The sequence below is a fragment of the Streptomyces sp. NPDC127197 genome, assembly GCF_042672405.1.
In the GTDB taxonomy this organism is placed as follows: domain Bacteria; phylum Actinomycetota; class Actinomycetes; order Streptomycetales; family Streptomycetaceae; genus Streptomyces; species Streptomyces flavusporus.
Genome location: NZ_JBHXVG010000003.1, coordinates 37,717 through 94,419, shown reverse-complemented (window position 1 = coordinate 94,419; position 56,703 = coordinate 37,717). Strand labels below are relative to the sequence as shown.

The window sequence follows — 56,703 nt, the reverse complement described above, 5'->3', positions numbered from 1 at the left end:
CGGGTACGGGGATGGCGTGCGCGTCGCCGTAGAGCAGTCCGCTGGAGACGTGCTTGGGCATCTGGTCGACCGTGGACGCGGTGAACAGGCTGCGGGTGCCGAGTCCCGCGATCAGGAGCGGCGGGTACAACGCGCCGGCCATGGTGTGCACGGTGGGGTTGCCGAGGACCACGCCGACGGAGTGGGGCCCGTACCGCTCGACGACCGGCCGGATCCCGGCGGCCACGGCGTCGAACGCCTCCTCCCAGGTGGCCTCGCACAGCTCCCCGTCCCTGCGCACGAGCGGGGTGCGCAGCCGGTCGGGGTCGCCGTCGACGGCCCCGAAGGAGGCGCCCTTGGGGCAGATGAAGCCCTGACTGAACACGTCGTCGCGGTCACCGCGGGCGCCGGTGACGCGGGCTCCCTCGATGGTGAGCGTCAGCCCACAGGTGGCCTCGCACAGGGGGCAGATACGCAGGGCGGTGCGGGACACGGGTCCTCCCGGAGGTCTGGCGGCAGCGGTGACGCACGGACTGCGCCGAGCATACCGACCGGTATGCACGGAGGGGAGGCCTCACCGCAAACGGGGTCCGGAAATCGTCGGCCCTCAGTCCAGTACGCGCGCCAGATACGCCCGCAGCATCTCCCGCATCTCCCCGATGATCTTCTCGTCCCCTTCCGGGTCCACCCGGAACGCCAGATGCACCAGGGTGTCCGCGGTCTCCACCGCGATCAGGAAGGAGCGGCGCAGTTCCTCGTCGGGGGTGCGGTCGAGGTGGCCGGAGAGCAGGTCGGTGAGACGGTCGGCGACGCGATGGTTGGGCTCGCCGTGGCGGACCCCGACGGGGATCTGGTTGCCGAAGTCGACCAGGGAGAAGCCGGGTGCGGTGCGCTTCATGGCGAGGTACTCGTCGACCACGGCGTCCATGGCGGTCCGCCAGTCGCCCTGTTCGGCATCCTTCAGCCGCTCGGTGACGCGCTCGGCGTAGCGTTCCAGGTTGCGCTGCGCGAGCGCGTCGGCCATCTGGCGCTTGTTGCCGAAGAAGCGGTAGACCGAGCCGATGGGGACACCGGCGCGCTGGGCGACCGCGCGGGTGCTCAGGTCGTCGTAGCCGACCTCGTCGAGGAGGTCGGCGCAGGCGTCGAGGATCCGGGTCAGCCGTTCGGCGCTGCGCCGCTGCACGGGCGCACGACGGAGCGTTGTCGCATGGGGCACGGGCTTCATGATGCCCGGTCGGCGTGATCCGGTGAACCGGCGGGTCCCTTGGTCGTGGGCGCCGGCTCGGTTCCCGAGGCGGTGATGTCGGCCGTGCACTCGACGGGTTCGCCGTCGACCGCCCACACGGTGCCGTCGTCGGCGTACAGCCGCGCGGTGACCTGGTGGGTGCCGCGCGGGACGAGACCGGCGGCCAGACGGTACTCGGGCGTGCGCAGTCGGGCGACCGGGCGGCCGTCCAGGAAGAGGCGGGCGAACCCCTGGCCGGGCACCGCCTTCGGCCGTGTACCGGCCGACGAGAAGCGGAAGTCACGGACGGTCAGCCGTACGTCCCAGCCGCCACCGGAGGCGTCGGGCTGGACCTCGATGTCGACCTCGGGGGCGCGCTCCTCGTCCACCTCGCGGTAGGGCTGCCCCTCGTCGTCGGTGTCGTCGAGGATTCTGCCCACCGGCGACGGCGACTCCCCGTTCTTCTGTCCTCCCGCAGCACTGGTGCCACAGCCCACGGATCCGGTCAGCAGCAGGACACAGACCGCGAGCGCGGCGGGAATTCGGCGCGTCCACGACATGAAACGGGAGACTAGAACACCGGTCCGACACCCCGAATCCCCCTGGAGTCTGGTTCTCGTCATCCTCCGGGTCGTCCGTCGAGAGGAGGTCGTACGGACCTCTTGCGCCCCCCGAACCACAATCCTACGGTGAACCATAGGAATCACGTGCAAGGGAGCACCGATCATGAGCGGGGACGCGCGGAAGACCGCCGAAGGGCTGGCCCACCTCCACGGGTTCGGCAACGAGCACAGTTCCGAGGCCGTCCCGGGCGCACTGCCCGAGGGCCGCAACTCACCACAGCGCGCCCCACTGGGCCTCTACGCGGAGCAGCTCAGCGGAACGGCCTTCACGGAACCGCGGGCGCACAACCGCCGCTCGTGGCTCTACCGGATCCGCCCGTCGGTCGCGCACCCGGCCTTCACCCGCGCGGACAACGGCACACTGCGCACGGCGCCCTTCACCGAGACCGTGCCCGACCCGAACCGGCTGCGCTGGAACCCCCTGCCGGAGCCGGCGCCCGGCACGGACTTCCTGGCCGGCCTGTGGACCCTGGGCGGCAACGGCGACGCGACCCAGCGCGCCGGCATGGCCGTGCACCTCTATCACGCCGACGCCGACATGGACCGCGTGTTCAGCGACGCAGACGGCGAGCTGCTGATCGTCCCGGAGCGCGGCGGGCTGCTGCTGCGCACCGAGTTCGGGCTGCTGGCGGCGGAACCGGGCCATGTGGCGCTGATCCCGCGCGGAGTGCGCTTCCGTGTGGAACTCCTCGACGATTCGGCCCGGGGCTACGTCTGCGAGAACTACGGCGCCCCCTTCCGCCTGCCCGACCTCGGCCCGATCGGCGCCAACGGCCTGGCCAACCCCCGCGACTTCCGGGCGCCGGTCGCCGCGTACGAGGACGTCGAGGGCCCGGTCGAGGTGGTCAACAAGTTCTGCGGCAACCTCTGGACGGCCACCTACGACCACTCGCCGCTCGACGTCGTCGCCTGGCACGGCAACCATGTGCCGTACACATACGACCTGCGTCGTTTCAATGTGCTCGGCACCATCAGCTACGACCACCCCGACCCGTCGATCTTCACGGTGCTGACCTCACCGAGCGACACCCCCGGCCTCGCGGGCGTCGACTTCGTGGTCTTCGCGCCGCGCTGGCTGGTGGGCGAGGACACCTTCCGGCCGCCGTACTTCCATCGCAACGTCATGTCCGAGTACATGGGCCTCGTCGAGGGCGCGTACGACGCCAAGGCGGAGGGCTTTGTGCCGGGCGGCGGCTCGCTGCACAACATGATGTCGGCGCACGGTCCGGACCGGGAGACGTTCGACCGGGCCAGCGCCGCCGAGCTGCGGCCGCAGAAGGTCGACGACGGGCTGGCGTTCATGTTCGAGACCCGGTGGCCGGTGACCCTGACCCCGCAGGCGGCGCGCGCCGAGCACCTTCAGCAGGGCTACGACGACGTGTGGCAGGGCCTGCAGCGGCACTTCCGCCCCTTGCACTGAACATTCCCGTGCCGGTACGGATGGCCCCGTGACCTCCTTCGCCCCGCACTCCATCGTCCTGAACCGCAAGCTGCCGCTCTGGTATCAGGTCTCGCAGTCGCTGCGCGCCTCGATCCTCGGCCGCTCGCCGAGGGACCCGCTGCGCCTGCCCACGGAGGAACAACTGGCGGTGCACTACGGCGTGAGCGTGCTGACCATGCGGCAGGCGCTGAAGGAGCTGGAGGACGAGGGCCTCATCACCCGTCACCGCCGGCGCGGCACGTTCATCGAGCCGAACGCCCGCCGGGGCACCCCCGTGCGGCTGCTCGGCTCGGTGGACGCGATCGTGGCCCAGCAGTCCGGTATGACGACCGAGCTGCTGGACCGCGGGCACGCGCGCGTGCCCGCGGAACTCGCCGAGTTCTTCCCGGACCTGGCCGAGGTGGCGACGTACCACCGGCTGCGCAGCGACGAGAAGACGGGCGAGCCGACCAACCACGCCCACAACTACGTCCGTCCCGAACTGGCCGACCGCATCGACCTGGACGACCTGGTCCGCTGGCCGATGACCAAGGTGCTGCGGGACATCGTGGGCGCGGACATCAGCCGCATCACGGACACCGTGGAGGCCCGCCTCGCGGACCCGGAGACGGCCCGCCTCCTCAACGTCCCGCTGCTCAGCCCGATCCTGCACTACACGGGCATCACCTACGACACGGCCGGGCGCGTGCTGGACGTGGCCGTCATCCACTACCGCGGGGACCGCTTCTCCTTCACGGTGACTCTGGACGCCACGTAAGCGCTCCGCTGGGGGCGCGGTGATGAACCTGCGGGCCGGTGGGGGCTGGTCGCGCAGTTCCCGCGCCCCTTCGGGGCGCTCAATTCGTCGTACGATGCCCAGCGTGACGCACGACGACGCTCCGCTGCTCGCGGACCTCATGCCGTGGTCCGTCGCACCGCCGCGGCTCGGCCGGGGGTGGCCGACGGGCCCCGACGCGGCGTCCCTGAAGGCCCGCTGGGACGCCTTCGTGAAGGCCGACGGCCCGGACCGGGAGGCGCTGCTGGAGCCGACGCGCTCCCGCACACTGCACTCGGCCGTGGGTCAGCTGCCCGGCCGGTCCACCGGCACGGAGAAGCTGATCCGCGCCACGGGACCCTGCCCGGAGCCGGTACGCGTCCTGCACGCCCCGTTCGACGAGCAGTGGCTGATCCCCGACCACCGCCTGATCGACGCGGCCCGCCCCGAGCTGTGGCGGGTGGCCGACGAGCACCAGATCTTCGCGGTGGAGGCGACGGCGGCACCGGACGCCGATGGTCCCTTGCTGCTCGCGACCTCCCTGCTGCCGGTCCTCCGCCCCGGCCGCATCCGCCCGTTGTACCGGCGGCCCGGGGGTGAGGAACCGAACCTGGCACCGGGATTGGTGGAGCACCTGGGCGCACGTCTCGGCACCTCGGTGGAGCCGGTGGACGTCCTCGCATGGGCACTGGCGACAGCACGGTACGCACCCGGCGGACACGCCGTCCCCCTCGCCGAGGACGCCGGACTCTGGGCGCAGGGTGTCAAGTTGGGCCACCGGCTGCTGTGGCTGATGCGCCGCAACGGCGAGCGCCCCAAGCTACCCGGAGGCCGCCGCCCGTACGTCCGCGCCCCGCTCCCCTCCCGCCCGCTCACCCTGCACTACGACCGCGACGAGGAGGCCCTGCACCTGGACGAGGGCCGCATCTCACCGGTACCGCCGGAGGCGTGGGACTTCGAGGTGGACGGGACGCGGGTGCTGGAGCACTGGTTCGCGACCCGCACCGCCGAACCGGAACCGGGCACGCTGGCCGCGATCCGCCCGGCGACCTGGCCGCAGGCGTGGACGTCGGAGCTGCTGGAGCTGATCACGGCGCTGGCACTGCTGGCGGAACTGCGGTCACAGCAGAAGGAGTTGACAGTGACGGCGCCGATCACGGCAGCCGAGCTGCGCAGGGCGGGGGTGCTTCCGGTGGCGGAGGCGGCACGGAAGCCGGCCTCGGTTCTCGATCATCATGAAGAGGGCCCCGAGGGCCAGTTCGCACTGATCTAGTTCCGGGACTCGAAGGCGTCCAGGATCCGGCTCAGCATCAATTCAAAAGCCCCGTCGAGATCGATCGGCCCAGGATCCTCCATGAACGCCGCCGCCAGCCTGGGATACGCCCCGCTGGCCACCTGACTCCCGAGGTAGGCGATCCGTACCGCATTCTCCTGCTCCGCCGACCACGGCAAGGACCGGGTCCGCTCGGCGTTGGCGAGTTCCGTCGCGACATACGACGTCACACACCCGTTCAGCATCCCGATGAGCTGCATCTTCATGCTGTAGGGCGCCTCCAGCGGGTCCAGGCAGGCCAGGCAGTGCTCCAGGTAGCGCAGGGCGTTGGGGCTGAAGCCGTAGACCGGTGACATCAGCCGCGTCATCCAGGGATGCCGGTGCATCAGCGAACGCGTCTGGTGAGCGACCCGGGCCATGTCGGCCCGCCAGTCCCCGCTCGGCTCCCACAGCTCGTGCTCCCCGCTGACCGTGTCCACCATCAGCTCGTACAGGTCTTCCTTGCGGGGGACGTAGTTGTACAGCGACATCGTCCCGCAGCCCAGCTCGCCCGCGACGCGCCGCATCGACACCGCGTCCAGCCCCTCCGCGTCCGCGATCCGCACCGCGGCCGCCGCGATGTCGGCACGGGTGAACGCCGGTTTCGGCCCTCGCCCCGTCCGCTCAGGTCGCGCCCAGATCACCCCGGGTTCGGCCGCTCTGCCCGCCATCGATCATCACCTCGGCCACCATCCTAGTTACGTACACCGTACGTAATGCGCTATGGTCGGGTCATGACTACTACGTACGCTGTACTTAGTGAAGGTCTGGAGAAGCGGTTCGGCGAGGTCCACGCCCTGCGCGGACTGGATCTGGCCGTCGCGCAGGGCACCGTCTGCGGACTCCTCGGCCCCAACGGCGCGGGTAAGACCACGGCGGTACGGCTCCTCACCACGCTCCTGCGACCGGACGCCGGCTCGGCCCGCATCGCCGGGCACGACCTGCTCCGGGAGCCGGCAGCCGTCCGGCGCCGGATCGGCGTCACCGGCCAGTACGCCTCGGTCGACGGCGATCTCACCGGCCGGGAGAACCTCCGGCTGTTCGCCCGGCTGCACCGGGTGCGCGGGCCGGCCGAGCGGGCCGGCGAGCTCCTGGACCGCTTCGGGCTGGCCGAGGCGGCCGACCGGCCGACGTCCACGTACTCGGGCGGGATGCGGCGCCGCCTCGACCTGGCGGCGAGTCTCGTCCGCCGCCCCGACGTGCTGTTCCTGGACGAGCCCACGACCGGCCTCGACCCGGCCAGCCGAAACCGCATCTGGGACGCCGTACGGGAGCTGACCGCCGACGGTACGACCGTGCTGCTGACCACGCAGTACCTGGAGGAGGCCGACCAACTCGCCGACGACATCGCCCTGGTGGACGGGGGGCGGGTCGCGCACACGGGTTCGCCCGCCCAGTTCAAGGCACTCATGGGCGCACACGTCGAGGTCGTCGTCACGGACGCCGACGTCATGGTGAAGGCGGCGGCCGTACTGGATCAACTCACTGGCGTCGAGCCTTCGTTCGACCACGACCGGCGCGCCGTCGGCGCGGTCACCAGGGACGTCACGCTCACGCTCCCCCGCCTGGTGCGCGAACTCGACGCGGCGGGCGTGCCGTTGCTCGACGCAAGCCTCAGACCACCGACCCTGGACGACGTCTTCCTGCGACTCACCGAGGAGCGTGCGGCATGAGTACGTTGGCGTACGACGGCGGCGCGATGCTGGGCCGGCAGCTGCGGCGGATCCGGAACAATCCGGGGCTGCTGATCCTGACCCAGACCATGCCGATCACCATGCTGCTGTTCTTCGGCTACGTCTTCGGCAGCGCCCTGGCGATGCCCGGCGCGGAGTACCGGTCCTTCCTGGTGCCCGGTCTGCTGGTGGCGACCGCCGCCAACGGGATCATGACCGGCATGTTCCAGGCCGCCCAGGACACACACCGGGGCGTGATGGACCGCTTCCGGACGCTGCCCGTGAGCCGGGCCGCCGTACCGCTGGGGCAGGCGGCCGCGGATCTGGTCGTGACGGCCGTCGGGACGGTGCCGTTCCTGCTGGTCGGGCTCGCGGTGGGCTGGCGGATCGAAGGGTCAGCACTCGAAGCGGCGGGCGCCGTGGGGCTGTTGCTGCTGTTCCGGTTCGCGACAACGTGGGTCGGGATCTTCCTGGGGCTGCTCACGCGGAACGAAGAGGCGGCCGGTCAACTGGGCGGAGCGACGTTCATCCTGCCGCTGCTGTCCAACGCGTACATCCCGACCGACGGTCTGCCGGGCTGGCTGCGCACCCTGGCCGAGTGGAACCCGATCAGCGCGGTCACCACGGCCCTGCGCACCCTCTTCGGCAACGCGCCCGTACCGGCCGGCGCCGCCTGGCCGGTCGCCCATCCCGTCGCCGGGTCGCTGGCATGGTGCGCGGTACTGCTCGCGGTGTTCGCTCCGCTCGCCGTACGCCGGTACGCGCACGGCGAGCGGTGACACGCGCGGACACCACGGTGGGGCACGGGCGGGCGCCCGGCACTGCCGGGTGGGGGCGCGGCGCGTGGCGTCGGGGAAACGCACCCGCGCTCAGGCAGGACACCAGGGCGTTCCGCGTGCCGTGGGGATGATGGACGGCGGGGTCGCGGTGCTGTGCCGGGAGGTGTGGCCGGCCGAGCGCGGGTCCTCGAGGCGTCGAGGAGACGCAGGTGCCGGTCAGCGCCCGCCGAACAGCGTGCGGCGCAGCCGGCGCAGCGGCGCGAAGAGCGAGACCCGGCTCACTCGCGCACCCCTGGCGCTGGGGGTGTGCGCAGGCTCACGCGCGGTCAGCTCACGCATCAGCGAGGTCGCCTCGGCCGTCTCTCCCTGGGGGACCGCAGGGCCCGCCAGCACCGAGAGATGGCGGTCGAGGCGCGAACTGGTCGCGCTGCTCCCGCAGGTGATCGCAGGGACCCTTGCCCTGCTGCGCACTGTTATCTGTTCCATGTCACTCCCCACCCGTACGAGTCCACCCGGCCCGGGCAGGGTAACCCTATCGCTCCCTCGGGGCACGCGTGTATCGCGGGCACAGGATTCACCTTCCCCGTAAGGGTGTTGACGATCACTATCCGAATCCAACCGATTTCAGGGCGAGTTGAACAACTGGCTGGCTGGTGGGCTGCGCTGAGCCACCGTCGGGTTCGACGGTCACGGCGAGTGACGTGGCGGACGGGTCGAGCCCGGTTGCGACCAAGGGCGTGTCGCCGTCGAAGAGGCCCAGGGAGCGCGGTTGCTCCTGGGGGCGCATGAGCCACAGCTGGTGCACCCGGTCGTCCGGCAGCTCGCCGTATCCGCTCAGGGTGACCACCGCACGCCCCTCAGATGCGGAAGCGATCACTCCGATACTTCGGCCCTTGCCGTCCCGGCCGGTCGTCGCTCGTGCGTCGGGAGCGGCCAGGACGTGGGCGATCTCACGTGCCTGGGCGCGCTCGGCGGCCAGTTGCTCCTGGGTCCGGTTCGCCTGGACGGCGAACAGCGAGGCGACGACGAGGGCCGCCGCGGCGGTCGCGGTGGCGAACGGGACGAACAGGGGGCGCGGCCGGGGCGTACGGGTGCGCGCCGGGGGCGGCTGGGTGCCCCACACATGGGGCGGCAGCGTGGGGGTGTGCCCACGCGCCGGGGCGGGTTCCTGCGGAGTGGTCCGTACGGCGGCCAGGACCCGGTCCCGCAGCGCGGCCGGCGCCGGGGCGGCCGTGGACCAGGCGAGGCGGACCGCGTCCTCGGACAGCGCCCGCACCTCGGCGGCGCAGCGGTCGCAGCGCGCCAGGTGTTTCTCGAAGCGGCGCCGCTCGTCGGGTTCGAGGGCGTCCAGCGCATAGGGCGCGGCGAGGCTGTGCTGGTCCTCGCGGCCCAGCAGTCGGCCGAGGATGCTCACGCGACTCCTCCCAGGCACTCGCGCAGCCGGGTCAGTCCGTCGCGCATCCGGGTCTTGACCGTGCCCAGCGGCAGGGAGAGCCGCTCGGCCACTTCACGGTAGGTGTAGCCGTCGTAGTAGGCGAGGGTGACGGACTGCCGTTGGAGGGCGGTGAGCCGGTCCAGGCAGCGGCGTACCCATTCGCGTTCGAGTTCAGCCTCGACCTCCTCGGAGACATGGTCGAAGGCGGGGTGGTGGGCGCGCCGGGCCTCGCGCTCCTCGCGTTCGCCGGCCGCGCGGGCGCTGCGCACCCGGTCGACGGCGCGGCGGTGGGCGAGGGTGAGGACCCAGGACAGGGCGCTGCCGCGGGCCGGGTCGAACCGGGCGGCGGACCGCCAGAGTTCGAGCAGTACCTCCTGGGCCACCTCCTCGGACTGGGCCGGATCCCGCACTACCCGCTTCACCAGCCCGAACACCGGCCCGGACACCAGTGCGTAGAGCTCTTCGAATGCCTTCTGGTCGCCGCCCGCGACGCGCACCAGAAGTTCGTCCGCCCCCACTCGGTCCCCCTCTCTCCGGCCGCACAGGGCCGGTCCCGTCCCACGAGGCATTCGCAACGAACCCACCTCCGGATGGGGTTACGGATCAGCGGGCCGAAAACGCGGGTCGAGCAGCGAGGAAATGAGTTTTCAGGTTCGACCAATCCGGTCCGGGCGTGGCTCCGAATCCCCGGCGTCAGGCAAGTTGGCACTGAGGACGGACGGCATGACAGCTATCTCCAAGCGCGGCGCAGGACTCAGGAGCGTCGCCACCCTCGTCTGTGGTGCGCTGGCCGCCGGAGGGCTCGCAGCCGCCGGCGTGACCGCGCTGGAACCGGGGGAGGCGGAAGCCTCCAGCCACCGGGAGGCCCCGCTGATCTCGGGGACCCCGCAGTACGACAACACCGACGTGTACGCGTTCGTGAGCCCGGACAAGCCGGACACGACGACGATCATCGCCAACTGGATCCCGTTCGAGGAACCGGCCGGCGGTCCGAACTTCTTCACCTTCGCCGAGGACGCCCAGTACGACATCCACATCGACAACAACGGCGACGCGCAGGGCGAACTGCTGTTCCGCTACACGTTCAAGACGCATACGAAGAACGAGAAGACGTTCCTCTACAACACCGGTCCCGTCGAGAGCCTCGACGACCCGGACCTCAACGTCACCCAGACGTACGACATCGAGCTGCTGAAGCTGAAGGACCAGCACCTGCAGTCCCGGACGAAGATCGCCGACGATGTGCCGGTCGCGCCGTCGAACGTCGGCAAGGCGTCGATGCCGGACTACGCGGGGCTGCGCAAGCAGGCCGTCCATGAACTGGCCGGCGGCTCGACGACGTTCGCCGGGCAGGCCGACGACCCGTTCTTCCTGGACCTGCGCGTCTTCGACCTGCTGTACGGCGGGAACCTCTCCGAGGTCGGCAACGACACGCTCAAGGGCTACAACGTCAACTCCATCGCCCTGCAGGTGCCCAACGAGATGATCCAGGAGTCGGCGGACCAGCCGATCGTCGGCATCTGGTCGACGACCCAGCGCAAGAACGCCCAGGGCCACTTCACGCAGGTCTCCCGGCTCGGCAACCCGCTGGTCAACGAGGTCGTCAACCCGATCGAGGACAAGGACACGTTCAACGCGTCCGCGCCGTGGGACGACGCCCAGTTCCTGGAGAACGTCACCAATCCCGAACTGCCGAAGCTCATCGAGGCGATCTACAAGATCAAGGCGCCCGCCGAGCCGCGCAACGACCTGGTCGACGTCTTCCTCAAGGGCGTGAAGGACCTCAACCAGCCGCCGCACGTCCGCCCGGCGGAGCAACTGCGCCTCAACACCTCGATCGCACCGGCCGCGAAGCCCAAGCGACTCGGCGTCCTCGACGGCGACAACGCCGGCTTCCCGAACGGCCGTCGCCTCACCGACGACGTGATCGACGCCTCGCTCCAGGTCGTCGAGGGTGAACTGCTCGGCCAGAAGAACGACCTGGGCGACGCGGTCGACAAGAACGACAAGGAGTTCGAGAAGGCCTTCCCGTACGTCGCCCTGCCGACGGAGGGTTCCCGCGGCCCGCTCGCCAAGGGCACCTCGGGCGGCAACGACGTGCGCAACCAGATCGGCGACGCGCTGCAGCCGGCCGGGGCCTCCGACGACAACATGACGCTGATCGCCGCCTCCGCGGGCGCGGGTGCGGCAGGGATCCTCCTGATCGGCGCCGGCCTGATGTGGTGGCGCCGCATGCGGGGCCGCGCGTACTGACGCGCCCCCCTACCGACTGGCGCGGCCCGTCCCTCCCCATCCCCCACGGCACGGGCCGCGCCGCCTCACGATGACGACCCTTTTGTGTACGAGGAGAGGGCATGGTCCCGCGTACGAACGACAACGAGCCGGAGCACGAGACCGACCGGAGCCCGGCCACCGAGGGAACCGCGGCCACCGCGGACACGGCCACCGAGAGGACCTCGGGCGCGGCGGACGCCGACCGCACCGCCGCGGGCGTCGACGAGCGGGTCGCTGCTCTGCGGCGGGTTGCTGCGGCCGGGCGGCGCCTGCGGGGCGGGCGGGTTGCCGGGTGTGCCGCCCTGTTGGCCGTGGCCCTGACCGCCGGTTCGATCGCCGTGGGGAACGTCCGGGACGGCGACGGTCGTGGCCTGGCCGCGGCGCCCGCCGCCGTCGCTCCGACGGTGCTGGCGAGCGGCGACCTCGACTCGAGCATCGGCACCCTGCAGGACCATCTCCGCGCCCAGCCAAGGGACTTCGGCGGCTGGGCCACCCTCGGCCTCGCCTACGTCGAACAGGCCAGGGTCGACGGCGACCCCTCGCGCTACCCGCAGGCCGAGCGGGCACTGGACCGTTCCCTCGCCCTCGAACCCGAGGGCGACCAGGCCCTGGCCGGCCTGGCCGCCCTCGCCGCGGCCCGGCACGACTTCACCGGCGCCCTCGACTTCGCCGGCCGCGCCCTGAAGCAGAACCCCTACAACGAACGCGCCCTGGCCACCCGTATCGACGCCCTCGTCGAACTCGGCCGCTACGACGCCGCGTCGAAGGCCGCCGACACCGCCGACACCCGCCGGCCGGGGATCCCGGTCTTCACGCGGTACGCGTACGTGCGCGAACTCCGCGGCGACGTCCGCACGGCCCGTCGGGTCCTGGAACAGGCCCTCGACAACGCCGTCGCACCCGGCGACGTGGCGTACGTCGCCACCGCACTCGGCCAACTCGCCTGGAACCAGGGCGACTACACGACCGCCCTGGACCACTATGCCCGCGCCCTCGCCGCCGACGACACCTACCTGCCCGCCCTGGAGGGCCGCGCCCGCGCCCAGGCCGCGAGCGGTGATCTCACCGAGGCCGTGCGGGGCATGGAGGCGGTCGTCACCCGCGCCCCGCTGCCCGGCGCGCTCGTCGCCCTCGGTGAGCTGTACGAGGAGCGCGGCGCGGAGGGCGACCGGGCCAGGGCCCGCGACCAGTACGCCCTCGTCGACGCCTGGACGGCGCTGGCCCGCGCGAGCGGCGTCAACCCCGACCTCGACACCGCGCTCGCGGCCGCCGACCACGGCGACGCGGACCTGGCCCTGCGCGCGGCCCGCGCCGAGTGGTCCCGCCGCCACACCGTGCACACCGCGGACGCCCTCGCCTGGGCGCTGCACGTGGGCGGCCGCGACGAGGAAGCCCTGCGCTACGCCCGCCGGGCCACCGCCACCGGCTACCGCAACGCCGCCTTCCTGCACCACCGCGGCATGATCGAGCTCGCCACGGGCCGTACGAAGGACGCCCGCGCCTCCCTGACGGCGGCACTGGAACTGAACCCCGGGTTCTCCCCGTCGGCCGCTCGCGAGGCCCGCGCGGCGCTGAAGACCCTGGGGGCCGAGTGAGGCCCCGTCGTGTTCTCGCCTCCGCCGCGGCCGTCCTGGGCGTCGCCGGCGCGATCGTGCTCGTGCCCGCCACCGCCGCAAGCGCGCACCCTTTGGGCAACTTCACCGTCAACCACTACGACGGTCTCGTCGCCGCCCCCGGTGAGCTGCGCGTCGACCATGTCGAGGACCTCGCCGAGATCCCGGCGACCCAGGCCGGACCGGACGTGGAACGGCTCGGCGTCACCGCATGGGCCCGCGGGCGGTGCGCGGACGCCGCGCGGGACAGCGAGGCGACGGTCGACGGACGCACGGTCGGGCTCGACGTCGTCGAGAGCCACGCGCGCGTGCTGCCCGGTCAGGCGGGACTCGACACCCTGCGGGTGGAGTGCCGGCTGACGGCTCCCCTCCCCGAGACCGACTCCGTGACGGTCGGTTTCCGCAGCGCGGGCGCCGACTCCGGCCCCGGCTGGCGGGAGATCATCGCGCGCGGGGACCGCATGACGCTCACCGCGTCGGACGTGCCGGAGAAGTCGCCGTCGCGTCAACTGACCGCCTATCCCGAGGAACTGCTGTCCTCCCCGGCCGGCACGACGTCCGCGTCCCTGCGCGTGCGCCCCGGCGGTCCCGCCCTGGCCGAGGAGCAGGGCGACGCGCCCGCCGCGTCCGTCCTGCCACGCGGCGCCGACCACTGGACCCGGGCCCTGGAATCCCTGGTCGCCCGGCACGACCTCACCGTCGGCTTCGCCGCCCTGGCCCTGCTCATCGCGGTCGGCCTCGGCGCGATGCACGCGCTCGCACCGGGCCACGGCAAGACCCTCATGGCCGCAACGGCGGCGGCCCACGGCGGCCGCGCCCGTATGCGGCACGTCCTCCCCCTGGCCGCCTCGGTGACGGTCACCCACACCCTCGGTGTGGTCGCCCTCGGCCTCCTGGTCACGGCCGGCTCCGCGGCGGCACCCTCGGTGATCGCCTGGCTGGGCATCGCGAGCGGGGTGCTGGTGACACTGGCGGGAGCGGGCCTCGTACGACGGGCGTTCCGCAACCGCGAACAGGCCCACGCCCACACGCACACCCATGACCACGAGCACGAGTACGCCCACGACCACCGCGACCACGAGCACAAAAAACACAGCCACGATCACGACCACGGTCACGATCACCAGCACACCCACCCCCATACCATCGAGCACAGCCATGGCGGCCACACCCACTCCCACCCCATCGCCCCCACTCTCCGCGGCACGATCCTCATGGGCTTCGCCGGCGGGCTCGTGCCCAGTCCCTCGGCCGTCGTCGTGCTCGTCGGCGCGGCGGCGCTCGGGCAGGCCTGGTTCGGGCTGCTGCTCGTCGTCGCGTACGGCGCCGGGCTCGCGCTCACCCTCACCGCGGCCGGGTTCGCCGTCGTCCGGTTCGGCAGCGGCGTGACCCGGGCGCTGGTCCGGCGGCCCCGCTGGACCGCCAACCCGCTGGCCGCCCTGATCCGCCGTACCGCGCCGGTGGGTTCCGCGTTCGTCGTCGTCGCCCTCGGGGCCGGATTGGTGTTCAGGGGGGCGGCATCCGCATTCGGCTGAGCTACTTTTGGGGAGAAATCAGACGAGACATCGCTCGCGGATGCGAAGGGGGGCACCGGTGTCCGTGGATCCGGGCAGTGAACGCGTGATCGCCGGGCGCTACCGCCTGCTGTCCCCGCTCGGCGAGGGCGGCATGGGGACGGTGTGGCTCGCCCGCGACGAGGTGTTGCGCCGCGAGGTCGCCGTCAAGGAGGTGCGGGCCCCGGCGGGGCTGCCGGCCGCCGACGTGGAGCGGATGTACACCCGTCTGGAGCGGGAGGCCTGGGCCGCCGCGCGGGTCGGGAACCGCAATGTGGTGACGGTGTACGACGTGGCCACGGACGAGGGCCGGCCGTGGATCGTGATGGAGCTGGTCCGCGGGATCTCCCTCGCCGAGCTGCTGGACGCCGAGGGCCCGCTGTCCCCGCAGCGCGCGGCGCACATCGGCGCCGAGGTGCTGTCCGCGCTGCGTGCCGCGCACGAGGCCGGGGTGCTGCACCGGGACGTGAAGCCGGGCAACGTACTGCTGTCGAACGACGGCCGGGTGGTGCTCACCGATTTCGGGATCGCGATGGTGGAGGGCAGCTCCGCGCTGACCATGACCGGGGAGGTGGTCGGCTCGCCCGAGTTCCTGGCGCCGGAACGGGCGCTCGGCCGCACACCGGGTCCCGAGTCGGACCTGTGGTCGCTCGGCGTGCTGCTGTATGCGGCGGTGGAGGGCAGTTCCCCGTTCCGCCACGACACGCCGTTGAGCACCCTGCGGGCGATCGTCGACGAGGAGTTGCCACCGCCCCGCCGGGCCGGTCCGCTCACTCCCGTCATCGAGGGGTTGCTGCGCAAGGACCCCGCCGAGCGGCTGTCGGCCGCGCGGGCCGAGCAGGACCTGCGGCTGATCGGCGCGGGAGGCATGCCGCGCGCGGACACGGCCCCCACGACGCCGTACACCCCGTACGCCCCGACCGTCGCGGCCCACCGACAGCCGCAGCCGCCGACTCCGCCCCAACCCTCCCCAGCTGCCCCTGCCGCGACCACCGTCGACGAACCGCGCCGCGACCGACGCACCGCCGCCGTCCTGATCGCCGGCGTCACCGCCCTGGCGCTGGCGATCGCCGGTCTCACGTACGCGCTGCTGAACCGCGACAACGGCGACAACCGCACCGTGGGGGGCGGCAACACCCCTACGGCGGAGGCGACTTCAACGGCGCCCGAGGAGGAGACCACTCCGGCCACCACCGCTCCCACCACCCCGACCCCGAGCAGCAGTCCGACGACCGCTCCCCCACCGCAGTCGGTGACGGTCGCCCTCGCCGGCGCCCGCACGGAGTACTCGGGCACGTGCCCGCCGCCGAACGACCAGGCTCCCGCGTTCACGGCGACGTTCACGGTGGGACGGCTGCCCGCGGAGGTGGACTACCGCTGGGTGACCAAGGACGGCGAGGTCGAGAGCTGGAAGACGCTGTCGTTCCCCGAGGGGGGCGAGAAGACCAAGCAGGACCGGGTGATCGTGACGACGTACGCCGACAGTGGGACGTATCAGAACGAGATCAGTGTCGAGGTCCGCGATCCGGTCCGGACGACGTCCGACGCGGTGGCATTCTCGGTGACTTGTGTGACGGAGACCCCGACGGGCGGGGCCTCCCCTTCACCTACGCCGACTCCCTGAGGATCAGGCGGCGTTGTCGAGCACCGGCAGATAGCCGCCGGACTGGCCGTTCGCGGTCGGGTGGTACGACTCGCCGATGTTGAGCCAGTTGACGCTGTGCAGCCAGGAGCTGCCGGAGCAGATCTCGTGGCCGGTGAAGGTGCCGCGCACGTCGCCCCAGGTGAAGCCGTGGTTCAGGGCGCGCTTCTGGATGGCGGTGTTGAGGTGGTCGGAGGCGTCGTTGATGGCCTTGCGCTTGGTCTCGGACAGACCGAGGCACGCCTGGCCGAGCTTGTAGAAGCGGGGGTAGCCGAGCACGACGACCTGCGCCGCGGGTGCCTTGCTGCGGATCGCCGAGTAGACGGTGTCGAGCTTGCCGGGCAGCGTCGTGTCGACGTACGCCCTGGCGGTGTTGATGCGGGAGATGCAGGCGCTGTCGGACTGGAGTACGCACGTCGTCATGACGTCCGCGAAGCCGGCGTCGTTGCCGCCGACGCTGATGGACACCACACCCGTGCTCGCGTTGAGCGGGGCCAGTTGACCGGCGAGGACTTCATCCGTTCGGGCGCCGGAGCAGGCCGTGAAGGCGAACGAGGAGGGTGAGTTGGCGGCGGCCCAGAGGTACGGGTACGCCTTCGTGCTGCGCTTGCAGTCGCCGCTGGAGCTGATGTAACTGCCCGCGCCGACGCCGGAGGAGTAGGAGTCGCCGAGCGCCACATAGCCGGTGGCGGCGGCTTCGGACGCCTGCGCCGAAGCGGCCCCCGTGAGGGCAGCCGATGCGGCGAGGAGGAGGGAGCCGAGTAACACGACAAGTCGGGAACGTCTCATGGAACCTCCCTTTAGCAGGATCTCTGCCTCAACTTTCGTACCAACTACGCGTGTTGAACGGAAGTGTCCATGCCAAGACCTTTCACTCATCCTCCACATGAACCCTGCGCGTTCACCCTGGAGTTGATTACGTGCCCATGACAGATTTGTTGACAGGTGCTCAACTCCCTTGTTCTACGCACGTAGCTCACCCACGCTTTACCGCAGCCCGGGCGGTACGCGACGCCCCGGGCCGTGTGCGCGAAGACGCGCGCACCCCCCCACATGCGCACGCCCCCACCCGGGCGGGCGCCGCCTGGAGGAGGACTCCCTCGTAATGGCACAACTGCGTAGCAAGAAGGCCCGGTTCGCCGCGACCACCAGCCTGGCGACCGCCGCCCTCCTGGGCGGGCTCACCGCACTCCCCGCCCAGGCCGCCCCGGCCGAGGGCAAGGTCCTGGCGGCCGGCTCCCCCACCGCCGTCAAGGACAGCTACATCGTCACCCTCAAGAAGGGCGCCGGCTTCAAGGCCGCGTCCAGCGAGGGCAAGGGTCTGATCAAGGAGTACGGCGGCACGGTGAAGCAGACGTTCAGCAAGGCGCTGAACGGCTACACAGCCAACCTCTCCGCGACCGAGGCGAGGAGACTGGCCGCCGACCCTGCGGTGGCCGCCGTCGAGCAGAACCAGCGCGTCCGGCTCGCCGACACCACACAGTCCAACGCCCCCTGGGGCCTGGACCGGATCGACCAGACCTCGCTTCCGCTTTCCGGCACCTACACATATCCGGACAGCGCGGGCAGCGGCGTGACCGTATACGTCATCGACACCGGCGTCCGCATCAGCCACTCGCAGATCAGCGGCCGGGCCACCTACGGCTACGACGCCGTCGACGGCGACACCACCGCCTCCGACGGCAACGGCCACGGCACCCATGTGGCCACCACGGTCGCGGGTTCCACTTACGGCGTCGCCAAGAAGGCGAAGATCGTGGCGGTCCGGGTGCTGAACAACAGCGGCTCCGGCACCACGGCGGGCGTGATCGCGGGCATCGACTGGGTGACGCAGAACCACTCCGGTCCCTCGGTCGCCAACATGTCGCTCGGCGGCGGCGCTTCGGCGTCGCTGGACACGGCGGTCCGCAACTCCATAGCCAGCGGCGTGACCTACGCCGTCGCGGCGGGCAACAGCAGCACCACCGCCTCCTCGTCCTCCCCGGCCCGGGTCTCCGAAGCGATCACGGTCGGCGCCACCACCAACACGGACGCCAAGGCGAGCTACTCCAACTACGGCTCGGCCCTGGACATCTTCGCGCCCGGCTCCTCCATCACGGCCGGCTGGCACACCAGCGACACCGCGACGAACACCATCTCCGGTACGTCGATGGCAACTCCGCACGTCGCGGGCGCGGCGGCGGTCTACCTCGCGAACCACACCTCGTCCACCCCCGCCCAGGTCGCCTCGGCACTGACGAGCGGAGCGACCACCGGCAAGGTCACCAGCCCGGGCAGCGGCTCCCCGAACCGGCTGCTGAAGATCGTCCCGTGACACGTCTGAGCCTGGTGTGACAGGCAGTTCCCCGGGGGCGGACCGCCGCCTCCGGGGAATGTCCATATGTGCCACAGGAAGCGCATTCCGCGTCTTGACGGCCCGGGCGGCACTGCGCGACATTGAAGCCCGGCATCCGGCGCTTCGGGGGGCAAAGTCGCCAATGCAGACCATCCGCATCAAGACCGATGCATCAGACGCACCAGACGGTGTCGAGGGGACGCGGCCGGGTTCGGGGAGGGACCTGTGGCCCGTGCTCGCGGGCGCCGTGACGGCCGTCGGGGGGATCGGCGCGCTGCTCGCGCTCACCGACTCGGGCTCGCCACTGCGCGCTCCGTTCACGCTGTTCTTCCTGCTCGTTGCGCCGGCCGCGGCCATCGCCGCGGCGCTCAGCGGGCTGGATCCGCTCAGTCGCGCACTCGTTTCGCTCGCGGGTGCGATCGTCGTCGACATGCTGGTGGCCCAGGGCCTGCTGGCCCTGCACCTGTGGTCGGTACGCGGCGGGATCGCGGCCGTGACCGCCATCAGCGCCCTCACTCTCCTGCTGGTTCTGGTACGGCGCCGCGGCGGCCGTACCGTGAGAAGACAGGGCTCGTGACGTGGACATCAGTGTGTACCGCCCCGGCGAACTGACCGCCGCCGACCGGGCGGCGTGGACGGCCATGCAGGCCAAGGCCCATCTGCACGGTTCGCCCGAGCTGGCGAACCCGTTCCTGTCCCCCGAGTTCGCGCTCGCGGTGGGCCGGTGCAGACGGGGCGTACGGATCGCGGTCGTCCGCGAGGGCGGCGAACCGGCCGCGTTCTTCCCGTTCCAGCGATCGGCGACCGGCGTCGGCCGGGCCATCGGGCTCGGTGTCTCCGACGCCCAGGGCGTGGTGCACCGGCCCGGGTTCACCTGGGACGCCCGGGAGCTGCTGCGGGCCTGTGGGCTCGTCGTATGGGAGTTCGACCACCTGGTGGAAGGCCAGCAGCCGTTCGAGGCCGAGGCCTCCGGCACCTTCCCGTCCCCGGTCATGGACGTAGACCAGGGCTACGAGGCCTATCTGAGCCAACTGCGCGGCCAGTCACCGAAGTTCACCAGGACCACGCTCGCCAAGGAGCGCAAGCTGGGCCGGGACGCGGGTGAGGTCGTGTACGTCCACGACGAGCGCGATCCCGCCGCCCTGCGCACGCTGATGGACTGGAAGTCCGCGCAGTACCGCAGGACGGGGCGCAGCGACCGCTTCGCGCACGACTGGATCACCCGGCTGGTGGAGCAGCTGTTCCACACCCGCTCCCAGCCGTTCGCCGGGATCCTGTCCGTGCTGTACGCGGACGGCAAGCCGGTCGCCGCGCACTTCGGACTGCGCAGCGAGCGGGTGCTCGCCTGCTGGTTCCCGGCGTACGACCCGGCGTACTCGAAGTACTCCCCGGGGCTGGTCCTGCATCTGCGGATGGCCGAGGCGGCCGCCGCCGACGGCATCGCCTATCTCGATCTGGGCCGGGGCCAGAAGGAATACAAGGACTCCCTGAAGACCCGTGAAATCCAAGTGTCCGAAGGGTGGGTGACGCGACGTCACCCGGTGGCGATCGGGCACCGGGCCCGACGTGCGCCGGTGCGCGCGCTGCGCAATGTCGTGGTGTCGCGGCCGGAGCTGTTCGAGCCCGCCGACCGGCTGCTCAAGAAAATGGGCAAGATCCGGTCAGGTCGCAGGTAACGGCCAAACCAACAAAAAGGTGAGGTCAGGTTCCAGGTCTTGCCATAAGGAGTGATAGGTCAATACCGTCATACATCTCACCCGCATCGGACCATCACCAAGCGGAACCAGGGGAGGGCTCAGGGGCCGCGGTGGTGCCGGCGCGGGGCGCGGTAGGGGGGTGCCGTGCTCGGTGACCTGCGTGTGACCGAGACGTGCCGCGCAACCGGCTGCCGTTTTCCGGAGCCGGCGAGCTTTTGCCAGTGACAACCCCCCTTTCGAACCGGACAAAGAGCCGGGCCGCCCGGGGGTGGGCGGTCCACCGGACGAGAGGGACCAGACTCATGAGCTCCGTTCTGGGCTCGGCAACCACGAGCCAGAATCCGACAACGGCCGGCGCATACCGGCCGATCTCCTCTCACCTGGCCATTGCGCCACCGGTGAGCGTGGTGATTCCCGCCATGAACGAGGCGGAGAATCTCCCCTACGTCTTCAAGACACTTCCGGACTGGATACACGAAGTGGTTCTTGTGGACGGCAATTCCACCGACAACACCGTCGAGGTCGCCCGTGACCTGTGGCCGGACGTGAAAGTCGTCGGACAGCGCGGCAAGGGCAAGGGCGACGCGCTGATCACCGGGTTCGAGGCCTGCACCGGCGACATCATCGTGATGGTCGACGCGGACGGCTCGGCCGACGGCAACGAGATCGTGTCGTACGTCTCCGCCCTCGTCTCGGGCGCGGACTTCGCCAAGGGCTCGCGTTTCGCCAACGGCGGCGGCACCGACGACATGACCTTCATCCGCAAGCTCGGCAACCGTGCCCTGTGCGCGGTCGTCAACCGCAAGTTCGGCGCCCGTTACACCGATCTGTGCTACGGCTACAACGCGTTCTGGCGGCACTGCCTGGACAAGATCGACCTCGACTGCACCGGCTTCGAGGTCGAGACCCTGATGAACATCCGGGTGGTCAAGGCGGGACTGAAGGTGCAGGAGATACCGAGCCACGAGTACCTCCGCATCCACGGCACCAGCAATCTGCGCGCGGTGCGCGACGGGCTGCGGGTGCTCAAGGTGATCCTCAAGGAGCGCTCCAACCGGCGTGCGCTGCGCCGCCGTTCGCATCCCTCTCCGATGCTCGACACGGTCCGGGGAGAGGTGTCTTGAGCAGTCCCGACATCTCCGTCGTGATCTGCGTCTACACCGAGGACCGCTGGGAGGACATCCTCGCGGCGGTCGTCTCGGTGCGGGCGCAGTCCCGGCCGGCTCTGGAGACGCTCCTGGTCGTGGACCACAACCAGGCGCTTCTGGACCGTCTGGCCGGGGAGTACAAGGAGGCCGGGGACGTGCGGGTGCTCGCCAACGCGGGCCCCCGCGGTCTGTCCGCCGGCCGCAACACCGGCATCGCGGCCTCCCGCGGCGACGTCATCGCCTTCCTCGACGACGACGCCGTCGCCGAACGCGACTGGCTGCGCCACTTCGCCTCGTCGTACGCCGACCCGCGGGTCATGGCGGTCGGCGGCCGTACGGAGCCGGTCTGGGCGTCCGGACGCCGGCCTGTCTGGTTCCCGGAGGAGTTCGACTGGGTGGTCGGCTGCACCTACCGGGGCCTGCCGCGCGGGCTGGTCCGGGTGCGCAACGTCCTCGGCGGCAACGCTTCCTTCCGCCGCAGCGCGTTCGACGCGGCGGGCGGCTTCGCCACCGGTATCGGCCGCGACGGCGACAAGCGCCCGCTGGGCTGCGAGGAGACGGAACTGTGCATCCGCCTCACCCGCGCCCTGCCCGAGGCGGTCCTGCTGATCGACGACCGTGCAGTGATCCACCACCGGGTGCCGAAGGCGCGTGAGCACTTCGGGTACTTCCGTACGCGTACGTATGCCGAAGGCCTGTCGAAGGCGCTGGTGGCCCGAAGTGTCGGCGCGGACAAGGGACTCGAGTCGGAACGCCGGTACACGACCCGGGTGCTGCCCGCCGGGGTGGCGCGCGGGCTGCGCGACGCCGTGCTGGCCCGGCCGGGCGGTGCGGGGCGGGCGGGTGCGATCGTCGCCGGAGTGTTCGCGGCGGCCGGTGGGTACGTCGTGGGGAGTGTCCGGGCGCGCAGGGGCGGCACCACGTTCTCCGTGGCGCCGATCGAGGGGGGTTCCGGTGTCTGAGGTGCGCGTACCGATCCTCATGTACCACGCGGTCGCGACCGACCCGAACGACGCCACCCGCGCCCTGTCGGTCACCCCCGATGCCTTCGCCCAGCAGATGGCGGTCATCGGCGACCTGGGCCTGACCCCGGTGACCACGGCCGACCTTGCGGCACGGTGGCGCACGGGCCGCCCCCTGCCGCCGCGCCCGGTGCTGGTCACCTTCGACGACGGCTACGAGGGCGTGCACCGGCACGCCCTGCCCGTGCTGGCCAAGCACGGCTTCCCGGCCACGCTGTTCGTCTCCACGGGCTGGCTCAGGGGCGCCTACGACACCGGCGGCGGCCTGGACCGCATGCTCGACTGGGACCAGGTGCGGGAGCTGGCGGACGCGGGCGTCGAGATCGGCGGCCACAGCCACAGCCACCCGCAGCTGGACCAGCTCGACGACGACGCCCTGCGCTTCGAGCTGACCCGCTGCCGGGATATTGTGGCCGGTGAACTGGGCGCCCTGCCCGTGTCGTTCGCCTACCCCTACGGCTACTCCAGCCGCCGGGTGCGGCAGGAGGTGCGCGCCACGGGGTACGCCCAGGCGCTCGCCGTCGGCAACGACCTGGCCGGCCGCCGGCAGGGGCCGTACGCCCTGCGCCGTGTCACCGTGCGCCGCAGCACCGGTCTCGAGGAGTTCGAGCGGCTGATCGAGGGCCGCTCGATCGCCCGCGCCTTCGCCAGGGACCGCGCCCTCACCAAGGGGTACGCGATGGTCCGCAGAGCACGACAGGTCCGCCGGAAGGCCACCAGAACCCGTGTCTGACACGACGACCACAGCACAGGCCGAACCCACCGAGACGCAGACCCCGGAGCAGCAGCCCCGGCGCCGGCTGCGCCTGCCCGGACTCGGCCGGTCGCCGGGAGGCGGTCAGCTGTTCCGCAACGCCTACGCGCTGATGCTCAACACCGGCATCTCCGCCCTCCTGGGCCTCGGCTACTGGCTGGTGGCGGCCCGCTACTACTCCGAGGCGGCGGTCGGCCAGGGCTCGGCCGCGATCGCCGCGATGAAGCTCCTCGCGGGGCTCACCGCGGTGACGCTCACCGGTGCCCTGGCCCGCTTCATCCCGGTCGCGGGCCGCACCACCGGGCGGCTCATCCTCCGTACGTACGCGGGCAGTTCGCTGGTGGTGGCGCTGGCCGCGGGTGTCTTTCTGCTGACGCTGGACGTGTGGGGGCCGTCGTACCGCTTCCTGCACGGGCCGCTGCCCGCCGTCGGGTTCGTGGTGGCCGTCGTCGCGTGGAACCTGCTCACCCTGCAGGACGGTGTGCTGACCGGACTGCGCAGCGCGCTGTGGGTGCCGGTGGGCAACACCGTGTTCTCCGCGGTGAAGCTGGGGCTGCTGGTCGCGTTCGCGGTGGCGATCCCGATGACCGGCGTCTTCGTGTCCTGGGTCGCGGCGATCGCCACCTCCGTGCTGCCGCTCGGCTGGCTGGTGTTCCGGCGGCTGGTGCCCCGGCATGTGAAGGCGACCGAGGAGCAGGCGACCCCGCCGACGCTCGGGGAGGTCGGCAGGTTCCTGGCCGGTGACTACACCGGGTCGCTGTTCTCGCTCGCCGTGGTCTATCTCGTGCCGGTGATCGTGGCCGCGCAGGTCAGCTCCGAGGACAACGCGTACTTCTACATCACCGCCACCATCGGCGGCACGGTCAACCTGCTCGCCATCAACATGGGCGCCTCGCTGACCGTCGAGGGCTCGCACGACCCGGGCCGCCTCGCCGCCAACACCCGTGCCGCGCTGAAGCGGATGGCGCGGATCATGCTGCCGGTCGCCGCCCTGCTGTTCTTCGGCGCCCCGTGGATCCTCGGTGTCTTCGGTGCCGGCTACGCGGACGCGGCGACGCCGCTGCTGCGCTGGTTCGCACTCGGCGCGGTGCTGCGGGTCGTGATGGAGACGTACCTGGCGGTGCTGCGCGCGCAGAGCCGCACCGCCGGACTCGCCTGGCTGCAGGGCCTGTTGTGCGTGCTGGTGCTCGGGCTGACGCTGCTGCTGCTCCCCCGCATGGGGCTGACCGGCGCGGGCGTCGCGGAGATCGCCAGCCTCGCGGTGATCGTGGCGATCGCCGCGCCCAGGCTGTACAAGATCGTCAGGGCTCCGTCCGTCGACGTCGTCGAGAGCACGGCACCCGACGGGGACCTCGCCGACCTGGGGGCGCGCGAGGTCCCGGCGGCGCCCGGGCCGGCGCGCAAGCGCGGGCCGGCCTGGGCGCTCGACGGCGACACCCTCGCTCTCGGCATCCATGTCGACTTCGACCACCTCGAACGCCGCCCCGACGTGCGGCCGGGGCCGGGGACACCGCCGACGGGCGTGCCCGTGCTGCCGGAGCCGGAGGTGGACGCACCGTTCTCGCCGGAGGCCGACGTGGGCGAGGCGGTCGTATCAGAACCGGAGCCGGTATCAGTCTCGGAAGCGGATGTTCCCCGTCCGGAGCCCTTGCAGCGCAGCCTGTTCCCCACCCGCCTCGGTGTGATCCTCGGCTGTCTGCTGATCGCCGCCCTCCTCCTGTACTGGGTCCCGGCCCTGCGACTCGGCGAAGCCGACCTGGACCGGATGGGCGGGCTCGGCCTCATCTCCGTGCTGCCGGCCCCGACCCTGGTCGGCGCCGGACTGCTGGTCGTGGTGTTCGCATCACTGCTGTGGCTCGGTCGCGAGCACCGGACGCTGCTGCTGGTCACCCTGCTGGCGACCGTCGTGTCCCTGCACGCGCTGCCCGCGGTGATCGAGACCGAGCCGCGGTTCGCGACGGCCTGGCAGCACCTCGGGTTCCTCGACCACATCGACCGGACCGGCGTCGCGGTGCCCGACCTGGACGCGCGCTGGAGCTGGCCGGGCTTCTTCGCGGCCGCCGCGTTCGTCGCCCAGGCCTGCGGGGTCACGGACCTCACCGAGGTCATCCGCTGGTGGCCGCTGACCATGCAACTGCTCTACCTGGCCCCGCTGTTCCTGCTGACCCGCTCGCTCCGGGCGAGCTGGCGCGCCAAGTGGACCGGTGTCTGGATCTTCGTGCTGAGCGGCTGGGTCGGCCAGGACTACTTCTCCCCGCAGGGCTTCACCTATCTGCTGTACCTCGTCTTCGTGGCGATCCTGCTCGTCTGGTTCCGTGCCCCACGTGTGATCTGGACCAAGGCGCGACCCGGCGAGATGGAGGTCGAGCCGACGAACCGGCGGCAGCGGGCGGTGCTGCTGCTGGTGGTGACCGGTCTGTTCGCGGCGACCGTGCCGGCCCACCAGCTCACCCCGTTCGTGATGCTGGGCGTGCTCGCGGTCCTCGTCCTGATCGGCAGGTCCGAGCTGCGCGGCCTGCCCGTCCTGTGCGGGGTGATGGTCGCCGCCTGGATCGGCTTCCTGGCCGAGCCGTACTGGTCGGGGCACTTCGCCGAGCTGTTCGGCGGGGTCGGCGGCGTCGGCGGCAATGTGTCGTCGTCGGTGTCCGGCCGGATCGAGGGCGGCAGTTCCACCCACAAACTCGTGCTATACGCGCGCGTGGCGCTGGCCGGCGGGGTGATGGCCTTCGCCTGCTGGGGCTGGTGGCGGCGGCGCGAGCACAAGTACCGGGAGCGTTCGCTGCTGGTCCTCGCCTTCGTGCCGTTCCTGGGCTTCGGCATGCAGTCGTACGGCGGTGAAATGGCGCTGCGCGTCTTCATGTTCGCGCTGCCCGGCGCCGCCCTGCTGGCCGGACTTGCCCTGTTCCCGCGGACCGGCGTCACCGCCGAGGAGCGCGACAAGGACCGGGTGAGCCTCGCTCCGCTGGCCGCGCTGATGGCCGGGCTGGTGCTCATGGGCGGCTTCCTGGTGGCCCGTTGGGGCAACGAGACCTTCGAGCGGGTACGGCCCGGTGAGGTCGCCGCGATGGAGTACGTGTACGCCCATGACGACCCGAGCGTCCGGCTGCTGTGGCTCAGCGACGACCCGCTGGAGACCGTGACGCCGGCCATGCCGTGGGGCGCCCGGGACATGGAGAAGGTGCAGTACGTGCCGACGCAGGCGCCGACCGACCCGGTGCTGGTGTCGGGGCTGGTCAAGGCGCTGAAGGACGCGGGGCCGAACTCGTATCTGATGATCAACCGGAGTCAGGTCACCTTCCTGCGCATGGACGTGGGCTACTCGGCGACCTGGGAGCCCCGGCTGCTCCAGAACCTGGACCGGCGGCCGGAGCTGCGGAAGGTGTACGTCAACGAGGACGTCACCATCTACTCCCTGGCCCGGCAGCCCAGGGGTCCCGTGCCGGAGGCGGATCCGGGGTCGGCCGGACCGCTGGTGACCTGGACACCCTGGTCGGTGGTCGGGGCGCTCGCGGCCGTCGCGCTGATCCTGCTGCTGACGGCGCGGGAAGTGGTCCGGGTGGCGGTGCGGCCGAGCGTGCGGCAACTGCGGTGGCTGCAGAGCACCTTCTGGTTCTCGCTGCCACTGCTGGCGGTGCTGCTCGCCTCGCTGGTGCAGCGGTTCCTGACAATGAAGTGAGCGGCCTACCGCTTCAGCCACTTCACCTCGTACGCCTGCAGGTCGAACCGCTTGCCGTCGACCTCGGTGCTGATCGCCCGGTCGAGCGTGTTGACCACCAGGACGGTCCTGTCACTGGCGAGGACACGTACGTCCGCCGGGGCGGACACCGTCTCGTACGCCGTGCCCGGCGGGAACTCGGCGTTGAAGCGGGCGACCAGGTCGTACATGGGCAGTTTGCCGCCCCCGTCGCCGGTGTCGGTCGGCGTCCACAGGCAGCCGGGGCAGTCGGGGCCCGTCTCCTCCTCCGGGTTCCAGTAGAAGCCGGAGGAGGCGCCGCCCTTGACCATGGCAATCATTCCGGCGGCCTGGACGGCACCGCGGCGGGCCTCGGACCAGCCGTGCCGGTCGTCGTTGCCGTCGGACGGCTCGACGTAGTACTCGGCCCACCACAGCGGCAGATCGCCGCCGGTCTGCCGGCGCACCCACTGGCCGACGGCCGTGAACTTGTCCGTCGCGGCGAACTCGTCGGGCAGCAGATCGTCGTCCTTGGTGTAGCTGGAGCCGTCCACGACGACGAAGTCGGCGCCCGCCTTGTGCTCGTTCCAGTAGCTGAAGGCGTCCAGGACCCGCTGGTCCATGGCGCCCCAGGGGCCCTTGAGGGTGCGGGAGGCGTTCTCGGCCTGGCGGGGGTCGACGCTGTCCATCACGAGGTACGGGCCGCCGACCATGATGTCGGCGTCGACCTTCTTCAGGGCCCGGTACACGAGGTTGTACAGCTTGGTGTAGCCCTCGTGGTCCCAGCGGTGCTCCGCGTCGTTCCAGAACCCCTTGAACTCGTTCCAGACGATGAAGTGGCGCACGTCCGGATAGCGCTTGGCGACGGTCGCGGCGAGCGCGGCGAAGTCGTCGTAGTGCTCGGGGTCGGGGGCCGTCTCCAGGGCCGACTGGCTCCAGTCGGTGTTGCCGGCGCCTGCCTCGCCGCCCTTCATCCAGTCCGGGGCGCAGCACAGGGTGATGACCGGTGTGCCCCCGGAGGCGCGGACGAAGTCGACCCGGCGGTCCAGTGCTGCGAAGTCGTAACGCCCCTTCACCGGCTCGGGGTTGTCGGCTCCCCAGCCCATGATGTGCTGGTTCTGCGGCAGGCTTGTGGTCTTGAGCAGGCCTTGGACACGCGCGGTGGCGGCGGCGCTGCCCTCGTCGGCGCTGAACTGGGTGTGGGTGAAGCCCCAGCCGACGTCCGGCTGCGGCTCCTGCGGCGGGGTGGCGGGCGTGCCGTGCACCTTGTCGCCGTCGGGCGAGGTGCCCTCGGTGCTCGCGCCGCCGCCGGGAAGCGTGCTGACCAGGGTCACCACCAAGGCCACGACGGCCGCCGACACACCGAGCAGCGCGGTGAGCCGCCACCGCCGTGCCCCCGAATCCCACCCATGACGTCCCATCGAAGGCAACAGTAACGGCGGGCAGGCGGGTTGGGGCAGATGTCGTGGATGTACGACCTGGTAACAGGACGGAGAGGGACACAGCAGGAGGAGGAGCGTGGAGCCGACACTCCACGCGCACCGCGGAAACCGGGTGCACGCGGCGCCCGTGTGCCCGATCATGGCGGCATGTCTGCGAACCCACACGACGCTCTGCCGATCCGGCTCAACGTCGACGACAGCGACTCGCCGTCCGACGTCGTCGACGCGCTGTTCCTCGGCCGCTTCGCGACGGGCGAGCAGCCGTACTCGCACGCGGCCAACATCGACCGCGTACGGTCCGGGGCGACACTGCTGCCGCCGGACGCCCGGGTGCTGCGCGCGGCCCGCGACGACGACCGCAGCGCCACGCTGGCGGAGGGCGACGGCTGGACGCTGCTCGTCTCCCGCTGGAACCGCGGCGCCGACGTCACGGTGACGGCAACCAGCCCCGAGCTGGCGCAGCAGGTCCTCGACCAGGCCACGGACGGCGCGGCGGACGAACCCGAGCCGCAGCCGGAGAACGTCACGATGGGCTTCTGGTACGTCTCCCCGAGGCGCGGCCCGCACCGTACGACACGGCAGATCTCGGCGGGTACGTGGGACGAGGTCCGGGCCAACTACACGGCGCCGGTCGCGGACGCGATGGACCGCCTGATGAAGACGACCCCGGAGGACATCGCAGGCCGGCTGCTGCTCCTGCACGGCCCGCCCGGCACCGGCAAGACGTCGGCGCTGCGCACGCTGGCCCGCTCGTGGCGGGACTGGTGCCAGGTGGACTGCGTCCTGGACCCGGAACGCCTCTTCTCCGACGTCGGCTACCTCATGGACATCGCGATCGGCGAGGAGGACTCGGCGGGCAAGGGCCGCTGGCGGCTGCTGCTGCTGGAGGACTGCGACGAGCTGATCCGCGGCGAGGCCAAGCACACGGCCGGGCAGGCGCTGTCCCGCCTGCTGAACCTCACCGACGGCCTGCTGGGCCAGGGCCGCAACGTCCTGGTCGGCGTCACCACCAACGAGGACCTCGAGCGCCTCCACCCCGCCGTCGTCCGGCCGGGCCGCTGTCTGGCCCGCATCGAGGTGGGGCCCCTGACCCGGCGGGAGGCGGTCGGCTGGCTGGGCAGCGAGGAGGGCGTGGGCCGCGAGGGCGCGACACTGGCGGAGCTGTACGCGCTGCGCCGGGGCACGTCACCGACGACGCTGCCGGAGCCGCGGGACGGGTCGGATGCGGGACTGTACCTGTAGGGCTGCGGCTTCGGCCGGTGCTTTGATGGATGTATGACCCTGTTCGTCGGCACGTCGGGGTGGCAGTACAAGGACTGGCGGGGGCTGCTCTACCCGGACGGGTGTCCCACACGTCTGTGGCTGGAGGAGTACGCGGAGCGGTTCGCCACCGTGGAGATCAACAACGCGTTCTACCGGCTGCCGACACGGGAGAACTTCGAGGCCTGGCGGGATCGCGTGCCGGGGGATTTCGTCATCGCGGTCAAGGCGAGCCGCTACCTCACCCACATCAAGCGGCTGCGGGACCCCGAGGAACCGGTGAACCGCCTGATGAGCCACGCGGAAGGGCTGGGCGACCGTCTGGGCCCGGTCCTGCTGCAACTCCCACCGACGCTGCGCGCCGATGCCGACCTGCTGGATGCCTGCCTCGCCTGCTTCCCTGCCGGCACGCGCATCGCGGTCGAACCGCGTCACGACTCCTGGTGGACGCCGGAGGTGGAGGCGGTGCTGCGCTCCCGGGGCGCGGCCCTGTGCTGGGCCGACGTCCAGGCCCGCCCGGTGACGCCGCTGTGGCGCACCACCGACTGGGGCTACGTCCGTTTCCACCAGGGCCGCGCTCAGCCGTGGCCGCGCTACGGTCGGCAGTCCCTGCGGACGTGGGTCCAGCGGATCGCGGACACCTGGTCCGACGGGCACGACGTGTACGCGTACTTCAACAACGACCCCGGCGGGGCGGCGGTGGAGGACGCCGTGGTGTTCGGGGAACTGGCGGCGCGGGAGGGGCGGACGGTCACACGGACTCCGGAGCGGCTGGAACGTACTGCGTGACTCCCCCTGGTTCCCGCCGTGGCTACTCGGCGTACGCCGCCCGCAGGGCGTCCCGAACAGCGTCGAGCGCCGCCCCCTCACCGAGCCCGAGCCGTCGGACTCGCTCGGCATAGGCCTGCGCAGCCGACGCCGCCTCCCTCTCGGCCGCCGAGCCCGCGGCGGCGACGAACGTCCCATGCCGGCCCCGCGTCTCGATCACCCCGTCCGTCTCCAGCGCCCGGTACGCCTTGGCGACGGTGTTCGCGGCGAGGCCGAGCGACTCGGCCAGCCCCCGCACGGTCGGCAGCCGATACCCCACGGGCAGCGCACCCGACCGGGCCTGCTCGGAGATCTGCGCCCGCACCTGCTCGTACGGCGGGGCACTGTCGTCGATGTGGATCTTCAAGGTCACGGGCCGATTGTCCCGTACCCGACGGAAAATGAGAGGCATCCCGCACTCGTCCCCACGTAACGTGCGCATCCATGACCGTCACCGTGCGCGACCTCCGCCCGGAGATCCGAGCCGACATCGAGGGCTTCGCCCGCGTCAGGAGTCTCACCACGCCCTTCCTCCTGATGACCCCGGAATCCCTCATGCACGACCTCACCCACATGAGCCCCGAGGCGCACTATCGCCCCCTCGTCGCCGTGGACGACGGCGAGGTGATCGGCACGGCCCAGGTGCACCTGGCCCACGACAGCCCCGAGCCCGGCCAGGGCAACGTCAACGTGTACGTGCACCCGGAGCGGACCCGCCGCGGCGCCGGCGCGCTGCTGGTCCGGGCCGCCGAGGAGCATCTGGCCGCCCACGGCGCGACCAGGCTGTTCACCTGGGTCCTGGACGAACCCGGCAACCGCGCCTTCGCCGCGTCGCACGGCTACGAGGCGAGCCGCTCTGCCCACTTCCTCCGCCTGGACCTGGCGAACGGCACGCTGCCACCGCTGCGGACCCCGCCGCCGGGCGTCGAGTTGCGCACGGCCGCCGACTTCGCGGACGACCCACGCCCGGTGTTCGAACTGGACGCGGAGACGACGTCGGACGAACCGAGCGACGTCGACATCGAGTTCACCGACTACGAGGCCTGGGTCGAGGAGACCTGGAAATGCCCACTGCTGGACCTCGACCTGACCACGGTCGCGGTCGTCGACGGCCGCCCCGCCGCCTTCACCGCGGCGTACACGGACGGCACCTGTCACTACGCCACCTCCATGACCGGAACGGCCCGCGCGTTCCGCGGCCGGGGCCTGGCCAAGCTCGTCAAGAACGACTCCCTGCACCGCGCCCGCGCCGCCGGGTACACGGAGGCGTTCACGGGCAACGACACCGGCAACGGCCCGATGCTCGCTATCAACAAGTGGCTGGGGTACGAGGTCTGCGCGACGGAGGTGCGGTATGTCCGCGAACTCGGCTGAAGTGGACGTCGTCCTCGTCAAGGGCGGCCGCACGAAGATCCGTTACCCCGCGGAGCTGCTCGGCGACGACGGCACCCGCATCACGGTGCGCGCCCCCTGGGCGGGTGAGGGCGTGCGCGACTTCGGCTTCGTGCGCTTCGAACAGGGCGACGTCTTCACGGAGTACTACTGGCGGGACCGCTGGTACTCGGTGAAGGAGGTCCGCACGGCCACGGGCACCCTCAAGGGCTGGTACTGCGACATCACCCGCCCGGCCGTGCTCACCGGCACGGAGCTGGTCGTCGAGGACCTCGACCTGGACCTGTGGCGCTCCGCCGACGGCACGGACGTACGCCGCCTGGACGAGGACGAGTTCGCGGAGAGCGGCCTGCCGGAAACGGACCCGCCGGCGGCCGCCACCGCCCTCGCAACCCTCGACGAACTGGAAACCCTGGCCCACGGCACCGACTTCGACGCGCTGCTCAGGTAGCGGCAGCCGGCCTGACAGCTCTCACACCAGGCACACGACCGCGTACCGCTCGTCCTCCACGCGTCTCCCCCACAGCCCGGCGTCCTCCGACAACCGCTCCACCCGCACCCGCCCGCCGAGCGGCACGAGCAGCGCGCGAAGCCGCTCGGCAGGTATGCCGACCGGGCTGGTCCTCCCCCACACGCCCTCGACCAGCACGAGCCTTCCTCCGGGCCGCACCAGCCCCCGCCAGTGCCGCAGGACGCGGCCGGGGTCGGGCAGCGTCCACAGGACGTGTCGTACGAGGACGACATCGAATCGCTGCGCCCCCACCGGCGGTGCCGCCGCGTCACCGATGAGAAATGCGGCGTCACGTCCGGCGAGCTTCGCGCGGGCCCGGTCCACCATGGCCGGGGACAGATCGACGCCGGTGACGCGATGTCCCTGCTCGGCGGCGAGGAGCGACAGGCTGCCGGTGCCGCAGCCGAGGTCGAGGATGTCGCAGGGGGCGTCGGGCAGCCAGGAGCGGAGCCGCTCCGCCCAGGCGTCCCGGACGTCGGGATCGCGCAGTCCGTGGTCCGGCTCGTCGTCGAAGGTGGCGGCCGACGCGTCCCAGTCCACGTCATTCGCCGAGGTCGTTCCGTCCCGGTCATCCGTCATGCGCCCAAGAGTGACAGCCGCCACTGACAGTCGAATCGTGACAGCCGCCACTGACAGACCCGTACCGATGAGGAACTCTCGCCGAAAGGGTCTACCTCCGTGAGATCGCGGAAATGCGGTAGGCACTGAAGGAGGCAGCCATGCGCCGAGTCACAGTGCACAAGCCCCCGCGGAAGACGGACACCCGCCGGGTCCGTGAGGAGGCCGAGGAGCGGCCCGCCGAGCGCCCGGAGGTGCGGAAGGACATCGCACGGACGTGGTGGCCGGACGGGTGACCGGGCCGGGTACCGGCGTACGGCGCCTCGCAGGCGCGGCGAACCGTGCCTACCTCAGCGCAGCATGAGCACTCCCTTAAAGGGACCATAAGGATCTCCATCACCCGCCTCCAGCAGGCGATTTCACGGTTTCTTGGGGCTAGCTTCTGATCAGCCCCCACGGGATCCCCCCGGGATTCACCCCAGTGACCGTTACGAGGAGCTCCCCCATGCCCGCACGCCGCAAGGCCGCCGCCGTCACCACCCTCGGCCTGGCCCCACTCGCTCTGACCGCGCTCGCCGCCGCACCCGCATCCGCGCACGGCTCGATGGGCGACCCGGTCAGCCGGGTCTCGCAGTGTTACGCCGAGGGCCCCGAGAGCCCCCGGTCGGACGCCTGCAAGGCGGCGGTCGCGGCCGGCGGCACCCAGGCGCTCTACGACTGGAACGGCATACGCATCGGCGACGCGAACGGCCGCCACCAGGAGCTGATCCCCGACGGCAAGCTGTGCAGCGCGAACAACGACGAGTTCAAGGGCCTCGACCTGGCCCGCGCCGACTGGCCGGCGACGAGCGTCAGCAGCGGCTCGTACACCTTCAAGTACCGCGTGACGGCCCCGCACAAGGGCACCTTCAAGGTGTATGTCACCAAGCCGGGTTACGACCCGTCCCAGCCGCTCGCCTGGGACGACCTGGACCTGGCCGACCCGGTGGCGACGGCCACCGACCCGGCCCCCGTGGGCGGCTTCTACACGTTCTCCGGCACACTCCCCGAGCGTTCCGGCAAGCATCTGCTGTACGCCGTCTGGCAGCGCTCGGACAGCCCGGAGGCGTTCTACTCCTGCTCGGACGTCACCTTCGGCGGCAGCAGCAGCGAGGAGAGCGGCTCCGACCCCTCCCCGGCGCCCACCGCGTCCGCCCCCTCCGAGGGGCAGATCGAGGCCGGTACCGACAAGTCGACCGTCGAGAACCACGGCCACGGCGACAACGACGCCCGTACGTCGGCGGAGCCGGTCGCGGCGGCCGGCACGCCCGCGGCCAACCAGCCCAAGGCCGCCGGTGCCACCGAGAACCTCGCCGAGACCGGCGGCGACAGCAGCACGCCGTACATCGCCGTCGCCGGCGCGGCCGCGCTGGCGCTCGGCTCGGCGGCCCTGTTCGCGTCGGTACGACGGCGGGCGGTGGGCGGCGGCCGGACCGGCCGCTGAACCGGACTCCGGGGCCTGACCGGCGGCTCAGGCCGGTCAGGCCCCGGCGATGGCCGGGCGCGGCTCAACTGAACACCGACGCGCAGGTGGTGGGCTTCGTCCGTGCAGGATCCAGGGAGTTGGCCACCTCATGGAAGGCGATCCGGTCGAACAGGCCGATCGCCAGGTGCTCGGAGAGGTCGACCGGGCACAGGTCCTGGAGCAGGACGTTGCGCACGTTCGCCCCGTCCAGGTACTGGCTGCGGTACGGCGTGGCCACCTGGTCGTACTTGGTGGCGATGACCGTGTACCGGACGCCGGGCACGGTGTCACCGCCCTCGTTGAGCTTGGTGAGGAAGGCGGAACCGGGGATCTGGTCGGCGAGGCCGGGGGTCGCGGTGGAGAGCAGGTCCTCGGCGCCCGGGAAGTACGGCAGCAGATGGGTGAGCCCACTGAGGGTGGCCCCGTGATTGTCGGGCGCGAGGCCTATGAGGGCGTTCACCTCGGCTGCTCCGCCGAGGAACTTCAGGTAGTAGCGGGGCATCATGCCGCCCTGCGAGTGACCGACGAGGTCGACCTCGGCGGCACCGGTCGCGGCGAGCACCTTGTCGACGAACGCGTCGAGTTGCTCTGCCGACTTGTCGATCGGACCGAGGCCGTGGAAGAACGGGACGCCCGGCAGTTGGCCGTAGTCGAGTGAGAAGACGCAGTAGCCGCGCTGGGTCAGATACGGGGCGAGGCCCAGCCAGTTGTCGACGGAGTTGCCGAAGGTGCCGTGCACCAGGACGACGGGGCGGGGGTGGGCGGCGGACGGCTTGCAGGAGTAGTCGTTCCAGCCACTGTCCGAGGTCACAGTGGCGTCGGCCGCATGAGCGGCGGTGGCGGCGGGGAGGGTGGCGACCGCGGCGGTCAGCAGCAGCGCGGCCGCCGATCTGAGCACGCGTTTCCAGGGCAGCATCGGGTGATCTCCTTGCGGCTCAAGGGAGGTGCGATGGCCTTACGCCCTGTGATCCGGATCACGAGGATGCTGTTCACTCGTCAAGTTACGGACGAGTAGTTCAAGTGGGAAGTTACGCGTCAGTAAAAACTTCAGTGACAACCAGTCACCAGGAGGGCCGGATGGGCCCGTGGGGCGCGATACGCAGCAACTGACCATGCAGAGTACGCAGTTCACCCTCTCCCACCAGCCCACTCCACTCCCGCACGACATCCGCAGCCGCCTCTTCCGCGGCCCGCGTACAGGCCCACCCGCGCCCGGTCAGCACGACGAGCCGAGCACGCGCATCCTCCGGATGCGGCCGCCGCTCGACATACCCCTTGCGCACGAGCTCGTCCACGAGCTGGCTGGCGGCCTGCTTGGTGACCCCGAGATGAGCGGCGACGTCGGTGACCGTCGCGTCGCCCCGAGCGAGCCGGGTGAAGGCGAAGCCGTGCGCGGGCCGCAGCCCCTCGAACCCACGGGCGACGACACCGTCATGGATGCGCTGCGTGAGCTCACCCGCGGCGGCCAGCAGGGCGGTGGACAGGGACAGGGCTTCGGAGTTCTGCACGCCCGCATTGAAACACTCTTGACGCATTGGTCAAGCAGCTTGACCATAGAGAGGCATAGTCAAGGAGCTTGACCAGCTGCAGGCCGGAGGCCCCATGCCCGTCATCCGCCCGTCCGACACCGTCACCCACGAGATCCACGGCGCCCGCTTCATCTCGTACGCCGCTCCCCGCACCGGCAGCAGGGAACTGTGCGCCTGGCGCGGCGAGGTCCCGCCCGGCACCAGGGCCCCCGCCCACACCGTCAACCGTGAGGAGATCCTCCACCTCCTCACCGGCGAGCTCCTGATCACCCTCGACGACGAGTCCACCCGCATCACCGTCGGCGACACGGTGATCATCAACCCGGGCGCCACACTCACCGTCGAGAACCCCACCGACCGGCCCGCGACCACCTGGGTCACCACCTCCATCGGCCTGGAGGCGGAGCTGGCCGACGGCACGCGCATCGTGCCGCCGTGGGCCAACTGAACTGCCGATCGGGGGGAGTTACGCCGCCAACGACCCCGGAGTCACCACCCACGGCCCGAACTTGGCTCGCGCGCGGTCCGCGACCTCCTCGATGCGGCGGACCTTTTCGTCCACGGAGTCGAAGGTGAGCTGATGGGAGGCCTGTTCGGCGGGGATGAGGCCCTCGGCGCGCAGGGCGACGGCGCGGACGCGGGCGCACTGGAGGCCGAGGGACTCGTACATGCGGTATGCGGCCGGGGTGAGGTCCGCCGAGTGTGCGGTCGGTTCACAGACCCGGACCGCGGGGACATGACAGACCCCGCACGGCACGAGACGCCGGGCATGCGAAAGTCCCGCCCCTCGCGCGCGGGGCGGGACTTCGCAGGAACGGAGTGGATCAGCCGATCTCGGTACCGGTCGCCGACAGGGCCTCCGTCACCGGCTGGAAGAAGGTCTCCCCACCGGAGGTGCAGTCGCCGCTGCCGCCGGAGGTGAGGCCGACCGCGTTGCTGCCGGAGAACAGCGAGCCTCCGCTGTCACCGGGCTCGGCGCAGACGTCGGTCTGGATGAGGCCGTTGACGATGTCGCCGTTGCCGTAGTTCACGGTGGCGTCCAGGCCGGTGACCGTGCCGGAGTGCACCTGCGTGGTCGAGCCGCTGCGGGTGACCTCCATGCCGACCGTGGCCTCGGCCGCGCCCGAGATCGCCTGCGCGGAACCGTCGTAGAGGTTGACCTCGCTCGGGTGGTCGACCTCGGCGGTGTACTTGACGAGGCCGTAGTCGTCGCCCGGGAAGCTGGAGGCCTCGTTCTCGCCGATGACGTTGCCGGACGAGTCCGACCAGGTGGAGATCCCCTCGGTGCAGTGACCCGCGGTGAGGAAGAACGGCTCCCCGCCCTTGACCACGTTGAAGCCGAGCGAGCAGCGCCCGCCGTCGCCGGTGATGGCGTCGCCGCCGGCGATGAAGGGCTTGAACTCGCCCTTGGTGCGCTGGAGTTCGGCCGTGCCGCCAAGCTCCTCGACGACCGCGGTCAGCTTCTTCCACTCGGCCGCGGAGACCGTGCGGTCGGCGGTCACGACGACCTTGTTGGTGGTCGGGTCGGTTACCCAGGAGGTGCCGGGGATGGTCGCGTCCTGCTTCAGGGTCGTACGGGCGCTCTTCAGTTCGGCGAGGGAGTTCTCGACGATTCTGGCCTTGGCGCCTGCCTGCTCGACCGTCTGTGCCGCGGCCTCGTCGAGCACGTTCACCACGAGGCTCTTGGCCTTCGCGTCGTAGTACGTTCCCGCCGCGTCCGCGCCGAGGTCACGGTCGAGCGTCGAGGCGAGTTTTCCGGCCGCCAGGGCCGACAGCGTCTTGAGCGCGGGCGCCTCCGGGGTCTCACTGGCGTTCGCACTCTGCAAGGTGACTCCCGCGGCGACCAGTGCGGCGATGCCCGCACCTGCCACGGCGGCCCGCCGCCTGGGTATGCGTCGGTGCTTCAACTCACGTCCTCCTGTGGGGGGTTGGTCCGGGAGGCTGTGGGGGCCTCACGAACCAGAAGGTGTGTGGACTGGGCGCCCACTATTCCGACATCCACAGGGAGCACACAAGGTCGACTTCAGGACGCGCGTACGACAACTGGCGTGCGCCCCATACGCCTTGTGCAACTTGAACGTCCACGGTCACGCCAGCGCGATTCGCAGTGCAAACACTACGCGCGAGTAACCGGTATGCGTTGAGTGAGGTCTAGTCCTGTCCGAAACTCGACCCTTCGGAGACTGGGACAAGGGCGAGCCCCCGCACGCGAGTTGCGTGCGGGGGCTCGCTTGCTGCCGGCTGCAGATCAGGTCGTACAGGTACCGATGGCCTGCTGACCGTCAGTAGACGCTGACGCCGTAGGCGCTCAGGGCCTCCGTGACGGGCTGGAAGAAGGTTGTACCACCGGAGGAGCAGTTGCCGCTGCCGCCGGAGGTCAGACCGTACGCGGTGCCGTTGCTGCCGTAGAGCGGGCCGCCGGAGTCGCCGGGCTCGGCGCAGACGTTGGTCTGGATCATGCCGTAGACGACGTCACCACCGCCGTAGTTGACGGTGGCGTTGAGGGCGGTGACCCGGCCGCTGTGCGTGCCGGTGGTGGAGCCGTCGCGGATGACGGTGGTGCCCACGCTCGGCGTGGCCGCGCGGGTGATGTCCACGCCGTTCGCGGTGCCGGGCCTGCTGACGGACCCGGAGTACCGCACGATGCCGTAGTCGTTGCCCGGGAAGCTGGAGCCGGTGGTCGAGCCGATGACCGTGGTGCGGCCGGAGTTGGAGTACCAGGTGCCGGCGCCGTCGGTGCAGTGACCGGCAGTCAGGAAGTACTGGGTGCCGCTGCTGTTCTGGACGTTGAAGCCGAGGGAGCAGCGCCAGCTACTCGCATAGATGGCGTCGCCGCCCTGGATCAGCTTGTTGAACTTGCCGGGGGTGCGCTTGATCGTCAGGGCGTCGGCGTTGGCGCCGGCCGCCTTCTTGATCTTCGCGATCTCGGCCGCGGAGACCGTGCTGTCGACGGTGAGCAGCACGCGGTTGGTCTTGCTGTCGACAGCCCAGGCGGTGCCCGGGACGTCGGCCTTGAGCACCGAGTTGCCGGCGCTCTTGAGCTCGGTGGCGCTGAACGTGGCGGTGTCGGACGCGTTCGCGCTGGGGACCGCGATCGCGGCGGCGGCCACAAGTCCGGTGGAAACGGCGATCAGCCGGGTCCGTCTCGTTATGCCGCTGCGGGGGGTGGTGCGCTTGATCCTCACTTTTCGTTCCTCCACATGGGAAGTAGGGGGCCCGCGTGGGGTCGGGGCCCGTGAGGCGCAGCCAGCGGCGCGCGTGCCCGGATTCCGAACACGCCGTGCCCCTGACAAGCGCTGAGGGGGAGTATTCGGGGGCACGACCGACGGGCGCAAGAGCGCCTTTCAGCCGTCAACCTTTGAACAAGTTACGAAAATTGGCCACCGCTGCCCCACCGTCGGAGCACAGCAACCCTTCAGCAGCCGTCGCAGGGGCAGCAGCAGTCGCAGCCGTCGCAGTTGCAGTCGCAGTCACGGCAGCAACCCTCGCGCTTCTTGCGGGACCAGGGGCCCTCGTACTCCTTCGCGCAGCACAGCTTGCAGGTGCAGCACAGCAGCCAGAACATCCCGCAGCCGGCCCAGAACCCACGCCGCCCCTTCGGCGGCTGGGCGGCCGGCCCGCCGCCGAACCCGCCGAAGTCACCACCGCCACCACCACCGGGCGCTCCCCCACCGCCCGCATAAGGGTTCCCGCCCACGTACGGATTTCCGCCCGCGTACGGATTCTGCGGCGCCCCGTACGGCCCCTGCTGTGGCGGCTGACCATAGGGCCCGGGCTGGTGGGACGCGCAGGCGGGCACCGTGCCGAACGCCCGGTCCACCGAGCGCCGCAGCTCGTGCACGAGCAGCAGATGCGCCAGCCGGCCGTCCACGAACTCCACCTCCCGCAGCGCCAGCCGCACCCCGTGCACGGCGTCGTCCGCGAGCCGCCGCGCCTCGGCGAGCGAGGTCCCCGTGGCCGTCAACGGGTTCCAGGCACCCGACGCGGCGTCAGTCTCCTGGTCCTCCACGGCGTCCAGCAGATGCGCCAGCCGTCCGAAGAGCCGGCCGGCCTCGGCGAGCGGTGCGGCGTTGCCCGGCCGGCCCGCCAGGATCGCGGTGTGCGCGAAGGCCGCGGCGGTGGCGGTCTCGGTCGGCTCGGTGACGGTCAGGATCGACGTCCCGGGCCCGGCGAGCGCCTCGATGCCGACCTGCCGGTCCACGGCGTCGACCAGCACCGCCGTATCGAACCCGACCACCGCTGCGCCACGAGCCCCCGCACGCCCCCACCCGTCGGCGACCCGGCGCGCGGCGAGCGCCACCGGCCGACGGCCCAGCAGTCCGTCTCCGTCGGCGACATGGTCGCGCACCTTGGCCGACGCGAGCACCAGCGAGACGGCGGCCGCGAGCCCGGCCCCCTCACCCTGGGCGACGGACGCGGTCCGCATCCCGCGCAGCGGACACGGCCCCGCCGTACGCCGCCACCCGCCGGCGTCGGTCCGCTCGGCCTGAGCCTCCGTCAATACGGAGATGAGAAGCCCGTCGTAGTTCGTCACCACCCGGGCGAACTGTCCGTGGTCACTGCGCAGCGCGAGACACAGTCCGCACAGATGTGCCATCCACTGCGTCTTGAGTCGTTCCCCGAGCCGGTGGCTGCACGGCCTGACGATTCCGAACACGACGATCCCCCGTGATGCGTGCGACATTGAGCAGCCGCATCGTATCGACCGATTTTCACATCGGATCGACCGCCTTGGTTCACCCGTACGCCCCGCCCCTCACCCGTGCGCCATGAAGAATCATATTTCACTCACAGTCAGCAGCTGGGCACGGCAGGACCCTTGGGGCACCCGGGCTCTCGACGGATTCGCTGTGCACCAGTACCGTCACAAACCCCCCGCGCGGCGTCTATCCACTTGGCGCACCGTCCGCATCATGGATGACCATAGGGATGCGGAAAGCGAGAAAGCCCGCTGTGAGAGGAGGCGTCCATGGGATCGGTGCGCAAGGCGAGTGCGTGGCTCGGCCTCGTCGACGACAACGATGACGAGCGTTACTACGACGACGAGTACTCCGAGGGGACCGAGTCCGGGGACGCCTGGGTCACGGACCCCCGGGTGAAGGTGGCCACGGACACGGCCGAGGAGCGGGGCCGCCGGATCGGCACGGTCACCCCGGACAGCTTCCGGGACGCCCGCGCCATCGGCGAGCTGTTCCGGGAGGGCGTCCCGGTGATCATGAATCTGACGGCCATGGAGCCCGCCGACGCCAAGCGCGTGGTGGACTTCGCGGCGGGCCTGATCTTCGGGCTGCGTGGTTCGATCGACCGCGTGTCCAACCGTGTGTTCCTGCTGAGCCCCGCCGACACGGAGATCATCAGCGGGGAGCCCGCCGCCCACCGGGCGGACGGCTTCTTCAACCAGAGCTGAGGCAAGGCCGCTCACCGGCCCTGCCCTTTCCGGTGCGACGGATCACCGGAAGGCATCGACTCCGGTGAGCGCCTTGCCCAGCACGAGTTGGTGCATCTCGACGGTGCCCTCGTAGGTGAGCACCGATTCCAGGTTGGTCGCATGCCGCATCACCGGGTACTCCAGTGAGATCCCGTTGGCCCCGAGGATCGTCCGGGCCGTACGGCAGATGTCGATGGCCTCTCGTACGTTGTTGAGCTTGCCGAAGCTGACCTGTTCGGGTCGCAGCCGGCCGGCATCCATACGCCGCCCCAGGTGATGGGCGAGCAGAATCCCCTTGTGCAGTTCGACCGCCATGTCGGCGAGTTTGGCCTGGGTGAGCTGGAATCCGCCGATGGGCCGCCCGAACTGCTCCCGCGTCTTCGCATACTCGACGGCGGTCTCGAAGCAGGTCCGCGCCGCACCCATGGCACCCCAGACGATGCCGTACCGGGCATGGGAGAGACAGCTGAGCGGACCGCGCAGTCCGGTCACGTCCGGCAGCACGGCATCCGCGGGCAGCCGTACGCCGTCGAGAACCAGCTCGCTGGTGACGCTGGCCCGCAGCGACCACTTGTGCCGGATCTCGGGCGCGGAGAACCCAGGGGCGTCGGTGGGCACGACGAACCCGCGGATACCCTCCTCGGTCTGCGCCCACACGACCGCGACCCCGGCGACGGACCCGTTGGTGATCCACATCTTGCGTCCGTCGAGGACCCAGTCGCCGCCGTCCCGCTTGGCATACGTCCGCATCGAGGCGGGGTCGGACCCGTGATCGGGTTCGGTGAGCCCGAAGCAGCCGATCACGTCACCGGCGGCCATGCCGGGCAGCCACCGCTGCTTCTGCTCCTCGGAGCCGAACCGGTGAATGGCGTACATGGCGAGCGATCCCTGCACCGACACCAAGGACCGGATCCCGGAGTCGGCGGCCTCGAGCTCCAGACAGGCGAGCCCGTACTGCACCGCACTGGCCCCGGCGCACCCGTACCCGCTGAGCGACATCCCGAGCGCCCCGATACCCCCGAGTTCCTTGGCGAGCTCCCGGATCCCCGGCAGCTCGCCCGCCTCGAACCACTCGGCGATGTGCGGCAGCACCCGGTCCGCGGCCCACCGCCGCACGGTCTCCCGCACGGCCAGATCCTCCGGGCTCAGCAGATCATCGATCCCCAGCGGATCACCGGGATCAAAGGCGGGCAACTTCGAGGACGAGGACACGAAACACCCTCCGGCAGCTCAAAACTAGCATCGCTAGTCACGGATGAATGCCGACGCTACGACGCAATGTCCCGTTGCCGCAATCCCACCGCAACGGCACACCCGCAAGCCGCCGGCCGAAGAGTCCCGGGTGGTGCGTGGGTGGGAGAGTCGACGGTCACACCGAGACGCGGGACTCCGCAACTTCCCGAGGCGCAGGAACCTCCACAGCCCCACCATCCTCACACTGCATGACCCGCGGCAACCGCAACGCCATCACCGCCCCGAGCAGCAACAGCCCCGCACTCACCAGCAGCGTCACATGCAGCCCATGCACAAAACAGTCCCGAGCCGCCTCCCGCAGGGCATCCCCCGCCGGTCCCCCGAGCCGCCCGGCAACGTCATACGCCTCCCCCAGCGAATGCCCCGCCGCAGCCGAGGCCGACGCCGGAACCCCCGGCACGGACGCCAGCCCAGGCGTGTACGCCGCATTCATCACGCTCCCGAGAAGCGCAATCCCGATCCCCGCTCCCAGCTGGTACGACGTCTCTCCGATCGCCGCTGCGCCCCCCGCCTGCTCCGGCGGAGCCTCGCTCAGCATGGACTCGTACGCCCCGAACAGCGTGGTCTCCAGCCCGAACCCGAGCAGCACGAACCCGGCCAGCAGCAGCCCGGGGTTGTCCTGCCGCCCCATCGCGGTCAGCAGCACCACGGCGAAGGCCGTGAGACAGAACCCGGAGGACACCATCCGCCGCGGCCCGAACCGCCGCAGCATCCGCGCCCCGAACAGCCCCGCAGCCATCGCCGCGAACGTCAGCGGCACCAACCGCAGCCCGGTCTCCAGCGGCGACAGGTCCAGCACCAGTTGCAGATACTGGGCCGCGATCAGCTCCAGCCCCACCAGCGCGAGCATCGCCAGCACAATGCACCCGACCGACGTGCTGAACGCCGGACGGGCGAACATCCGCAGGTCGACCAGCGGATGCTTGCGCCGCCGCTGCCGCCGTACGAACAGGACGACCAGCGCGGCCCCCACCACCAGCGGCACCACGGTGAACGCGCTGTCCACCGGCTCACCGCCACCGAGCCGCTTGACCCCCAGCACCATCCCGAACAACCCGGCCGCCGCCATCAGCGCACCGACCACGTCCCAGGGCCCGTCCCCCGCTCCCGTCGACTCGGGCAGCAGAAGTCGCCCCACCGGCAGACTGACCAGCATCAACGGGATGTTGACCAGGAACACCGACCCCCACCAGAAGTGCTCGAGGAGGAAGCCGCCGAGAAGGGGCCCGACCGCCGCGCCGACCGCGGCCACCGCACTCCAGACGCCGATCGCGAGCGCCCGCTCGCGCCGGTCGGGGAAGACCTGCCGCAGGATCGACAGCGTCGCGGGCATGATCATCGCGCCGCCGACGCCGAGCAGTGCCCGCGCCACGATCAGGACCTGCGCGGTGTCGGCGACGGCCGCCATGGCGGAGGCGACGCCGAACAGGGCGTAGCCGAGGAGCAGGATCCGTCTGCGGCCCACCCGGTCGCCGAGCGTGCCGAAGAGGATCAGCAGCGAGGCGCAGACGAGCGGGTAGGTGTCGACGATCCAGAGCAGTTCTATCGCGCTGGGCTTGAGGTCCTCGGTGACGGCGGGCACCGCCACGTGCAGCACGGTCGCGTCGACCGCGACCAGCAGCAGGCTGGTGCAGAGGACCACGAGGACGACCCAGCGGTTGGCACCGGCCCCGGCCGCCCGACGGCGCAGCCCGACGGCAGCCGTGGTCGTCCCGGACATGTACGTACCTCCCAGATGTTCCCTCGCTTCGGCGGGCTCACGGGAGTGGGGACTCCCCCGTGACTCGGCCGGAGAGGAGCGGTGGTCTCCGGCCCGCGCAACGATCGGCGAGTGACACGTCAGCGTACGCGAGTCCGTGCCGTGAACTAGTGGCGGACCTCTCATACATATGGCGGAACAGTGTGGCGTACGCCACTACCGTCGCCCGCCTTCGCCCGTCATCACGTCGCCGCCGTCCGAGCGGTTGCGTGAGCCGTCGATAATCGAGCCCGTGACCGATCTTGAAACGCCTGCGGCACGCCGCGGCTCCGCGGCCCTGCGCCGAGCGGCCCCGGCCCTTCTCGGGTACGCGGCCGTCCGTGCGCTGGGACTGCTCGCGCTGGCCGGATGGAGCGCGGCGCGGGACAAGAGCGCGTACACGCTGCTGACCGCCCGCTGGGACGCGCTCTGGTACACCCGGGTCGCCGAACTGGGCTACGGCTACGAGGTGCGTCTGCCGAACGGCGACGTGCACTCCAACCTGGCCTTCTTCCCCCTCCTCCCCTGGCTGGAGCGGCTGCTGCACGCGGTGACCCCGCTGTCGTACGCCGACGCCGGCTTCGTCGTCAGCCTGCTCACCTCGCTCGCGGCGGCGTGGGGGATCTTCGCGGTCGCCGAGCATGTGTACGGCCAGAAAGAAGAAGGCGCGAAGCGCGGCCTTGGAAGGGTGGTGGCGGGAGACGGGCGGGCCGGGGTCTGTGCGGTGCTGCTGTGGGCGGTACTGCCGGTCGGGATCGTGCAGTCGATGGCGTACAGCGAGTCACTGTTCACGGCGCTGGCCGCCTGGTCGCTGTACGCGGTCCTGACCGGTCGCTGGCTCACGGCGGGCTCACTGGCCCTGCTGGCGGGACTGACCCGGCCGGTAGGGCTCGCCGTGGTCGCGGCGGTGTGGGCGGCCGGGATCGCCTCGTTCGTACGAGCACGAGACCAGGACCTTGCTCCATCCGTGCGGTACCGCAGCGCGGCGCCCGATGCCGGCGCACATGCCCTGTCGCGCGCCGCCTCCCCCTCCGGCGGCGCGGGCATCGAGGGCGCGTCGGCCGGCCGACGCGCCCTCGGCATGCTCCTCGCGCCGCTCGGCGCCGCCGGATACGTCCTGTGGGTCGGCCACCACACCGGCAAGGGTCCGCTCGGCTATCTCGACGTCCAGGCGGGCTGGCGCAACGGCTTCGACGGCGGGTACGCCTTCGCCCGCTTCGTCGCCGAAAAGTTCACGTCGTTTCCGTCGGCCCTGGCCGGCCTGGGGCTGGTCGTCGGGGTCGGGCTGGTGGTCTGGCTGTACGTCGTCTGTGTCCGGCAGCGCCAGCCGCTTCCGCTGCTGGTGTACGCGGGGGCGGTCACCGCGCTCGCCCTGTGCGCGTCCAGCTACTTCGGCTCGAAACCGCGCCTGTTGCTGCCGGCGTTCCCGCTGCTGCTGCCCCTCGCGCTCACCCTGGCCAGACTGCGCACCGCTGCTGCCGCGCTGGTCGTGGGCGGGGTCGCGGCGGCGTCGGCGGTGTACGGGGCCTTCTGGCTGAACGGCTCCGGTCCGCCCTGACCTGCTTAGATCGCCTGTTTTATTTCCGGGTTATTGCCAGGTTATCGACCGGAAAAGTTCTCCCCATGGCCCGGTTAACGGTTTCACAAGCAGGCTAAAACACTGCACCACGGGGCGATCAAAGGAATTGAAGGGAAGGGTTGCGAGGGATTGCAGAATCCCCGGAAATAAACCCCTTCCTGAGAGAAATCCCACATCACATCGTCATTACAAACCCGGTGATTGGGCGGGGAACTGAGCTCACTCGCTGTAACGTCGATTGTGTGCGTACCGAACCAACGCTGACCCGGCTCGACCGGATCTTCGCCCGACTGGACCGTGAACCCGTGCGGCCGGTCCTCGACGTGCCGCGAATGACCCGGCACCGGGTGGTGCTCTTCGGCGCGACTCTCACCTTCTACCTGACGATCGTCCTCGCCGTGGTGACCACTTCATGGCTGGTCCGGTTCGACTGGCAGGCGATGCTGTTCCGGCCCTACCAGCAGTGGTCCGGGATCCACGCCTTCCTGGACTACTGGGTGGTCCTCGGGCAGCGCGGCCCCACGGCCGTCATGGTCGCCGCCTGGCTGGGCTGGCGCTGCTGGCGGCAGCACACACTGCGGCCGCTGCTGGCGTTCGGCGCGGCACTGCTGTTGCTGAACGTGACCGTGGGTGCGGTGAAGTACGGTCTGGGCCGCTCGGGCCCGCACTACGCGACCGAGGTCGGCTCCAACGAGATGTGGCACTGGTTCCAGGCCGGAAGCGACATATTTCCCTCGGGACACACCGCGAACGCCGTCGTGACCTGGGGCATCCTCGCCTATCTGGCCACCTCGCCACGCGCCCGGCGCTGGCTGTCCGCGCTGTCGGCGGTGCTGTCGCTCAGTGTCGGCCTCACCACCGTCTACCTGGGTACGCACTGGCTGAGCGATGTGCTGCTGGGCTGGGCCGCGGGTCTGCTCATCCTGCTGGCGCTGCCGTGGTTCGAGCCGCTGATCGCCCACGCCGAGGCCCGGCTCCTGGGCCTGCGCGGCCGCTGGCTCGCCGGTGTGCGGCGTACGGCTCCGCAGACCGCGCCCGTCCCGGCCGAGGCTCCCGCGGTGCTCACCCCGTGCCCGGTCGCCGAGGAGGAGACGGCACCGGTGCGCGAGACCCTCTCCCCGTCGGCGGCCCGCACCACCCGGGCGCCGGTCTATCTGGCCCCGGGCCCGCACAGCACCCGCGCGGAGCGCACTCCGGTCACCCCGGCGGGCAGCCGCCGGCCCCCGCATCCCGACCGTCTCCCGCGCGGCCCGGCCTCGACGGCGCGCCCGGTCACGGGCGGCTGACCGGCCCGACGGTACGCACGGCGAAGGCCCCGGTTCCTCGTGGAGGACACCGGGGCCTTTCGTCATGCACGGTCGGCCGTCAGCCCTTCCAGGAGCGCGCCACCACGCCGTCCTTGACCTCGAAGTTCAGCCGGCCCACGCGGTACTCCATCGTGATGATCGCCCCCGGCGGCAGCGAGCGCACCGTCGACCAGCCGCGCTCGCGCGCGAGCCGCTCGGCCGCGGCCTCTTCGAGGCCGATGTATGCCTCGGGACTGTCGTCGGGTTCCGCGGGAGGTGTGGGAATGGGTGCCATGCCGCCACGCTAGGCGCTGCACGGCGGCCGGGGAAGTCGGCCAGGGAAGTGGAACCGTGCACCGTGGGTCACTGATCCCCCTGCGGTCACACTTCTGTCACAAGATCACGACACGCGTTTCGATGGAACTCCATCACCCGAACGGACGGATCCGTACGCCTTACGGCGGCATCCGAACACAATTCCCGCGTGTCTCCACAACTCCTCGAATTGCCCGGCGGAGAGTTTCTGAAAGACCGTCCCCGGATTCCATTCCATTCCAGTTTCGGGCGAGCCCGCGGGGAGTCGGCACACCACAGGAAATACCCGGTTCCGACACAGACTCCCCGTACGTCCCCTGTCGCGGCACCCGGCTGCGCGAGCATCATGGCGTGGGCTCGCGGGTACGCGTGGCGCGGGCTCGGCGGGCCCGGGCGCGACGAGCGAAGGGGCGAGCGAGGCATGGGGACGGAGACCGTACCGGCAGCGGCAGGACCCGTACGGACCAGGGCGCGCGGCGAGGTGATCGTCGACTGGCTGACCACCACCGACCACAAGAAGATCGGCCACCTCTACCTGATCACGTCGTTCGCGTTCTTCCTGATCGGCGGGGCGATGGCGCTGGTGATGCGCGCCGAGCTGGGCCGGCCGGGGCTGCAGATCGTGAGCAACAACGAGTTCAACCAGTTGTTCACGATGCACGGCACGATCATGCTGCTGCTGTTCGCGACGCCCAGCTTCGCCGGATTCGCCAACGAGCTGATGCCGTTGCAGATCGGCGCCCCGGACGTCGCCTTTCCACGGCTGAACATGCTGTCGTACTGGCTGTTCCTGTTCGGCGGGCTGATCGTGCTCGGCTCGCTGCTGGTGCCCGACGGGCCCGCCAACTTCGGCTGGTTCGCCTACGCACCGCTGAACAGCATGGAACGCTCGCCCGGCGTCGGGCCCGATCTGTGGATCATGGGGCTGGCGCTGGCCGGCTTCGGCACGATCCTCGGCGCGGTCAACTTCATCACCACCATCATCGCCATGCGCGCCCCCGGCATGACGATGTTCCGGATGCCGATCTTCACCTGGAACACGCTGTTCACGTCGATCCTGATCCTGATGGCGTTCCCGGTGCTGGCGGCCGCACTGCTGTGTCTGGAGGCGGACCGGCGGTTCGGCTCGCACATCTTCGACGCGGCCAACGGCGGGGCGCTGCTGTGGCAGCACCTGTTCTGGTTCTTCGGGCATCCCGAGGTGTACATCATCGCGCTGCCGTTCTTCGGCATCGTCACGGAGATCATTCCGGTCTTCAGCCGCAAGCCGATCTTCGGCTACACGGCGCTGATCGGCGCGACGATGGCGATCACCGGTCTGTCCGTGGTCGTGTGGGCGCACCACATGTTCGCCACCGGGGCGGTGCTGCTGCCGTTCTTCTCCTTCATGAGCTTCCTCATCGCCGTGCCGACAGGCGTGAAGTTCTTCAACTGGACCGGGACGATGCTCAAGGGCTCGCTGTCCTTCGAGACGCCGATGCTGTGGTCGGTCGGTTTCCTGGTGACGTTCCTGTTCGGCGGTCTGACCGGGGTGATCCTGGCATCGCCGCCGATGGACTTCCACGTCACGGACTCGTACTTCGTGGTGGCGCACTTCCACTACGTCGTCTTCGGCACGGTCGTCTTCGCGATCTTCGCCGGCTTCTACTTCTGGTGGCCGAAGTTCACCGGGAAGATGCTCGACGAGCGGCTCGGCAAGATCCAGTTCTGGACGCTGTTCATCGGCTTCCACACCACGTTCCTGGTGCAGCACTGGCTGGGTGCGGAGGGCATGCCGCGCCGCTACTCCGACTACCTCGCCGCGGACGGCTTCACCGCCCTGAACACCGTGTCGACGATCGGCGCCTTCCTGCTCGGCCTGTCGACGCTGCCGTTCCTCTACAACGTCTGGAAGACCACCAGGTACGGCAGGAAGGTCGACGTGGACGACCCCTGGGGCTACGGCCGCTCCCTGGAGTGGGCGACCTCCTGCCCGCCGCCGCGCCACAACTTCACGACGCTGCCGAAGATCCGCTCCGACTCCCCGGCGTTCGACCTGCACCACCCTCAGTACGCCGATCTCGAGCAGCACCCCCACCCCGTTCAAGAGCCCGGCTCAGGCGGTCCCGTGCCGTCCTGATCGCCTCCGTCAGCCCGTCCGGTTCCAGCACCTCGAACTCGAATCCCATCAGCATCACATGAATGACCATCACGTCGAGGCTCGCGGCCCCGGTGCGCAGGATGCAGGCGTCGTCGCCGTCGGCCTGAAGCGTCCCGGCGGACGGCGAGATGTGCTCGGCGGCCACCTCGACGGGCACCAGCAGCCGGACGGCGGCATGCGTGGCGTACGCGCGCGTGGAGACACCTTTCGAGACGTACGCGGCCAGGTCCTCGGCGGGCGGGGTGCGCGGGGCGAAGCGCGGGCCGTGCGGCGGCTTCGGGGTGATGCGGTCGACGCGGAAGGTGCGCCAGTCGTCCCGGTCGAGGTCCCAGGCGACCAGGTACCAGCGGCGCTCGGTGCACACCAGGCGGTGCGGTTCGACACTGCGGCGGGTGGGGGTGCCCTCGTGGTCGAGGTACTCGAAGCGCAGCCGCTCCCCATCCCGGCACAGGCCGGCCAGCTCGGTCAGGACGGCCGGGTCGACGGCGGCCGGCTGCGGGCCCCTCAGCATCGGCACGGTGAAGGCGTTGAGGGCGCCCACGCGTCGGCGCAGCCGGTTCGGCAGGACCTGCTCCAGCTTGGCGAGGGCCCGCACGGAGGTCTCGCCGATGCCGTCGATGCCCTGTCCGGCGGCCGTGCGCAGCCCGACGGCGACCGCGACGGCCTCGTCGTCGTCCAGCAGCAGGGGCGGCAGCTCGGCACCCGCGCCCAGTGTGTAGCCGCCGCCGGTGCCGGGGCTGGCGTTGACCGGGTAGCCGAGCTCGCGCAGTCGGTCGACGTCCCGGCGGACGGTGCGCGAGGTGACGCCGAGGCGGTCGGCCAGTTCGGCGCCGGACCATTCGCGGTGGGCCTGGAGCAGCGAGAGCAGGCGCAGGAGGCGGGCGGAGGTTTCCAGCATGGGTCGAGTCTGTCAGCCGTTGCGGACAGGTGCGGTCCTGAAGCATCACGGCTCGTACGACAGCAGCGGCACGTCGAAGCAGGTGCTGTTCATGTCCCCCTGGGAGACCCAGCCCCGGCCGTCCTGCCAGCGGACCACCGACAGACAGTTCCTGCGGGTCTGCGGCGGCTCGGGCAGCGGCCGGAAGGTGACGGGGAGCAGCAGGCCGTCCGCGGTGTAGCCGTCGCTGCGGTGCACGAAACCGTCGATGCACGCGCGCGTGATGCCGGTTCGGGAGCAGGACCGCGCCGCGTCCGTGAACCACTTGGCCGCCGCCCAGCCCTCCAACTGCCACTGAGAGTGCGTCGGCAGCGCTTCGGTGGCGTCCCGGAACTCCCGTACGGCCTCGTCGCCGGTGTCCTGGTGGTTGCGGCTGGACCCGGTCGCCCACAGGGCGTTGCGGCAGCGCGGGGCGTCCCTGTAGTCCTCGGGGACGGTGGACGTCCAGTTCTGCACGTTGGTGACCTTGGCGGTGACCTCGGCGCCGACGTCGTCCATCGCCTTGCACAGGCGGGCGTTGCCGTGGCTGTCGATGGCGTCGAAGACGAGGTCGGCGCCCTGCTGCTTCAGGTCGGCGGCGACGGCACGGAAGTTGGGCAGCGCGAAGTCGACCTGCTCGGTGACGACCTGGTAGCCCTCGGCCTTCAGGCCCCGTTCGACCAGCCGCGCGTAGGCGGCGGAGGAGGCCTGGTTGTACGAGACGACGGCGGCCGTGCGTGCCCCGTGCTCGCGTTTGAAGTAGCGGTAGACCTCCGTACCGCCGTACAGCTTCCCGTCCCACCCCGGCGTCCCGTCGCGGGGTGCCTGGCTGCCGTAGATGCCGTACAGGTGCGGGTAGGTGTCGTAGGCGGTGCCGATGGGCTGGCCGCCGATGTCGGGCACACGCGCGCGGGAGACGCGGGAGGCGCCGGCGTAGTCCAGGGCGGTGGTGGCGACGAGGGCGACGACCCGGTCCTCGTCGATCAGCTGGTGCACGCACTCGTTGTTGCCCACGCCGCTGCCGCCGTCGTCGCACCGGCGCACCTCGACACGGCGGCCGTCGATGCCCCCGCGCGCGTTGAGGCGGTCGAAGTAGGCCTGGGCGCCGTCGCGCGGGCCGGTGAAGGCGTTGCCGCCGACCGGGCTGGTGACGCTGGTGATGATGCCGACGCGCAGGGGCTCACCGGTGGCCGGGGCCGGTGTATGCCTGTCGTGCTCGAAGTCGCTCTCCGGAAGCCGGCTGCCGCAGGCCGTGCCCAGCAGGACCAGCAGGACCGCGACGGCGGCCTCAGCAGCCCGGTACGGGCGTCGCATTGCCGGTCTGGTTCAGCGCGACGAGTCCGCACAGGGTCCTGACCGACACCTTCCAGGTGCCCTGCTGCTCCACGGCGGTACCGGCGGCGTCCGGCAGGGCGGTGGCGCCCTGGAGGGTCAGCGTGTACGTCACGTTCGCCTCGGTCGCCGAGGTGAACTCGACCTTGTCGACCTTCGCCTGCACCTGGGAGCCGCGTTCGTCGCCGCTGAAGGCCTGCAGCACCGGGGCCATCCGGTCGCCGTTCTCCAGGAAGTTCTGCTTGTCCTCCAGGGAGGTGGCCGGGTCGAAGAACTGCTCCCAGTTCTGCCGGATCTCCCGCTCGGCCGCGGCCGTGTCGGCGGGCGCGCTCGCCGCCTGACCGGTCGGTTGCGTCTGCTCCACGGTCGGCGTCGGAGGGGGACTGTCGCTGCCGCCGCCCTCGTCGTCGCTGCACGCCGCGAGGGCCGGGGCGAGGAAGAGGAGCAGGGCGGCCGCCAGTGCCGCACGCCGTCGCGCGTTCCCCCGCCTGAGGTCGCTCCCGAGAACCATCTGGCTCACCACCGGGTGTCGGTCCGGGCCGTGCACGCCGCTTTCAGGGTCAGCTTCCGGAAGGCATAGTGCAAGTCCGTTGGCAGACTTGGACATACAGCCAGACACACCCAGACACACGACGTGTGGGAGCCGGCCATGAGGACAGCCCGACTGCGGACCGTGCACCCCGTCCTGTGGGCCGGCTGGGCGGCGCTCGCGGCCGGCGCGGTGCTGTGCGTCCTGGGCTGGTACGGCGTCTCCGGTGAGCGGTTCGCCGAGCGGCAGCTGCCCTATCTGGCCTCCTGCACGGTCCCCGGCGCCGCGCTGATCGTCGCCGGGGCGGTACTGCTCACCCACGGCCGCACCGCGCTCGCCGCCGCGCGCGTGGAGGAGCTGTACGCCCTGCTGGTGGCCGCCGAGCCCGCCGACGCGGACGAGTCGGGCCAGGCAGCCGCCGCGCCGGTCGCGGTCAGCGCGGACCTGTTGATGGTGCAGGGCGGCACACTGTTCCACCGCGCGGACTGCCCGCTGGTGGCCGGGAAGGCGGAGGCCGTGCCGGTGGACGGGAAGCTGGTGGCGGGCGGCGAGCTGGGCCCGTGTCCGATCTGCGAGCCCGCCGGGACGACGGGCTGATGTCGTCCCTCACGTATGACCTGACACTCGCCGGCCTGTCGGTGGGCAGCGCCGCCGCGCTCACCGGGATCGGGCTGATCGTGACGTACCGCGCGACGGGCGTGCTGAACTTCGCGCACGGCGCGATCGCGATGGTGTGCGCGTACGCGCTGCGGCAGTGTGTCGTCGAATGGGGCTGGCCGCTGTGGCCGGCCGCGGCGGTGACGCTGGTGGTGCTGGCGCCGGGCCTCGGCGTGGTCCTGGAGCGGTGGGTCTTCCGCCCCCTGTCGGTCCTGGGCAGTGATCCGGCGCAGACGTTGGTGGCGTCCATCGGGGTGTTCGTGCTGCTGGTGGGCGGGGCGGCGCTGCTGTGGGGGCAGGGGGCACGGGACGACGCCCCCGTGCTGGTGTCGGACGAGCCGTGGGGGCAGTTGGCCGTCGTGCTCGTGCTGGCCGCCGCGGTGGCGGCCGTGATCAGATGGACGCGTTTCGGGCGGGAGCTGCGGGCGGTCGTGGACGACCGGCAGCTGGCCGTGCTCGGCGGGATCGACGCGGACCGGGTGGCCGCGGCCGGCTGGGCGTTCGGCTCGTTCACGGCGGGGCTGACCGGCGTGCTGCTGGCGCCGTACGTCCGTCTGGACCCGTACGGGATGCCGCTGCTGGTCATGGAGGTGGTGGCGGTCGCGGTGGCCGCGCGGATGCGCAGTCTGCCGGTCGCCGTGCTGGCGGCGCTGGGCATCGGGGTCGCACAGAGTCAGTTGACGCGGCTTCATCCGGCGGGCTGGGGCGAGCCGTTGCTGCAGGCCGTCGGCGCGAACCTGTTCGTGGTGGCGTTGCTGGTCGCCGCCCTGGTGCTGCCCGGCATCGGCACACGGGACGCGCTGCCGCACACGGCGACTTCCCCCACTCTCGAACCTGCTCGAGCGGGGGGACCCCCATGGGTGCCGACCCCGCCGGGCGCCTGGATCGTCGCCGTGGTCCTGTTCCTGCTGCCGCTGGGCTTCGCCGGACGGGACCTGCACACATCGGTGCAGGTGCCCGCGCTGGGCGTGGTGCTGCTGTCGCTGGTGGTGGTCACCGGACGCGGCGGCCAGATCTCGCTCGGGCAGGCGGCGTACGCGGGTCTGGGCGCCCTGTTCACGGCCCTGCTGGCGGCCGGGCGGTTCCCGGGCCTGCCCCGCCTGCCGGAGCTGGCCGCCCTCGCCGTCGCCGTCCTCCTGGTCGCCCCGCTCGGTCTGCTGACCGGCTGGCCGGCGATCAGCCGCCAGGGCCTGGCCCTCGCGCTGGCCACGTTCGCGGTGGGCGTCGGGGTGAGCCGGTTCGTCTTCGCCCAGCCGTACGCCACGTCCGGGCTGTCGCTCGACCGCCCGGCGGGCTTCGCCGGGGACCGCGCGTACTACCTGCTGGAGCTGGCCCTCCTGGCCGGCGCGCTGCTCGCCACGCACGCGCTGCGCCGGGGCCGTACGGGCCGGGCCCTGGCGGCGATGCGGGACCACGAGTCGGGGGCGTCGGCGGCGGGCGTCCAGGTGCCGGCCCTGAAACTGCTGGCGTTCGTGTCCGGCGCCGCGCTGGCGGCGCTGGGCGGCGGCATGCTCGGCATGGGCCTGCGGGCCTTCGACCCCGCCGCCTACGACCCCGTGCGCGGCCTGCTGTGGTTCGCGGCGATCGTCGTCCTGGGCGCCGACAGCACACTCGGCGCCCTGGCCGCGGCGGCACTGCTGGTCGGCCTCGACGCGGGCACCCGGGGCGGGTTGGCGGCGGCGCTGATCGGGCTGCTGGCGGTACTGGTGGGCCGCTTGCCCGGGGGGCCGTACGAGGCGCTGCGGACGGCGGCGGGGAGGCTGCGGTCCCGGCGGGCGGCGAGGTTGACCGCGGTGGGGGCACAGACGCGGAGGCGACTGCGACCGGCGGAGCAGCGGGCTGCGCGCCGACCGGCGCCGGCGGGGGTGACCGCGGTGGTACGCACCGGGGTGACACACGGGGCACCCGCGGCCGCCGACGGCGCTGAGCCCCCACAGGGGCCACCCGCACCCGACAACGATGCCCGCACGGCTGGTGCGGGTGGGAACCCGAACGCGGCCGAAGGCCGCGTGCCCACCCACAAACCCGCACCCGCACCCACCCTCACCACCCGCCACCTCCTCGCCCGCTACGGCCGCTTCACCGCCCTCGACGGCGTCGACCTCGACGTCCCGCCCGGCCGGATCACCGCCCTCGTCGGCCCCAACGGCGCCGGAAAGAGCACCCTGTTCCACTGCCTGGCCGGAACCGTGCGCCCCGCGCGCGGGCAGGTGCTGTTCGGCGGACGGGACATCACCCGGCTGCCCGCCCCCGCCCGCACCCGGCTCGGCATCGCACGGACCTTCCAACAGCTGGCCGTGTTCCCCTCGTTGACGGTGGCCGACAACGTCCGGGTCGGCGCCGAGCAGGGGCGGATCGCTGATCCGGGTGCCGTGGAGCGGGCGCTGCGGCTGTTCGGGCTGGACGGCCCGGTACGGGCACTGCCCGCCGCCGGGCTGCCCACCGGCACGCTGCGCCGCGTCGAGCTGGCCCGGGCCCTCGCAGGTGGCCCGCGTGTGCTGCTCCTGGACGAGCCCGCGGCCGGCCTCGACACCGCCGAAGCAGCGGCGCTGGCCCGGGTCCTGAAGGCGCTCGCCGCGGACGGAACCGCCCTGCTCGTCGTCGAGCACGACCTCGACCTGGTCGCCGACCTCGCCGACGTCGTGCACGTCATGGCAGCGGGCCGGATCATCGCGTCCGGCCCGCCCGGTCGCGTCCTCGACGCCCTCGCCGCGCGGGAGGCCACGCCGTGACCATCGCCCTGCGCCACGCGCGCGTGCGCTACGGCCCCCTGGAAGCCCTGCACGGCATCACCCTCGCCGCCCCCTCCCCCGGCCTGACCGTTCTGCTCGGCCGCAACGGCTCCGGCCGTACGACCGCCCTGCGCGCGCTGGCCGGAACCGTGCCGCTGTCGGGCGGCGCGGTGCTGTGGGACGGCGTCGACGTGACCCGCATGCCCGCCTACGAGCGGGCCCGGCGCGGACTGTGCCTGGTACCGGAGCGGCAGGCCGTGTTCGGCTCCCTCACCGTGCGGGAGAACCTGGAACTCGCGGCGCCGCGCCACGACCCCGCCCTCGCCGCCTATCCGCAACTGCAGCCGCTCCTCCCGCGCCGCGCAGGCACCCTCTCCGGCGGCGAGCAGCGCATGCTCGCCCTCGCCCGGGCGCTGCTGGCACGCGCGCGCGTGGTGCTCGTCGACGAACCCGCGCAGGGCATGTCGCCGGCGGTCGCGGCCCGCACGTACGACCTGCTGGGCTCGCTGGACGCCTGCGTGGTCCTGGCGGAGCAGCGGCTGCCGCCCGACCTGCACGGCCGGGCTGCCCTCGTGTACGAACTGCGCCGCGGTGCGGTCGTCTTCAGCGGAGAAGCGGGCGAGTTGCGGGCGCGGGAAGCGGCGGACCGCACACCGCGGGGGCGTGCTCCGGGCCCTGCGCGCGGGCCGAACCCCCCGGGATGAGCAGCATCATGCCGTGCCTGCGGGCGACGTCGCCCGCTGCGCCAGGGGCCCCGCCCCGGCGGGGGTCCCGGGGGGGCCCCCGGCACCGGGCCAGGGGGGCGGCGCAGAGCGCGAGGGGCGGCCCCGGCCCCATAACGGCGGGGTCACCCCCCCAGACC

At 71.3% G+C, this 56,703-nt stretch carries 51 protein-coding genes and 2 pseudogenes (1 of these 53 only partly in view); 30 read left to right on the top strand and 23 right to left on the bottom strand.

The window, feature by feature from the left end:
- The 3 genes from ACFVJQ_RS05560 to ACFVJQ_RS05550 all read right to left on the bottom strand — a co-directional run.
- Positions 1-472: the 5' end (the start) of a molybdopterin oxidoreductase family protein gene (locus ACFVJQ_RS05560; RefSeq protein ID WP_385512988.1), read on the bottom strand. The gene continues 1,781 nt to the left of window position 1, outside the view; the window shows 472 of its 2,253 coding nt (coding positions 1-472); it begins with the start codon at positions 470-472; its stop codon lies off the left edge, out of view.
- A 114-nt stretch (positions 473-586) separates the two neighbouring features.
- A complete protein-coding gene (locus ACFVJQ_RS05555; protein ID WP_385512987.1) occupies positions 587-1,204 on the bottom strand; it encodes a TetR family transcriptional regulator in 618 nt (205 codons plus the stop codon).
- Entirely contained in the window at positions 1,201-1,764 is a 564-nt protein-coding gene (locus tag ACFVJQ_RS05550; protein WP_385512986.1) for a hypothetical protein, read from the bottom strand. Before ACFVJQ_RS05550 ends, ACFVJQ_RS05555 begins: the two co-directional genes overlap by 4 nt.
- 166 nt (positions 1,765-1,930) lie before the next feature.
- On the opposite strand from ACFVJQ_RS05550, the gene hmgA reads away from it, so the two are divergent.
- From hmgA to ACFVJQ_RS05535, 3 genes are all read left to right on the top strand, one after another.
- Complete coding sequence (gene hmgA / locus ACFVJQ_RS05545; RefSeq protein ID WP_385781156.1) at positions 1,931-3,247, top strand: homogentisate 1,2-dioxygenase; 1,317 nt, start codon at positions 1,931-1,933, stop codon at positions 3,245-3,247.
- Between the two features lie 28 nt (positions 3,248-3,275).
- The gene (locus ACFVJQ_RS05540) at positions 3,276-4,025 is read left to right on the top strand and encodes a GntR family transcriptional regulator (RefSeq protein ID WP_385512984.1); all 750 of its coding nucleotides are present in this window, start codon (positions 3,276-3,278) and stop codon (positions 4,023-4,025) included.
- 94 nt (positions 4,026-4,119) lie between these two features.
- Positions 4,120-5,295, top strand: coding sequence for a type ISP restriction/modification enzyme (locus ACFVJQ_RS05535; RefSeq protein ID WP_385512983.1), 1,176 nt, complete (start codon positions 4,120-4,122; stop codon positions 5,293-5,295).
- Here the strand turns inward: ACFVJQ_RS05535 and ACFVJQ_RS05530 are convergent.
- Positions 5,292-6,005 (bottom strand): TetR/AcrR family transcriptional regulator C-terminal domain-containing protein, encoded by a 714-nt coding sequence (locus tag ACFVJQ_RS05530; protein WP_385781153.1) that lies wholly within the window; start codon positions 6,003-6,005, stop codon positions 5,292-5,294. The two genes, ACFVJQ_RS05535 and ACFVJQ_RS05530, sit on opposite strands and share 4 nt — an antisense overlap.
- A 63-nt stretch (positions 6,006-6,068) precedes the next feature.
- Here ACFVJQ_RS05530 and ACFVJQ_RS05525 point away from each other — a divergent pair, with 63 nt between their 5' ends.
- Both ACFVJQ_RS05525 and ACFVJQ_RS05520 read left to right on the top strand, forming a co-directional pair.
- Complete coding sequence (locus ACFVJQ_RS05525; RefSeq protein WP_385781150.1) at positions 6,069-7,007, top strand: ATP-binding cassette domain-containing protein; 939 nt, start codon at positions 6,069-6,071, stop codon at positions 7,005-7,007.
- Positions 7,004-7,786: an ABC transporter permease gene (locus tag ACFVJQ_RS05520; RefSeq protein ID WP_385512981.1), complete on the top strand. Its 783-nt coding sequence runs from the start codon at positions 7,004-7,006 to the stop codon at positions 7,784-7,786. The genes ACFVJQ_RS05525 and ACFVJQ_RS05520 overlap by 4 nt, the downstream gene beginning before the upstream one ends.
- A 216-nt stretch (positions 7,787-8,002) precedes the next feature.
- Here ACFVJQ_RS05520 and ACFVJQ_RS05515 read toward each other — a convergent pair whose 3' ends face one another.
- The 3 genes from ACFVJQ_RS05515 to sigK form a co-directional block, all read right to left on the bottom strand.
- Positions 8,003-8,272, bottom strand: a complete 270-nt coding sequence (locus ACFVJQ_RS05515; protein WP_385512980.1) for a hypothetical protein — start codon at positions 8,270-8,272, stop codon at positions 8,003-8,005.
- A 118-nt stretch (positions 8,273-8,390) separates the two neighbouring features.
- Positions 8,391-9,200 carry an anti-sigma factor domain-containing protein gene (locus ACFVJQ_RS05510; RefSeq protein ID WP_385781145.1) on the bottom strand — a complete coding sequence of 270 codons (810 nt, stop codon included), beginning with the start codon at positions 9,198-9,200 and terminating at the stop codon, positions 8,391-8,393.
- Complete coding sequence (gene sigK, locus ACFVJQ_RS05505; protein ID WP_165396161.1) at positions 9,197-9,739, bottom strand: ECF RNA polymerase sigma factor SigK; 543 nt, start codon at positions 9,737-9,739, stop codon at positions 9,197-9,199. Before sigK ends, ACFVJQ_RS05510 begins: the two co-directional genes overlap by 4 nt.
- Positions 9,740-9,944: 205 nt before the next feature.
- On the opposite strand from sigK, the gene ACFVJQ_RS05500 reads away from it, so the two are divergent.
- The 4 genes from ACFVJQ_RS05500 to ACFVJQ_RS05485 all read left to right on the top strand — a co-directional run bounded on the left by ACFVJQ_RS05500 (position 9,945) and on the right by ACFVJQ_RS05485 (position 16,285).
- Positions 9,945-11,474 carry a DUF4331 domain-containing protein gene (locus ACFVJQ_RS05500; protein WP_385512978.1) on the top strand — a complete coding sequence of 510 codons (1,530 nt, stop codon included), beginning with the start codon at positions 9,945-9,947 and terminating at the stop codon, positions 11,472-11,474.
- Between the two features lie 101 nt (positions 11,475-11,575).
- On the top strand, positions 11,576-13,090 hold the full coding sequence (locus tag ACFVJQ_RS05495; RefSeq protein ID WP_385781141.1) for a tetratricopeptide repeat protein: 1,515 nt from the start codon (positions 11,576-11,578) through the stop codon (positions 13,088-13,090).
- Positions 13,087-14,643, top strand: a complete 1,557-nt coding sequence (locus ACFVJQ_RS05490) for a nickel transporter (RefSeq protein ID WP_385781138.1) — start codon at positions 13,087-13,089, stop codon at positions 14,641-14,643. The genes ACFVJQ_RS05495 and ACFVJQ_RS05490 overlap by 4 nt, the downstream gene beginning before the upstream one ends.
- Before the next feature lie 58 nt (positions 14,644-14,701).
- Positions 14,702-16,285 (top strand): serine/threonine-protein kinase, encoded by a 1,584-nt coding sequence (locus ACFVJQ_RS05485; RefSeq protein ID WP_385781136.1) that lies wholly within the window; start codon positions 14,702-14,704, stop codon positions 16,283-16,285.
- 3 nt (positions 16,286-16,288) lie between these two features.
- Here ACFVJQ_RS05485 and ACFVJQ_RS05480 read toward each other — a convergent pair whose 3' ends face one another.
- Positions 16,289-17,092: an SGNH/GDSL hydrolase family protein gene (locus tag ACFVJQ_RS05480; protein WP_385781133.1), complete on the bottom strand. Its 804-nt coding sequence runs from the start codon at positions 17,090-17,092 to the stop codon at positions 16,289-16,291.
- 316 nt (positions 17,093-17,408) lie between these two features.
- Between ACFVJQ_RS05480 and ACFVJQ_RS05475 the strand changes: the two genes are divergently transcribed.
- The 7 genes from ACFVJQ_RS05475 to ACFVJQ_RS05445 all read left to right on the top strand — a co-directional run bounded on the left by ACFVJQ_RS05475 (position 17,409) and on the right by ACFVJQ_RS05445 (position 26,935).
- Entirely contained in the window at positions 17,409-18,617 is a 1,209-nt protein-coding gene (locus ACFVJQ_RS05475; protein WP_385512973.1) for a S8 family peptidase, read from the top strand.
- Positions 18,618-18,870: 253 nt separating this feature from the next.
- The gene (locus ACFVJQ_RS05470) at positions 18,871-19,215 is read left to right on the top strand and encodes a hypothetical protein (protein ID WP_385512972.1); all 345 of its coding nucleotides are present in this window, start codon (positions 18,871-18,873) and stop codon (positions 19,213-19,215) included.
- A gap of 1 nt (position 19,216) precedes the next feature.
- Positions 19,217-20,314: a GNAT family N-acetyltransferase gene (locus tag ACFVJQ_RS05465; RefSeq protein ID WP_385781129.1), complete on the top strand. Its 1,098-nt coding sequence runs from the start codon at positions 19,217-19,219 to the stop codon at positions 20,312-20,314.
- A gap of 323 nt (positions 20,315-20,637) precedes the next feature.
- The gene (locus tag ACFVJQ_RS05460) at positions 20,638-21,459 is read left to right on the top strand and encodes a glycosyltransferase family 2 protein (protein WP_385512970.1); all 822 of its coding nucleotides are present in this window, start codon (positions 20,638-20,640) and stop codon (positions 21,457-21,459) included.
- Entirely contained in the window at positions 21,456-22,445 is a 990-nt protein-coding gene (locus ACFVJQ_RS05455) for a glycosyltransferase family 2 protein (RefSeq protein WP_385781126.1), read from the top strand. The genes ACFVJQ_RS05460 and ACFVJQ_RS05455 overlap by 4 nt, the downstream gene beginning before the upstream one ends.
- A complete protein-coding gene (locus ACFVJQ_RS05450; protein WP_385512968.1) occupies positions 22,438-23,238 on the top strand; it encodes a polysaccharide deacetylase family protein in 801 nt (266 codons plus the stop codon). Before ACFVJQ_RS05455 ends, ACFVJQ_RS05450 begins: the two co-directional genes overlap by 8 nt.
- Positions 23,231-26,935, top strand: coding sequence for a polysaccharide biosynthesis C-terminal domain-containing protein (locus ACFVJQ_RS05445; protein ID WP_385512967.1), 3,705 nt, complete (start codon positions 23,231-23,233; stop codon positions 26,933-26,935). The genes ACFVJQ_RS05450 and ACFVJQ_RS05445 overlap by 8 nt, the downstream gene beginning before the upstream one ends.
- A 5-nt stretch (positions 26,936-26,940) precedes the next feature.
- On the opposite strand, the gene ACFVJQ_RS05440 is transcribed toward ACFVJQ_RS05445, so the two are convergent.
- Positions 26,941-28,353 carry a xylan 1,4-beta-xylosidase gene (locus ACFVJQ_RS05440; protein ID WP_385781123.1) on the bottom strand — a complete coding sequence of 471 codons (1,413 nt, stop codon included), beginning with the start codon at positions 28,351-28,353 and terminating at the stop codon, positions 26,941-26,943.
- A gap of 168 nt (positions 28,354-28,521) precedes the next feature.
- Here ACFVJQ_RS05440 and ACFVJQ_RS05435 point away from each other — a divergent pair, with 168 nt between their 5' ends.
- Both ACFVJQ_RS05435 and ACFVJQ_RS05430 read left to right on the top strand, forming a co-directional pair.
- On the top strand, positions 28,522-29,616 hold the full coding sequence (locus tag ACFVJQ_RS05435) for a DUF5925 domain-containing protein (RefSeq protein WP_385512965.1): 1,095 nt from the start codon (positions 28,522-28,524) through the stop codon (positions 29,614-29,616).
- 33 nt (positions 29,617-29,649) lie between these two features.
- Positions 29,650-30,423 (top strand): DUF72 domain-containing protein, encoded by a 774-nt coding sequence (locus ACFVJQ_RS05430; RefSeq protein ID WP_385512964.1) that lies wholly within the window; start codon positions 29,650-29,652, stop codon positions 30,421-30,423.
- A gap of 22 nt (positions 30,424-30,445) precedes the next feature.
- Here the strand turns inward: ACFVJQ_RS05430 and ACFVJQ_RS05425 are convergent, their stop codons facing one another.
- Complete coding sequence (locus ACFVJQ_RS05425; RefSeq protein WP_385512963.1) at positions 30,446-30,814, bottom strand: GntR family transcriptional regulator; 369 nt, start codon at positions 30,812-30,814, stop codon at positions 30,446-30,448.
- A 71-nt stretch (positions 30,815-30,885) separates the two neighbouring features.
- On the opposite strand from ACFVJQ_RS05425, the gene ACFVJQ_RS05420 reads away from it, so the two are divergent.
- A complete protein-coding gene (locus ACFVJQ_RS05420) occupies positions 30,886-31,815 on the top strand; it encodes a GNAT family N-acetyltransferase (protein ID WP_385781119.1) in 930 nt (309 codons plus the stop codon).
- Entirely contained in the window at positions 31,796-32,284 is a 489-nt protein-coding gene (locus ACFVJQ_RS05415) for a DUF402 domain-containing protein (RefSeq protein ID WP_385781116.1), read from the top strand. The genes ACFVJQ_RS05420 and ACFVJQ_RS05415 overlap by 20 nt, the downstream gene beginning before the upstream one ends.
- Before the next feature lie 21 nt (positions 32,285-32,305).
- Here the strand turns inward: ACFVJQ_RS05415 and ACFVJQ_RS05410 are convergent, their stop codons facing one another.
- A complete protein-coding gene (locus ACFVJQ_RS05410; RefSeq protein ID WP_385781113.1) occupies positions 32,306-32,923 on the bottom strand; it encodes a class I SAM-dependent methyltransferase in 618 nt (205 codons plus the stop codon).
- 140 nt (positions 32,924-33,063) lie between these two features.
- On the opposite strand from ACFVJQ_RS05410, the gene ACFVJQ_RS05405 reads away from it, so the two are divergent.
- Complete coding sequence (locus ACFVJQ_RS05405; RefSeq protein WP_129797071.1) at positions 33,064-33,198, top strand: hypothetical protein; 135 nt, start codon at positions 33,064-33,066, stop codon at positions 33,196-33,198.
- 209 nt (positions 33,199-33,407) lie between these two features.
- Positions 33,408-34,385: a lytic polysaccharide monooxygenase gene (locus ACFVJQ_RS05400; RefSeq protein ID WP_385781110.1), complete on the top strand. Its 978-nt coding sequence runs from the start codon at positions 33,408-33,410 to the stop codon at positions 34,383-34,385.
- Positions 34,386-34,449: 64 nt separating this feature from the next.
- Here the strand turns inward: ACFVJQ_RS05400 and ACFVJQ_RS05395 are convergent, their stop codons facing one another.
- Together ACFVJQ_RS05395 and ACFVJQ_RS05390 are read right to left on the bottom strand one after the other, a co-directional pair.
- A complete protein-coding gene (locus ACFVJQ_RS05395; protein WP_385781107.1) occupies positions 34,450-35,322 on the bottom strand; it encodes an esterase/lipase family protein in 873 nt (290 codons plus the stop codon).
- Between the two features lie 145 nt (positions 35,323-35,467).
- A complete protein-coding gene (locus ACFVJQ_RS05390) occupies positions 35,468-35,914 on the bottom strand; it encodes a MarR family winged helix-turn-helix transcriptional regulator (protein ID WP_385781104.1) in 447 nt (148 codons plus the stop codon).
- Between the two features lie 94 nt (positions 35,915-36,008).
- On the opposite strand from ACFVJQ_RS05390, the gene ACFVJQ_RS05385 reads away from it, so the two are divergent.
- Positions 36,009-36,383, top strand: coding sequence for a cupin domain-containing protein (locus ACFVJQ_RS05385; protein ID WP_385512956.1), 375 nt, complete (start codon positions 36,009-36,011; stop codon positions 36,381-36,383).
- Positions 36,384-36,401: 18 nt separating this feature from the next.
- Here ACFVJQ_RS05385 and ACFVJQ_RS05380 read toward each other — a convergent pair.
- The 4 genes and pseudogenes from ACFVJQ_RS05380 to ACFVJQ_RS05365 all read right to left on the bottom strand — a co-directional run.
- Positions 36,402-36,650, bottom strand: a pseudogene (locus ACFVJQ_RS05380) (hypothetical protein); the annotation flags it as partial.
- A 109-nt stretch (positions 36,651-36,759) separates the two neighbouring features.
- Complete coding sequence (locus ACFVJQ_RS05375; protein WP_385512955.1) at positions 36,760-37,842, bottom strand: S1 family peptidase; 1,083 nt, start codon at positions 37,840-37,842, stop codon at positions 36,760-36,762.
- A 375-nt stretch (positions 37,843-38,217) separates the two neighbouring features.
- Complete coding sequence (locus ACFVJQ_RS05370; protein WP_385512954.1) at positions 38,218-39,120, bottom strand: S1 family peptidase; 903 nt, start codon at positions 39,118-39,120, stop codon at positions 38,218-38,220.
- Between the two features lie 230 nt (positions 39,121-39,350).
- Complete coding sequence (locus tag ACFVJQ_RS05365) at positions 39,351-40,592, bottom strand: DUF5685 family protein (protein WP_385781099.1); 1,242 nt, start codon at positions 40,590-40,592, stop codon at positions 39,351-39,353.
- Positions 40,593-40,904: 312 nt separating this feature from the next.
- Here ACFVJQ_RS05365 and ACFVJQ_RS05360 point away from each other — a divergent pair, with 312 nt between their 5' ends.
- Complete coding sequence (locus ACFVJQ_RS05360) at positions 40,905-41,342, top strand: cell division protein SepF (RefSeq protein WP_385512952.1); 438 nt, start codon at positions 40,905-40,907, stop codon at positions 41,340-41,342.
- 42 nt (positions 41,343-41,384) lie between these two features.
- On the opposite strand, the gene ACFVJQ_RS05355 is transcribed toward ACFVJQ_RS05360, so the two are convergent.
- Both ACFVJQ_RS05355 and ACFVJQ_RS05350 read right to left on the bottom strand, forming a co-directional pair.
- Complete coding sequence (locus ACFVJQ_RS05355; RefSeq protein ID WP_385781096.1) at positions 41,385-42,575, bottom strand: acyl-CoA dehydrogenase family protein; 1,191 nt, start codon at positions 42,573-42,575, stop codon at positions 41,385-41,387.
- A gap of 157 nt (positions 42,576-42,732) precedes the next feature.
- Positions 42,733-44,337, bottom strand: coding sequence for an MFS transporter (locus tag ACFVJQ_RS05350; protein WP_385512950.1), 1,605 nt, complete (start codon positions 44,335-44,337; stop codon positions 42,733-42,735).
- A gap of 271 nt (positions 44,338-44,608) precedes the next feature.
- On the opposite strand from ACFVJQ_RS05350, the gene ACFVJQ_RS05345 reads away from it, so the two are divergent.
- Positions 44,609-45,913 (top strand): mannosyltransferase family protein, encoded by a 1,305-nt coding sequence (locus tag ACFVJQ_RS05345; RefSeq protein ID WP_385512949.1) that lies wholly within the window; start codon positions 44,609-44,611, stop codon positions 45,911-45,913.
- A 263-nt stretch (positions 45,914-46,176) separates the two neighbouring features.
- On the top strand, positions 46,177-47,220 hold the full coding sequence (locus tag ACFVJQ_RS05340; protein WP_385781092.1) for a phosphatase PAP2 family protein: 1,044 nt from the start codon (positions 46,177-46,179) through the stop codon (positions 47,218-47,220).
- 79 nt (positions 47,221-47,299) lie between these two features.
- On the opposite strand, the gene ACFVJQ_RS05335 is transcribed toward ACFVJQ_RS05340, so the two are convergent.
- The gene (locus tag ACFVJQ_RS05335) at positions 47,300-47,515 is read right to left on the bottom strand and encodes an I78 family peptidase inhibitor (RefSeq protein WP_129797083.1); all 216 of its coding nucleotides are present in this window, start codon (positions 47,513-47,515) and stop codon (positions 47,300-47,302) included.
- A gap of 441 nt (positions 47,516-47,956) precedes the next feature.
- Between ACFVJQ_RS05335 and ctaD the strand changes: the two are divergent.
- Positions 47,957-49,642, top strand: a pseudogene (gene ctaD, locus ACFVJQ_RS05330) (cytochrome c oxidase subunit I); the annotation flags it as partial.
- On the opposite strand, the gene ACFVJQ_RS05325 reads toward ctaD, so the two are convergent.
- Genes ACFVJQ_RS05325 through ACFVJQ_RS05315 form a run of 3 tightly spaced genes read right to left on the bottom strand, consistent with a single transcriptional unit; the run spans position 49,527 to position 52,434 of the window.
- Complete coding sequence (locus tag ACFVJQ_RS05325; RefSeq protein ID WP_385512947.1) at positions 49,527-50,573, bottom strand: helix-turn-helix transcriptional regulator; 1,047 nt, start codon at positions 50,571-50,573, stop codon at positions 49,527-49,529. The pseudogene ctaD and the gene ACFVJQ_RS05325 overlap by 116 nt on opposite strands.
- A 45-nt stretch (positions 50,574-50,618) precedes the next feature.
- Positions 50,619-51,905, bottom strand: coding sequence for an ABC transporter substrate-binding protein (locus ACFVJQ_RS05320; protein ID WP_385781088.1), 1,287 nt, complete (start codon positions 51,903-51,905; stop codon positions 50,619-50,621).
- Positions 51,880-52,434: a hypothetical protein gene (locus ACFVJQ_RS05315; RefSeq protein ID WP_385512945.1), complete on the bottom strand. Its 555-nt coding sequence runs from the start codon at positions 52,432-52,434 to the stop codon at positions 51,880-51,882. The genes ACFVJQ_RS05320 and ACFVJQ_RS05315 overlap by 26 nt, the downstream gene beginning before the upstream one ends.
- A 138-nt stretch (positions 52,435-52,572) precedes the next feature.
- Between ACFVJQ_RS05315 and ACFVJQ_RS05310 the strand changes: the two genes are divergently transcribed.
- From ACFVJQ_RS05310 to ACFVJQ_RS05300, 3 genes are read left to right on the top strand one after another with little or no spacing between them, the layout of a single operon-like run.
- Positions 52,573-53,049 carry a hypothetical protein gene (locus ACFVJQ_RS05310; RefSeq protein WP_385512944.1) on the top strand — a complete coding sequence of 159 codons (477 nt, stop codon included), beginning with the start codon at positions 52,573-52,575 and terminating at the stop codon, positions 53,047-53,049.
- Positions 53,049-55,841, top strand: a complete 2,793-nt coding sequence (locus ACFVJQ_RS05305; protein ID WP_385781644.1) for an ATP-binding cassette domain-containing protein — start codon at positions 53,049-53,051, stop codon at positions 55,839-55,841. Before ACFVJQ_RS05310 ends, ACFVJQ_RS05305 begins: the two co-directional genes overlap by 1 nt.
- Positions 55,838-56,545 carry an ATP-binding cassette domain-containing protein gene (locus ACFVJQ_RS05300; RefSeq protein ID WP_385781085.1) on the top strand — a complete coding sequence of 236 codons (708 nt, stop codon included), beginning with the start codon at positions 55,838-55,840 and terminating at the stop codon, positions 56,543-56,545. The genes ACFVJQ_RS05305 and ACFVJQ_RS05300 overlap by 4 nt, the downstream gene beginning before the upstream one ends.
- Positions 56,546-56,703: the final 158 nt, after the last annotated feature.

Coding starts and splice junctions, on each gene's coding strand:
- ACFVJQ_RS05555 (WP_385512987.1), bottom strand. CDS start 1,204: ATGAAGCCCGTGCCCCATGCGACAACGCTCCGTCGTGCGCCCGTGCAG.
- ACFVJQ_RS05550 (WP_385512986.1), bottom strand. CDS start 1,764: ATGTCGTGGACGCGCCGAATTCCCGCCGCGCTCGCGGTCTGTGTCCTG.
- hmgA (WP_385781156.1), top strand. CDS start 1,931: ATGAGCGGGGACGCGCGGAAGACCGCCGAAGGGCTGGCCCACCTCCAC.
- ACFVJQ_RS05535 (WP_385512983.1), top strand. CDS start 4,120: ATGCCCAGCGTGACGCACGACGACGCTCCGCTGCTCGCGGACCTCATG.
- ACFVJQ_RS05530 (WP_385781153.1), bottom strand. CDS start 6,005: ATGGCGGGCAGAGCGGCCGAACCCGGGGTGATCTGGGCGCGACCTGAG.
- ACFVJQ_RS05525 (WP_385781150.1), top strand. CDS start 6,069: ATGACTACTACGTACGCTGTACTTAGTGAAGGTCTGGAGAAGCGGTTC.
- ACFVJQ_RS05520 (WP_385512981.1), top strand. CDS start 7,004: ATGAGTACGTTGGCGTACGACGGCGGCGCGATGCTGGGCCGGCAGCTG.
- ACFVJQ_RS05515 (WP_385512980.1), bottom strand. CDS start 8,272: ATGGAACAGATAACAGTGCGCAGCAGGGCAAGGGTCCCTGCGATCACC.
- ACFVJQ_RS05500 (WP_385512978.1), top strand. CDS start 9,945: ATGACAGCTATCTCCAAGCGCGGCGCAGGACTCAGGAGCGTCGCCACC.
- ACFVJQ_RS05495 (WP_385781141.1), top strand. CDS start 11,576: ATGGTCCCGCGTACGAACGACAACGAGCCGGAGCACGAGACCGACCGG.
- ACFVJQ_RS05480 (WP_385781133.1), bottom strand. CDS start 17,092: ATGAGACGTTCCCGACTTGTCGTGTTACTCGGCTCCCTCCTCCTCGCC.
- ACFVJQ_RS05475 (WP_385512973.1), top strand. CDS start 17,409: ATGGCACAACTGCGTAGCAAGAAGGCCCGGTTCGCCGCGACCACCAGC.
- ACFVJQ_RS05460 (WP_385512970.1), top strand. CDS start 20,638: ATGAGCTCCGTTCTGGGCTCGGCAACCACGAGCCAGAATCCGACAACG.
- ACFVJQ_RS05440 (WP_385781123.1), bottom strand. CDS start 28,353: ATGGGACGTCATGGGTGGGATTCGGGGGCACGGCGGTGGCGGCTCACC.
- ACFVJQ_RS05435 (WP_385512965.1), top strand. CDS start 28,522: ATGTCTGCGAACCCACACGACGCTCTGCCGATCCGGCTCAACGTCGAC.
- ACFVJQ_RS05430 (WP_385512964.1), top strand. CDS start 29,650: ATGACCCTGTTCGTCGGCACGTCGGGGTGGCAGTACAAGGACTGGCGG.
- ACFVJQ_RS05420 (WP_385781119.1), top strand. CDS start 30,886: ATGACCGTCACCGTGCGCGACCTCCGCCCGGAGATCCGAGCCGACATC.
- ACFVJQ_RS05415 (WP_385781116.1), top strand. CDS start 31,796: ATGTCCGCGAACTCGGCTGAAGTGGACGTCGTCCTCGTCAAGGGCGGC.
- ACFVJQ_RS05410 (WP_385781113.1), bottom strand. CDS start 32,923: ATGACGGATGACCGGGACGGAACGACCTCGGCGAATGACGTGGACTGG.
- ACFVJQ_RS05405 (WP_129797071.1), top strand. CDS start 33,064: ATGCGCCGAGTCACAGTGCACAAGCCCCCGCGGAAGACGGACACCCGC.
- ACFVJQ_RS05400 (WP_385781110.1), top strand. CDS start 33,408: ATGCCCGCACGCCGCAAGGCCGCCGCCGTCACCACCCTCGGCCTGGCC.
- ACFVJQ_RS05395 (WP_385781107.1), bottom strand. CDS start 35,322: ATGCTGCCCTGGAAACGCGTGCTCAGATCGGCGGCCGCGCTGCTGCTG.
- ACFVJQ_RS05385 (WP_385512956.1), top strand. CDS start 36,009: ATGCCCGTCATCCGCCCGTCCGACACCGTCACCCACGAGATCCACGGC.
- ACFVJQ_RS05360 (WP_385512952.1), top strand. CDS start 40,905: ATGGGATCGGTGCGCAAGGCGAGTGCGTGGCTCGGCCTCGTCGACGAC.
- ACFVJQ_RS05350 (WP_385512950.1), bottom strand. CDS start 44,337: ATGTCCGGGACGACCACGGCTGCCGTCGGGCTGCGCCGTCGGGCGGCC.
- ACFVJQ_RS05335 (WP_129797083.1), bottom strand. CDS start 47,515: ATGGCACCCATTCCCACACCTCCCGCGGAACCCGACGACAGTCCCGAG.
- ACFVJQ_RS05325 (WP_385512947.1), bottom strand. CDS start 50,573: ATGCTGGAAACCTCCGCCCGCCTCCTGCGCCTGCTCTCGCTGCTCCAG.
- ACFVJQ_RS05320 (WP_385781088.1), bottom strand. CDS start 51,905: ATGCGACGCCCGTACCGGGCTGCTGAGGCCGCCGTCGCGGTCCTGCTG.
- ACFVJQ_RS05315 (WP_385512945.1), bottom strand. CDS start 52,434: ATGGTTCTCGGGAGCGACCTCAGGCGGGGGAACGCGCGACGGCGTGCG.
- ACFVJQ_RS05310 (WP_385512944.1), top strand. CDS start 52,573: ATGAGGACAGCCCGACTGCGGACCGTGCACCCCGTCCTGTGGGCCGGC.
- ACFVJQ_RS05305 (WP_385781644.1), top strand. CDS start 53,049: ATGTCGTCCCTCACGTATGACCTGACACTCGCCGGCCTGTCGGTGGGC.